The organism is Phycicoccus sp. DTK01 (assembly GCF_017312765.1).
GTDB lineage: Bacteria > Actinomycetota > Actinomycetes > Actinomycetales > Dermatophilaceae > Phycicoccus > Phycicoccus jejuensis.
The window spans coordinates 413,348-469,814 of the sequence record NZ_BOPU01000003.1 but is presented as its reverse complement, the minus strand read 5'-3'; the positions used below and the strand labels follow the sequence as shown (position 1 = coordinate 469,814).

At 74.4% G+C, this 56,467-nt stretch carries 52 protein-coding genes (2 of these 52 cut by a window edge); 23 read left to right on the top strand and 29 right to left on the bottom strand.

Annotated features, from left to right (window positions below; genetic code table 11):
• A protein-coding gene (locus J3473_RS09695) for an ATP-dependent DNA helicase (protein ID WP_207022898.1) crosses the window boundary here: on the bottom strand, nt 1–2,076 show its 5' portion. It extends 198 nt beyond the left edge of the window; the window shows 2,076 of its 2,274 coding nt (coding positions 1–2,076); it begins with the start codon at nt 2,074–2,076; its stop codon lies off the left edge, out of view.
• A 161-nt stretch (nt 2,077–2,237) separates the two neighbouring features.
• Between J3473_RS09695 and J3473_RS09690 the strand changes: the two genes are divergently transcribed.
• Nucleotides 2,238–3,941: a formate--tetrahydrofolate ligase gene (locus J3473_RS09690; protein ID WP_242525796.1), complete on the top strand. Its 1,704-nt coding sequence runs from the start codon at nt 2,238–2,240 to the stop codon at nt 3,939–3,941.
• On the opposite strand, the gene J3473_RS09685 is transcribed toward J3473_RS09690, so the two are convergent.
• The 3 genes from J3473_RS09685 to hflX are packed head-to-tail and all read right to left on the bottom strand — an operon-like array spanning nt 3,934 to nt 7,363.
• Entirely contained in the window at nt 3,934–5,031 is a 1,098-nt protein-coding gene (locus J3473_RS09685; protein ID WP_207022896.1) for a GNAT family N-acetyltransferase, read from the bottom strand. The genes J3473_RS09690 and J3473_RS09685 overlap by 8 nt on opposite strands.
• A 56-nt stretch (nt 5,032–5,087) precedes the next feature.
• On the bottom strand, nt 5,088–5,840 hold the full coding sequence (locus J3473_RS09680; protein WP_207022895.1) for a flavodoxin family protein: 753 nt from the start codon (nt 5,838–5,840) through the stop codon (nt 5,088–5,090).
• A gap of 59 nt (nt 5,841–5,899) precedes the next feature.
• Nucleotides 5,900–7,363 carry a GTPase HflX gene (gene hflX / locus J3473_RS09675; RefSeq protein WP_207022894.1) on the bottom strand — a complete coding sequence of 488 codons (1,464 nt, stop codon included), beginning with the start codon at nt 7,361–7,363 and terminating at the stop codon, nt 5,900–5,902.
• A gap of 93 nt (nt 7,364–7,456) precedes the next feature.
• On the opposite strand from hflX, the gene J3473_RS09670 reads away from it, so the two are divergent.
• A complete protein-coding gene (locus tag J3473_RS09670; protein WP_207022893.1) occupies nt 7,457–8,062 on the top strand; it encodes a class I SAM-dependent methyltransferase in 606 nt (201 codons plus the stop codon).
• Here J3473_RS09670 and ggt read toward each other — a convergent pair.
• Genes ggt through def form a run of 4 tightly spaced genes read right to left on the bottom strand, consistent with a single transcriptional unit; the run spans nt 8,053 to nt 12,457 of the window.
• Nucleotides 8,053–9,936, bottom strand: coding sequence for a gamma-glutamyltransferase (gene ggt / locus J3473_RS09665; RefSeq protein ID WP_207022892.1), 1,884 nt, complete (start codon nt 9,934–9,936; stop codon nt 8,053–8,055). The two genes, J3473_RS09670 and ggt, sit on opposite strands and share 10 nt — an antisense overlap.
• 58 nt (nt 9,937–9,994) lie before the next feature.
• Nucleotides 9,995–10,873 carry a diaminopimelate epimerase gene (gene dapF, locus J3473_RS09660; RefSeq protein ID WP_207022891.1) on the bottom strand — a complete coding sequence of 293 codons (879 nt, stop codon included), beginning with the start codon at nt 10,871–10,873 and terminating at the stop codon, nt 9,995–9,997.
• Nucleotides 10,866–11,822: a tRNA (adenosine(37)-N6)-dimethylallyltransferase MiaA gene (gene miaA, locus J3473_RS09655; protein WP_207023039.1), complete on the bottom strand. Its 957-nt coding sequence runs from the start codon at nt 11,820–11,822 to the stop codon at nt 10,866–10,868. Before miaA ends, dapF begins: the two co-directional genes overlap by 8 nt.
• A complete protein-coding gene (def, locus tag J3473_RS09650) occupies nt 11,819–12,457 on the bottom strand; it encodes a peptide deformylase (RefSeq protein WP_030529252.1) in 639 nt (212 codons plus the stop codon). Before def ends, miaA begins: the two co-directional genes overlap by 4 nt.
• A 144-nt stretch (nt 12,458–12,601) precedes the next feature.
• On the opposite strand from def, the gene J3473_RS09645 reads away from it, so the two are divergent.
• Both J3473_RS09645 and J3473_RS09640 read left to right on the top strand, forming a co-directional pair.
• The gene (locus J3473_RS09645; RefSeq protein WP_030529251.1) at nt 12,602–12,793 is read left to right on the top strand and encodes an antitoxin; all 192 of its coding nucleotides are present in this window, start codon (nt 12,602–12,604) and stop codon (nt 12,791–12,793) included.
• Nucleotides 12,794–12,972: 179 nt separating this feature from the next.
• Entirely contained in the window at nt 12,973–13,176 is a 204-nt protein-coding gene (locus J3473_RS09640) for a hypothetical protein (RefSeq protein WP_030529250.1), read from the top strand.
• A gap of 170 nt (nt 13,177–13,346) precedes the next feature.
• Here the strand turns inward: J3473_RS09640 and miaB are convergent, their stop codons facing one another.
• From miaB to J3473_RS09615, 5 genes are read right to left on the bottom strand one after another with little or no spacing between them, the layout of a single operon-like run.
• Complete coding sequence (gene miaB / locus J3473_RS09635; protein WP_207022890.1) at nt 13,347–14,858, bottom strand: tRNA (N6-isopentenyl adenosine(37)-C2)-methylthiotransferase MiaB; 1,512 nt, start codon at nt 14,856–14,858, stop codon at nt 13,347–13,349.
• Nucleotides 14,855–16,234, bottom strand: coding sequence for a DedA family protein (locus J3473_RS09630; RefSeq protein ID WP_207022889.1), 1,380 nt, complete (start codon nt 16,232–16,234; stop codon nt 14,855–14,857). Before J3473_RS09630 ends, miaB begins: the two co-directional genes overlap by 4 nt.
• 55 nt (nt 16,235–16,289) lie before the next feature.
• Entirely contained in the window at nt 16,290–17,129 is an 840-nt protein-coding gene (locus J3473_RS09625) for a transglutaminase family protein (protein WP_207022888.1), read from the bottom strand.
• A 1-nt stretch (nt 17,130) separates the two neighbouring features.
• Nucleotides 17,131–18,057, bottom strand: coding sequence for an alpha-E domain-containing protein (locus tag J3473_RS09620; RefSeq protein WP_207022887.1), 927 nt, complete (start codon nt 18,055–18,057; stop codon nt 17,131–17,133).
• A complete protein-coding gene (locus J3473_RS09615; protein WP_207023037.1) occupies nt 18,051–19,598 on the bottom strand; it encodes a circularly permuted type 2 ATP-grasp protein in 1,548 nt (515 codons plus the stop codon). Before J3473_RS09615 ends, J3473_RS09620 begins: the two co-directional genes overlap by 7 nt.
• Nucleotides 19,599–19,870: 272 nt before the next feature.
• On the opposite strand from J3473_RS09615, the gene J3473_RS09610 reads away from it, so the two are divergent.
• The 3 genes from J3473_RS09610 (at nt 19,871) to J3473_RS09600 (ending at nt 21,335) form a co-directional block, all read left to right on the top strand.
• The gene (locus J3473_RS09610) at nt 19,871–20,296 is read left to right on the top strand and encodes a hypothetical protein (RefSeq protein ID WP_207022886.1); all 426 of its coding nucleotides are present in this window, start codon (nt 19,871–19,873) and stop codon (nt 20,294–20,296) included.
• An 87-nt stretch (nt 20,297–20,383) separates the two neighbouring features.
• Nucleotides 20,384–20,845, top strand: coding sequence for an N-acetyltransferase (locus tag J3473_RS09605; RefSeq protein ID WP_207022885.1), 462 nt, complete (start codon nt 20,384–20,386; stop codon nt 20,843–20,845).
• Nucleotides 20,846–20,924: 79 nt separating this feature from the next.
• The gene (locus J3473_RS09600) at nt 20,925–21,335 is read left to right on the top strand and encodes a YccF domain-containing protein (RefSeq protein WP_207022884.1); all 411 of its coding nucleotides are present in this window, start codon (nt 20,925–20,927) and stop codon (nt 21,333–21,335) included.
• 22 nt (nt 21,336–21,357) lie between these two features.
• Here J3473_RS09600 and J3473_RS09595 read toward each other — a convergent pair whose 3' ends face one another.
• The 6 genes from J3473_RS09595 to J3473_RS09570 all read right to left on the bottom strand — a co-directional run bounded on the left by J3473_RS09595 (nt 21,358) and on the right by J3473_RS09570 (nt 27,057).
• Nucleotides 21,358–22,149: a regulatory protein RecX gene (locus tag J3473_RS09595; protein WP_207022883.1), complete on the bottom strand. Its 792-nt coding sequence runs from the start codon at nt 22,147–22,149 to the stop codon at nt 21,358–21,360.
• 11 nt (nt 22,150–22,160) lie between these two features.
• On the bottom strand, nt 22,161–23,219 hold the full coding sequence (gene recA / locus J3473_RS09590; protein WP_030529245.1) for a recombinase RecA: 1,059 nt from the start codon (nt 23,217–23,219) through the stop codon (nt 22,161–22,163).
• Between the two features lie 260 nt (nt 23,220–23,479).
• Nucleotides 23,480–24,421: a homocysteine S-methyltransferase family protein gene (locus J3473_RS09585; RefSeq protein WP_207022882.1), complete on the bottom strand. Its 942-nt coding sequence runs from the start codon at nt 24,419–24,421 to the stop codon at nt 23,480–23,482.
• A gap of 40 nt (nt 24,422–24,461) precedes the next feature.
• On the bottom strand, nt 24,462–25,277 hold the full coding sequence (locus J3473_RS09580) for an ABC transporter permease (protein ID WP_030529243.1): 816 nt from the start codon (nt 25,275–25,277) through the stop codon (nt 24,462–24,464).
• A complete protein-coding gene (locus tag J3473_RS09575; protein ID WP_207022881.1) occupies nt 25,274–26,128 on the bottom strand; it encodes an ABC transporter permease in 855 nt (284 codons plus the stop codon). Before J3473_RS09575 ends, J3473_RS09580 begins: the two co-directional genes overlap by 4 nt.
• Nucleotides 26,128–27,057 carry an ABC transporter ATP-binding protein gene (locus J3473_RS09570; RefSeq protein WP_242525795.1) on the bottom strand — a complete coding sequence of 310 codons (930 nt, stop codon included), beginning with the start codon at nt 27,055–27,057 and terminating at the stop codon, nt 26,128–26,130. Before J3473_RS09570 ends, J3473_RS09575 begins: the two co-directional genes overlap by 1 nt.
• Before the next feature lie 220 nt (nt 27,058–27,277).
• Here J3473_RS09570 and J3473_RS09565 point away from each other — a divergent pair, with 220 nt between their 5' ends.
• From J3473_RS09565 to J3473_RS09550, 4 genes are all read left to right on the top strand, one after another.
• The gene (locus J3473_RS09565) at nt 27,278–28,111 is read left to right on the top strand and encodes a peptidoglycan-binding protein (protein WP_242525794.1); all 834 of its coding nucleotides are present in this window, start codon (nt 27,278–27,280) and stop codon (nt 28,109–28,111) included.
• A gap of 76 nt (nt 28,112–28,187) precedes the next feature.
• Complete coding sequence (locus J3473_RS09560) at nt 28,188–29,054, top strand: peptidoglycan DD-metalloendopeptidase family protein (RefSeq protein WP_207022879.1); 867 nt, start codon at nt 28,188–28,190, stop codon at nt 29,052–29,054.
• Nucleotides 29,051–29,980 carry a SpoIID/LytB domain-containing protein gene (locus J3473_RS19505; protein WP_242525793.1) on the top strand — a complete coding sequence of 310 codons (930 nt, stop codon included), beginning with the start codon at nt 29,051–29,053 and terminating at the stop codon, nt 29,978–29,980. The genes J3473_RS09560 and J3473_RS19505 overlap by 4 nt, the downstream gene beginning before the upstream one ends.
• A 151-nt stretch (nt 29,981–30,131) precedes the next feature.
• Complete coding sequence (locus J3473_RS09550) at nt 30,132–31,115, top strand: NBR1-Ig-like domain-containing protein (protein ID WP_207022878.1); 984 nt, start codon at nt 30,132–30,134, stop codon at nt 31,113–31,115.
• Nucleotides 31,116–31,124: 9 nt separating this feature from the next.
• Here the strand turns inward: J3473_RS09550 and J3473_RS09545 are convergent, their stop codons facing one another.
• Nucleotides 31,125–31,349, bottom strand: coding sequence for a DUF3046 domain-containing protein (locus J3473_RS09545; protein WP_030527319.1), 225 nt, complete (start codon nt 31,347–31,349; stop codon nt 31,125–31,127).
• A 69-nt stretch (nt 31,350–31,418) separates the two neighbouring features.
• Between J3473_RS09545 and J3473_RS09540 the strand changes: the two genes are divergently transcribed.
• The 4 genes from J3473_RS09540 to J3473_RS09525 all read left to right on the top strand — a co-directional run bounded on the left by J3473_RS09540 (nt 31,419) and on the right by J3473_RS09525 (nt 34,608).
• Entirely contained in the window at nt 31,419–32,390 is a 972-nt protein-coding gene (locus J3473_RS09540; RefSeq protein ID WP_030527320.1) for a nitrilase-related carbon-nitrogen hydrolase, read from the top strand.
• Between the two features lie 14 nt (nt 32,391–32,404).
• The gene (locus J3473_RS09535) at nt 32,405–33,430 is read left to right on the top strand and encodes an agmatine/peptidylarginine deiminase (RefSeq protein ID WP_207023033.1); all 1,026 of its coding nucleotides are present in this window, start codon (nt 32,405–32,407) and stop codon (nt 33,428–33,430) included.
• A gap of 70 nt (nt 33,431–33,500) precedes the next feature.
• Entirely contained in the window at nt 33,501–34,130 is a 630-nt protein-coding gene (locus J3473_RS09530; RefSeq protein ID WP_207022877.1) for a dihydrofolate reductase family protein, read from the top strand.
• Between the two features lie 4 nt (nt 34,131–34,134).
• A complete protein-coding gene (locus tag J3473_RS09525) occupies nt 34,135–34,608 on the top strand; it encodes a GNAT family N-acetyltransferase (RefSeq protein WP_207022876.1) in 474 nt (157 codons plus the stop codon).
• 37 nt (nt 34,609–34,645) lie between these two features.
• On the opposite strand, the gene J3473_RS09520 is transcribed toward J3473_RS09525, so the two are convergent.
• Nucleotides 34,646–36,013, bottom strand: a complete 1,368-nt coding sequence (locus J3473_RS09520; protein ID WP_207022875.1) for a hypothetical protein — start codon at nt 36,011–36,013, stop codon at nt 34,646–34,648.
• Between the two features lie 151 nt (nt 36,014–36,164).
• On the opposite strand from J3473_RS09520, the gene J3473_RS09515 reads away from it, so the two are divergent.
• Together J3473_RS09515 and J3473_RS09510 are read left to right on the top strand one after the other, a co-directional pair.
• A complete protein-coding gene (locus tag J3473_RS09515) occupies nt 36,165–40,868 on the top strand; it encodes an ATP-dependent helicase (RefSeq protein ID WP_207022874.1) in 4,704 nt (1,567 codons plus the stop codon).
• Nucleotides 40,869–40,874: 6 nt separating this feature from the next.
• A complete protein-coding gene (locus tag J3473_RS09510; RefSeq protein ID WP_207022873.1) occupies nt 40,875–41,750 on the top strand; it encodes a DNA-formamidopyrimidine glycosylase family protein in 876 nt (291 codons plus the stop codon).
• A 280-nt stretch (nt 41,751–42,030) separates the two neighbouring features.
• On the opposite strand, the gene J3473_RS09505 is transcribed toward J3473_RS09510, so the two are convergent.
• From J3473_RS09505 to rimO, 3 genes are all read right to left on the bottom strand, one after another.
• On the bottom strand, nt 42,031–42,339 hold the full coding sequence (locus tag J3473_RS09505) for a helix-turn-helix domain-containing protein (protein ID WP_030527327.1): 309 nt from the start codon (nt 42,337–42,339) through the stop codon (nt 42,031–42,033).
• 202 nt (nt 42,340–42,541) lie between these two features.
• Nucleotides 42,542–43,285: a CDP-diacylglycerol--glycerol-3-phosphate 3-phosphatidyltransferase gene (gene pgsA / locus J3473_RS09500; RefSeq protein WP_242525792.1), complete on the bottom strand. Its 744-nt coding sequence runs from the start codon at nt 43,283–43,285 to the stop codon at nt 42,542–42,544.
• Nucleotides 43,282–44,697 (bottom strand): 30S ribosomal protein S12 methylthiotransferase RimO, encoded by a 1,416-nt coding sequence (gene rimO, locus J3473_RS09495; protein WP_207022872.1) that lies wholly within the window; start codon nt 44,695–44,697, stop codon nt 43,282–43,284. The genes pgsA and rimO overlap by 4 nt, the downstream gene beginning before the upstream one ends.
• A 58-nt stretch (nt 44,698–44,755) precedes the next feature.
• Here rimO and J3473_RS09490 point away from each other — a divergent pair, with 58 nt between their 5' ends.
• Nucleotides 44,756–45,949 (top strand): dipeptidase, encoded by a 1,194-nt coding sequence (locus tag J3473_RS09490; protein WP_207022871.1) that lies wholly within the window; start codon nt 44,756–44,758, stop codon nt 45,947–45,949.
• A gap of 28 nt (nt 45,950–45,977) precedes the next feature.
• Here the strand turns inward: J3473_RS09490 and J3473_RS09485 are convergent, their stop codons facing one another.
• The 4 genes from J3473_RS09485 to dapA form a co-directional block, all read right to left on the bottom strand.
• Nucleotides 45,978–46,679: a two pore domain potassium channel family protein gene (locus tag J3473_RS09485; protein WP_207022870.1), complete on the bottom strand. Its 702-nt coding sequence runs from the start codon at nt 46,677–46,679 to the stop codon at nt 45,978–45,980.
• A gap of 34 nt (nt 46,680–46,713) precedes the next feature.
• A complete protein-coding gene (locus J3473_RS09480) occupies nt 46,714–49,458 on the bottom strand; it encodes a DNA translocase FtsK (protein ID WP_207022869.1) in 2,745 nt (914 codons plus the stop codon).
• Between the two features lie 664 nt (nt 49,459–50,122).
• Nucleotides 50,123–51,808, bottom strand: coding sequence for a ribonuclease J (locus J3473_RS09475; RefSeq protein WP_207022868.1), 1,686 nt, complete (start codon nt 51,806–51,808; stop codon nt 50,123–50,125).
• Nucleotides 51,805–52,701, bottom strand: a complete 897-nt coding sequence (dapA, locus tag J3473_RS09470; RefSeq protein WP_030527335.1) for a 4-hydroxy-tetrahydrodipicolinate synthase — start codon at nt 52,699–52,701, stop codon at nt 51,805–51,807. Before dapA ends, J3473_RS09475 begins: the two co-directional genes overlap by 4 nt.
• A gap of 34 nt (nt 52,702–52,735) precedes the next feature.
• On the opposite strand from dapA, the gene J3473_RS09465 reads away from it, so the two are divergent.
• Together J3473_RS09465 and J3473_RS09460 are read left to right on the top strand one after the other, a co-directional pair.
• Entirely contained in the window at nt 52,736–53,545 is an 810-nt protein-coding gene (locus tag J3473_RS09465; protein ID WP_030527336.1) for a thymidylate synthase, read from the top strand.
• On the top strand, nt 53,542–54,009 hold the full coding sequence (locus J3473_RS09460) for a dihydrofolate reductase (RefSeq protein ID WP_207022867.1): 468 nt from the start codon (nt 53,542–53,544) through the stop codon (nt 54,007–54,009). The genes J3473_RS09465 and J3473_RS09460 overlap by 4 nt, the downstream gene beginning before the upstream one ends.
• On the opposite strand, the gene J3473_RS09455 is transcribed toward J3473_RS09460, so the two are convergent.
• Complete coding sequence (locus tag J3473_RS09455) at nt 53,994–54,932, bottom strand: SMP-30/gluconolactonase/LRE family protein (RefSeq protein ID WP_207022866.1); 939 nt, start codon at nt 54,930–54,932, stop codon at nt 53,994–53,996. The genes J3473_RS09460 and J3473_RS09455 overlap by 16 nt on opposite strands.
• A 62-nt stretch (nt 54,933–54,994) precedes the next feature.
• Here J3473_RS09455 and J3473_RS09450 point away from each other — a divergent pair, with 62 nt between their 5' ends.
• The 3 genes in view from J3473_RS09450 to J3473_RS09440 are tightly spaced (at most 2 nt apart) and all read left to right on the top strand, a layout consistent with a single transcriptional unit that may run on beyond the window.
• A complete protein-coding gene (locus J3473_RS09450) occupies nt 54,995–55,726 on the top strand; it encodes an enoyl-CoA hydratase-related protein (protein ID WP_207022865.1) in 732 nt (243 codons plus the stop codon).
• A 2-nt stretch (nt 55,727–55,728) separates the two neighbouring features.
• A complete protein-coding gene (locus tag J3473_RS09445; RefSeq protein WP_207022864.1) occupies nt 55,729–56,334 on the top strand; it encodes a GNAT family N-acetyltransferase in 606 nt (201 codons plus the stop codon).
• A protein-coding gene (locus tag J3473_RS09440; protein ID WP_207022863.1) for an AzlC family ABC transporter permease crosses the window boundary here: on the top strand, nt 56,331–56,467 show its 5' end (the start). Its footprint extends 610 nt past the window's final position; 137 of the gene's 747 nt are visible here — the first part of the coding sequence; it begins with the start codon at nt 56,331–56,333; its stop codon lies off the right edge, out of view. The genes J3473_RS09445 and J3473_RS09440 overlap by 4 nt, the downstream gene beginning before the upstream one ends.

Here is a 56,467-nt window from a genome sequence, read left to right as displayed (position 1 = left end):
CGGGGGCGGTGGGGCGTCGGCGACCGGCCGCTCGTCGGCCTCGGTGACCCCGGCGACCGGGGCGGCGGCCGCCATCGACGTGCCGGCGACGGCGCCGGTCAGCCCGCGCCGGGTCGGCTCCAGGACCGGCAGCGGCGGGGGCGCGATCTCGTCGAGGCGCCGCAGCGCCCCGAGGACCATCTCGCGGTCGGCCGTGGGCCAGAAGGGCGGGAGCGAGCGCTGGAGGAAGCCGGCATAGCGCGCGGTCATCATCCGTGAGTCGAGGAAGGCGACCACCCCGCGGTCGTCGCCACGGCGGATGAGCCGGCCCGCGCCCTGCGCGAGCCGCAGCGCGGCGTGCGTGGCGGAGACGGCCATGAACCCGTTGCCGCCCATCCGGGCGATGGCCTGCGAGCGCGCCGACGCGAGCGGGTCGTCGGGGCGCGGGAACGGCACGCGGTCGATGATGACCAGCTGGCACGACGACCCCGGCACGTCGACGCCCTGCCAGAGCGACAGCGTGCCGAAGAGGCAGGTGCGCACGTCGCGGGCGAACTCGCGCACCAGGGTCGAGATCTGGTCCTCGCCCTGGCAGAGGATGACGATGTCGGTGTCCTCCAGCCGGTTCCGCATCTCCTCGGTGGCCTCGCGCGCGGCGCGCATCGACGAGAAGAGGCCCAGGGTGCGTCCGTTCGCGGCGCGGACCAGCGCCTCGATCTCGTCGAAGGTCTGCGGCGCCGTGCCGTCGCGCCCCGGGGGCGGCAGGTGCTTCGCGACGTAGGCGATGCCCTGCTTCGGGTAGTCGAACGGACTGCCGACGTCGAGGCCGCGCCAGCGCGGGGCGCCCTCGCCGCGCAGGCCGATGGTGCCGGCGACGGCGTCGAAGGTGCCACCGAGCTCCAGTGTGGCGGAGGTGATGACGACCGTCCGGTCCTCGAAGACCTTGTCGCGCACCAGCATCGCGACGCTCATTGGCGCGACCCGCAGCACCGGACCTCGGCGGGGGTCCTTGGAGAGCCAGACGACGTCGAGCTCGCGCTCCTCGAGCATCCGGGCGGCCGTCTCGAAGAGGTCCTCGACGGCGGCGCGCGCGACCTGCTTGGCGCCGTCGACCTCCTCGCCCTGCTGCGGCTTGAGCTCGGTCTGCGCCTGGCGGGCGACGTCGCGGATGCGTCCGAGCGCCAGCGCGAGCGAGTCGGGCACCGCGGTGAGCCGCCCCTCGGGCATCGGCTCGAGGACGGACTCGAGGAGCGCGGCGGCGTCGTCGAGCGCCTCGGCGGAGTCGGCCTGACGCCCGGCGCGCTTCGAGGCGGCCCGCACCGACCCGGGGGTCAGCTCGTCGGTGATGGTCGAGGTGACGCGGTCGACGAGCTCGTGGCCCTCGTCGACGACGAGGACGTCGTGCTCGGGCAGCATCTGGCGGCCCTCGAAGGCGTCGATGGCCATGAACGAGTGGTTGGTGACGATGACGTCGACGTCGCGCGCGGCCTCGCGGGATCGCTCGACGAAGCACTCGGCGACCATCGGGCAGCGCGACCCGAGGCACTCCTCGGCGCTGACCGACACCTGCCGCCAGGCGCGCTCGGAGACCCCCGGAACGAGCTCGTCGCGGTCGCCGGACTCGGTGACCTCGGCCCAGTCGCGCAGGCGCACCACCTCGGCCCCGAGGCGAGAGGCGGCGCGGTCGACGTCGCCGACCGCGAGCAGGCTGTCGGCGTCGTCGTCCGGGAAGCCGCCCTCGAGCTTGTGCAGGCACACGTAGTTGCGCCGGCCCTTGACGAGCGCGTAGGTCGGGCGGCGGCCGAGCACGGGTGTCAGCGACTCGGCGAGGCGCGGCATGTCGCGGTCGACGATCTGCGCCTGGAGGGCGAGCGTCGCCGTGGCGACGACGGCGGTCCTCCCCGTCGCCATCGCGTGCTGGACGGCGGGCACGAGGTAGGCGAGGGACTTGCCGGTGCCGGTGCCGGCCTGGACGAGCAGGTGCTCGCCGGTCTCGACGGCCCGGGCCACCGCGTGCGCCATCTCGACCTGGCCGGGGCGCTCGGTGCCGCCGACGCCCCCGACGGCGGCGTGGAGGAGGTCGTCGAGGTCGGGCACCCGAGCAGCCTAGGCGGTCGGCCCGACGCGCCCCGGCGGCCGTCCCCCGGTAGCGTCATCCGGGCGGGAGCCTTCACCTGGTGTTGCGTATCGCGCGGCGCGTTGCGAACAGCGCGTCGCTTGTCTTGTCGCGCGGCCCGCCGGGTGCCACGATGGCGCCCGTGACCACGAGTGCGCAGACCCGTCCCGTCCCGCCCGACATCGAGATCGCCGAGGCCGCCGAGCTCACCCCGATCGCGGAGCTGGCGCGCGAGAAGCTCGGCATCGACCCCGAGCACCTCGTCCCCTACGGGCACACGAAGGCCAAGGTCTCGCTCGGCTTCGTCAACTCCCTCGTGGACCGTCCCGAGGGCCGCCTCGTCCTCGTCACGGCGATCTCCCCGACGCCCGCGGGCGAGGGCAAGACGACGACGTCGGTCGGCCTCGCGGACGCCCTCGCCTCGCTCGGCGAGAACGCGATGGTCGCCCTGCGCGAGCCCTCGATGGGACCGGTCTTCGGGATCAAGGGCGGCGCGGCCGGCGGCGGCTACGCCCAGGTCGTCCCGATGACCGACATCAACCTCAACTTCACGGGCGACTTCGCGGCCATCGCCGCCGCGAACAACCTGCTCTCAGCGGTCCTCGACAACCACCTCCACCACGGCAACGCGCTCGGCATCGACCCGCGCACCATCACCTGGAAGCGCGTCGTCGACCTCAACGACCGCGCCCTGCGCGACGTCGTCGTCGGGCTCGGCGGCGTCGCCAACGGCGTGCCGCGCGAGGACGGCTTCGACATCGTCGTCGCGTCCGAGGTGATGGCGATCCTCTGCCTCGCGACCTCCGTCGCCGACCTGCGCGAACGGCTCGGGCGCATCGTCGTCGGCTACACCCGCGACAAGCAGCCCGTGCACGCCCGCGACCTCAAGGTGCACGGCGCGATGACCGTCATCCTGCGGGATGCCTTGGCGCCCAACCTCGTCCAGACGCTCGAGCACACGCCCGCGATGATCCACGGCGGGCCGTTCGCCAACATCGCACACGGCTGCAACTCGGTGATGGCGACGCGCACCGCGCTCAGGCTCGCCGACTACGTCGTGACGGAGGCGGGGTTCGGGGCGGACCTCGGCGCCGAGAAGTTCGTCGACATCAAGTGCCGCACTTCGGGCCTGCGCCCGTCGGCGGTCGTCGTCGTCGCCACCGTCCGCGCCCTCAAGTACCACGGCGGCGTCGCCGTCGCCGACCTCGGGCCCGAGTCGGTCGAGGCCGTCACCGCCGGAATGGCCAACCTGCGCCGTCACCTGCGCAACGTCCGCGACGTCTACGGGATGCCGGCCGTCGTCGCGCTCAACCGCTTCCCGACCGACACCGACGCCGAGGTCGCCGAGGTCCTGCGCCTCGTCGAGGCCGAGGGCTTCCGGGCCTACGAGGCCACGCACTACGCCGAGGGCGCGGTGGGCGCCCAGGCCCTGGCCCGCGGCGTCCTCGAGGTCATCGAGGGCGGGACGGCCGACATGCAGCTGGTCTACCCCGACGACGTGCCGCTGGCCGAGAAGGCCCGCGCCGTCGCGACGAAGGTCTACGGCGCGGCCGACGTCGTCTTCGAGCCGAAGGCGGCCAAGCGGCTCGCGGCCATCGAGGCCGAGGGCTACGGCCACCTGCCGATCTGCATGGCGAAGACGCAGAGCTCGTTCTCGACCGACCCGACGCTGCGCGGCGCCCCCGAGGGCCACACGGTCTCGGTCCGCGAGGTGCGGCTGGCCGCCGGCGCGGGCTTCGTCGTCCTCGTCACCGGCGAGATCATGACGATGCCGGGGCTGCCGAAGGTGCCGGCGAGCGAGCACATCGACGTCGACGACGACGGGCGGATCGTCGGCCTCAGCTGAGCCGGCGCCCGTCGAGCCGGCGGGCCATCCACACGTCGTCGCGGTCGTCCCCCGGCGCCACCCGGATGCCCCCGGGCAGCCGGCCGACCTCCTCGTACCCCAGGCCGGCGTAGAACGCGTCGACGCCGGTGCCGCCGCGGACCCCGAGCTCGACGACCTCGGCGCCGTCCGCGCGAGCCACCCGGTGCAGCGCGGCCATGAGCAGTCGGCCGAGGTTGCGGCCGCGCCGCTCCGGGTGCGACATCACGCGGTAGGCCGTCCGCCGGTGCGCGAGCAGCGGGTTCGGGCCCTCCACCCACCAGCCGAGCGCGACGAGGGCCCCGGCCGGGTCCCTCAGCAGCACCGCCACGGCACGGCCGTCGGCCATCGAGTCCTCGTGCGCCGCGAGCGCCTCGGCCACCCGTCCGCGGGCCGCGCCGGGCAGGAAGCCCACCGCGCCGCCGGCGTCGTTGACGGTGCACCAGAGGTCGAGCACCTCGGCGCGGACCCCCGGGTCGAAGGGTGCCCGGTGGACGTGGACGGACGGCGCGACGAGCACGACCGGCGCGGGCACGTCGGCGGGGTCGGCGGCCCGGGCGCGCGCGACGACCTCCGGCGGCACCCCGGGCAGGTGAGCGCCCTCGTCGGCGGCGCCGACGTGCGTCAGGCCGGCCCGTTCGGCGGTGCGGGTGGACGCGAGGTGCTCCGGCCGGGCGGTGGCGACGAGCGGCAGGGCGGGGCCGTGCTCGAGCGCGTCCGCCACCACGGCCCGCGCCGCCTCGGGTCCGAGCCCGCGCCCGTGGTGCGGACGGTCGAAGCGGTAGTAGAGGTTGAGGTGGCGCCGCTCGCCGCCGTGGATGACCCCCGCGACGCCCAGCGCCTCCCCCGAGCCCCGGTCCTCGACGACGCCGTACCCGAAGCCGTGCTCGACCCAGTGCGCGAGGGCGAGGTCGAGCTTCTCCGAAGCCTCGTCGGTGGTGCGGGCCACGGCCCACGGCGCGAACGGGTACTGCTCGGGGTCGGTGTGCAGCCGCACCCAGAGGTCGCGGTCGTCCGGCGTGAGCGGTCGCAGCCGCAGGCGGTCGGTGAGCAGGGTGCGGGCGGTCGTCACCCGGGCACCCTATTGCAAACTATTCGCAACAGCAGCCGTCGGTGGGTCGGGACGGGTCAGCGGTACTCGGGGTTGGGGTGGTCCGGCGACCCGAGGTCCCAGTTGGTCGTCACGTTCCCGTGCGCCGGCAGGCCACCGGCGTCCTTGAGCCGGCGCGCGGTGTGGAGCATGTTCCAGGCCGCGAACACCGTGTTGCGCGTCGTCCAGTGGTTGAGCGCTCCCCGTCCGTCGTCGAGGTAGGACGGCCCCGGCCCGGCCTCCCCGTTCCAGTACGCGTCGGCCTGGGGCGGGATCGTGAAGCCGATGTGCGAGAGCGCGTAGAGCATCTGGGCGGCGCAGTGCTTGCCGCCGTCCTCGTTCCCCGTGATGACGACCCCGCCGACCTTGCCGTAGTACGACCACTGGCCCCGCGGGTTGAGATCGCCCGACCAGCCGTAGAGCCGCTCGATCGTCAGCCGGGTCTGCGAGGACTGGTCGCCGAGCCAGATCGGCGTGGCCAGCACGACGATGTCCGCCGGCTCCACCAGCTCGCGGTAGATGTCGGGGAAGTCGTCGCGCTCCCAGCCGTGCTCGCGCATGTCCGGCTGCACACCCGGCGGGATGACGTGGTCGACCGTGCGCACCACGTCGACCCGGGCCCCGACCCCCTCGAGGACGTGACGGCTGACGGCGAGCAGGCCGTCGGTGTGGCTCGGCTCGGGACTGCGCTTGAGCGTGCCGTTGAGGTACACCGCCCGCAGGTCCGAGAAGTCGGTCTCGTTCGCGGCGATCTCGGCGTCGACGAACCGTTGCACGCTCTCCGGCAGCATGGGCCGAGCGTAGCCACGCCGTGCCCCGCTGTCAGTGGCCCGACCGGGCCCCGTCGCGGTCAGACCGTGTAGGCGGAGAGGTCCTCGGCGAGCTCGGGGTCGACGCGGGCGGTGAGGCGCGTGCCGTCGGCGACGTGCTCGCTCGCGAGCACCTCCCCCGTCTCGTGGACCCGGCTGACGAGGTCGCCACGCTCGTACGGGACGAGCACGTCGACGTCGACGTCCGGCCGCGGGAGCTCCTCGGCGACGAGCGCGCGCAGCTCGTCCATCCCCTCACCGGTGCGGGCCGAGACGATGATCGAGTGCTTCTCGTGACGGCGCAGCCGATCGAGCACCTCGGGGTCGGCGAGGTCGGCCTTGTTGACGACGATGACCTCCTTGACGTCAGTCGCGTCGACGTCGGCGAGGACGGCGCGGACCGCGGAGATCTGCCCCTCGGGGTCGGGGTGCGAGCCGTCGACGACGTGCAGCAGCAGGTCGGCGTCGGCCACCTCCTCGAGCGTGGAGCGGAAGGCCTCGACGAGCTGGTGCGGCAGCTGGCGGACGAACCCGACCGTGTCGGCGAGCGTGTAGAGGCGCCCGTCGGGCGTCTCGGCGCGGCGCACCGTGGGGTCGAGGGTGGCGAAGAGCTGGTTCTCGACGAGCACCCCGGCACCGGTCAGCCGGTTGAGCAGGCTCGACTTGCCGGCGTTGGTGTACCCGGCGATCGCGACGCCCGGCACGCGGTTGGCCCGGCGGCCCCCGCGCTTGGTGTCGCGGGTCGTCTTCATGTCCTTGATCTCGCGGCGCAGCTTGGCGATCCGACTGTTGATGCGCCGGCGGTCGAGCTCGATCTTCGTCTCACCCGGGCCGCGCGAGCCCATCCCCTGGCCGCCGGCGGCCTGGCCACCGGCCTGCCGCGACATCGACTCGCCCCAGCCGCGCAGGCGGGGCAGGAGGTACTGGAGCTGCGCGAGCTCGACCTGCGCCTTGCCCTCCCGGCTCTTCGCGTGCTGCGCGAAGATGTCGAGGATCAGCGCCGTGCGGTCGATGACCTTGACCTTGACGACGTCCTCGAGGGCGCGGCGCTGGCTCGGCGCGAGCTCGGTGTCGCAGATGACGGTGTCGGCGCCCTCGGCGATGACGACGTCGCGCAGCTCGGCGGCCTTGCCCTTGCCGAGGTAGGTCGCGGGGTCGGGGTTGGTGCGACGCTGGATGACGCCGGCGAGCACCTCGGAGCCGGCCGTCTCGGCGAGCGCCGACAGCTCGCGCAGGGAGTTCTCGGCGTCGACGAGCGTGCCGTCGCACCACACGGCGGCGAGCACGACGCGCTCGAGCCGCAGCTGGCGGTACTCGACCTCGGTGACGTCCTCGAGCTCGGTCGAGAGCCCGGAGACGCGGCGCAGCGCGGCCCGCTCCTCGCGGTCGTACTGGTCGCCGTCGTAGTCGAAGGCCTCGTCGTCGGGCACGAACCCGGCGTCGTCGAGGCGGGTGGAGTCGGCGAGCGCCGCGGCCCGCCCGGTGATGGTGTGTCGTCCAGTCATGTTCTCCCTAGGGTCTCACCGTCCAACGCCCGGAGGCGACAGCATTCTTCCGGTTCACGCCCGCGAGGGCGTCGCCGCTAGCCTCTCGACCCGATGAGCGAGCACGAGCACTACTTCACCGCGCAGCCCGCGAGCGACGCCGAGCGACGCCCCCTGCGGGTCCGCCTCGCCGGGCGGTCGGTCGAGGTCGAGGTCGCCCGCGGCATCTTCTCGCCCGGTGGTCTGGACAAGGGCACGGCGGTCCTCCTGGACGAGGTCGCCCCTCCCCCGCCCGCCGGGACCTTCCTCGACCTCGGCTGCGGCTGGGGCCCGGTCGCCCTGACCCTGGCGCTGCGCTCGCCGGCCGCCACGGTCTGGGCGGTCGACGTCAACGAGCGCGCCCTCGACCTCGCCCGCCGCAACGCGGCCGCCCTCGGCCTCGACGGCGTGCACGCCGGCACCGCCGACGCCGTCCCCGCCGACCTGCGCTTCGACGTCATCTGGTCCAACCCGCCGATCCGCGTCGGCAAGGCGGTGCTCCACGACCTCCTGGGCACCTGGCTCCCCCGCCTCGCGCCCGACGGCGTCGCCTCCCTCGTGGTCCAGAAGAACCTCGGCTCGGACAGCCTCCAGCGCTGGGTGCAGGACGAGCTCGGGATGCCCTGCACCCGGCGCACCTCGGTCAAGGGGTTCCGTGTGCTCGAGGTCCGTCAGGGCTGACGCCCCTGCGGCCGCACGACCATGGCCGAGCCTCCACCACGGCGCACCTTCTCGGCGACGGCCGTGTAGCGCCCGTCGCGCAGCACGCTGATGGCGGTCGCCGCCCCGATCTCCGACGTCTGCGACAGCCGGTGCCCGAGCGCGGTCAGGCCGGCCCCGGCCGGGCCGCCGGCGATCGCCGGCTCCGCCTGCTCGCTCGTCCCGTTGCGGCTCGACAGCCGCGGCGCCTGGAGGGCCTGGTTCACCGTCAGGCCACGCTCGTAGTGCCCAAGGAGCACCTGGGCCACCGTCGTGATGATCGTCGCGCCGCCGGGGCTGCCGGCCACGAGCTCGAGCCGCCCGTCGTGCAGGACGATGGTCGGCGCCATCGACGAGCGCGGCCGCTGCGAGGGGCCGGGCAGGTTGGGGTCCGGGACGCCGGGGGTGACCGGCACGAAGTCGAAGTCGGTCAGCTCGTTGTTGAGCAGGAAGCCCCAGCCCGGCACCGTGATGCCGGAGCCGCCGGTCTGCTCGATCGTCGAGGTGTAGGACACGGCGTTGCCCCAGCGGTCGACGACCGAGAGGTGGGTCGTCGACATCCCGTCGTGCGGCAGCACCCCGGAGGCGGTGCCGTCGTCGCACCCGGCGTAGTCCCCGTCGGGGCTGCCGAAGGGCACCGGGCGGGCCATCGCCGCGGTGCCCGAGAAGAGGCAGGCCCGCTCGTCGGCGAAGGCCTGCGAGACGAGCTGACGGGCCGGGACGCCGCGCACGTCGCCGACGTACCGGTTGCGGTCGGCGAAGGCCGTGGCGGAGGCCTCGGAGAAGCGGTGGAGGTACTGCACCTCGTCGACGCTCGAGGTCGGGGTACCGGTCCGGGCGTCGTACGCCTCGATGAGGTTGAGGATCTCGGCGACGGCGATGCCGCCGCTGCTCGGCACCGGCATCCCGTAGACGTCCCGCCCGTCGTAGCGGGAGTGGACGGGGTCCTTGTCGAGCGCCCGGTAGCGGCGCAGGTCGGCGCGGGTCAGCTCGCCCGCGGCGACGCTCGTCCCGGGCACGGTGGCCGGGCGGCGCGACGCGGCGAGCACGGCGTCGCCCAGGCGCCCGCGGTAGAGGCTGTCGACGCCGCGCGTGCGCAGCTCGCGGTAGGCGCGGGCGAGGTCGGGGTTGCGGAAGACCGACCCGACGGCCGGCGCCTCGCCGCCCGGCAGGAACACGCGCGCCGTCGCGGGGAAGACCGAGAACCGCTCGGCGTTGTCGGCGGTCTGGTCGTGGAAGGTCTGGTCGACGACGAAGCCGCGCCGGGCGATCTCCTCCGCCGGCTTCAGGAGCGTGCCGAGCTTCCGTGTGCCCCACCGGTCCACGGCGCGCTGCCAGGTCGCTGGAGTGCCGGGCACCCCGACCGACTGGCCGGAGCCGACGACCGTGGCGAAGTCGAGGGCGGTGCCGTCGGGCGCCCGGAACTGGTCCGCGTCGTACGTGGCGGGCGCGGCCTCGCGGCCGTCGATCGTCTGGACCCGGTGCCGGCGCGCGTCGTAGTGGACGAAGAAGCCACCGCCGCCGATGCCGGTCGAGTACGGCTCGGTCACCCCGAGCGCGGCCGCCGTGGCGACGGCGGCGTCGGTCGCGTTGCCGCCGGCCCGCAGGACGTCGATGCCGACCTGGCTCGCCACCGGGTCGACGCTGGCGACCGCTCCGCCCGAGCCCGTCATCACCGCGACCTTGGGCAGCTCGTGCCCGACCGGGGGCGGTCCCCCGTGCCCCGGGTGCCCGGGTCCGCCGTGCGCCTGCGCCGACGGGGTGCCGGCGGCGAGCGCCGTCACGAGGCCGAGGGCGAGGCCGGCAGCCGCGAGACGGCGTGGGCGGACGGGTGCGACGGCGGATGTGGTCCCCATCACAGCACCGTAGACCGGGGTCCGCGGCCTGTCGCGGCGAGCGCGGCGCGGCCTGGGCTCAGGCCGGGAGGAGGCCCAGCGGCACGGAGCCGTCGGCGACGAGCACCGCCGGCCCGGCGAGCTCGACCCCGCCGCCGTCCGACAGACGCACCGCGAGCCGGCCGCCCGGGACGTCGACGACCCAGGAGGCGCCGGTGTCGAGGGACCCGGCCCAGAAGCTCGTCGCGATGGCTGCCGCGCAGGCCCCGGTGCCGCACGAGCGCGTCTCGCCGACCCCGCGCTCGTGGACGCGCAGGACGACGTGGCCCGGCCCGACGGGGCGGACGAGCTCGACATTGGTGCCGTGCGGCGGCTCGGGGCGCACGACCGGCGCGTGGGTCAGGTCGAGCGCGTCGAGGTCGACGCCCTCGGGCAGGGCGACGACGGTGTGGGGGTTGCCGAGGTCGACCGAGAGCGCCGAGTACGGGTCGCCCTCGCCGACGTGCACGAGCGCGTCGAACCCGTCGCGCTCGGCCGCGACCGGGTCGGCGAGCCGCCACGGGCCGAGGCCGACGGCCCAGTGGTCGCCGTCGCGGCGGACGACCTTGGCCCCGGCCCGGGTCGCGATGACGAACTCGTCGGCGGTCTCGAGCCCCTCACGGCGCAGGTACTCGGCGAAGACGCGGGTGCCGTTGCCGCACATCTCGGCGGCGGAGCCGTCGGCGTTGCGGTAGTCCATGAACCACCGTGCGTCGGAGGCCTGCTCGCGCACCGACGGCTCGTCCGCGGCCTCCGTCGGCACGACCCGGATGACGCCGTCGCCGCCGAGGCCGGCGCGCCGGTCGGCGAGCCACGCCGCCCGGCCCGCGCTCAGCCCGAGGGCACCGTCGAGGTCGGGGACGAGGACGAAGTCGTTCTCGGTCCCGTGCCCCTTCGTGAACGCCAACCGGTCAGCCATGCGGCCCATCGTCGCATCCCGCCCCGCGCCGGGCGTCCTGCGCCTGCTCGACGAGCGCGAGCGCCTCGTCGAGCAGCCGGGGGCCGGTGGCGTCGAGCCAGTGGATGCGCGGGTCCGCGCCGAACCACGACTCCTGGCGGCGCACGAGGCGCCGGGTGCGCAGCGCGGTGTCGTCGACCGCCTCCTCGAGCGTCGCGGTGCCGTCGAGGACCGAGAGCGCCTGGGCGTAGCCGACGGCCCGGCTCGCGGTGCGGCCCTCGCGCAGCCCGTGCTCCACGAGGCCGCGCACCTCCTCGACGAGGCCGGCGTCGAACATCGCCCGGGTGCGGCGGGCGATGCGGGCGTCGAGCTCGTCGCGGGGCACCCGCAGGCCGACGACCACGGTGGGCCGGAGCAGCTCGCGGGTGGGCATCGTCGCGCTGAACGGCCGGCCGGTCAGCCGGACGACCTCGAGCGCGCGCACGACCCGCCGGGTGTTGTTCGGCTCGATGGCGGCCGCGGCCGCGGGGTCGAGCGCGGCCAGCTCGTCGTACAGCGCCGCCGTGCCCTCGGCGTCGGCGCGGGCCTGCAGCGCCGCGCGGACCTCCGGGTCGGTCGGCGGGATCTCGAGCCGGTCGAGCGCCGCCCGGACGTAGAGCCCCGAGCCGCCGACGAGGAGGGGCACGCGCCCCCGGCCGAGCACCGCCTCCAGGTCGGCGCGCGCCTCCCGCTGGTAGGCCGCGAGGCTCGCCTCCTCCACGACGTCGAGGACGTCGAGCTGGTGGTGCGGCACGCCCTCGCGCTCCGCGAGGGTCAGCTTGGCCGTGCCGACGTCCATCCCGCGGTAGAGCTGGGAGGCGTCGGCCGAGACGACCTCACCGCCGAGCCGGTGCGCGAGCGCGACCCCGAGGCCGGACTTGCCGGTGGCCGTGGCCCCGACGACGGCGACGACGGGCGGCGCCGGGTTCAGCGCGCCCCGTCCCCGTGGTCGTGGCCGCCGCCCTCGGCGTCGAGGCCGTCGTCGTCGACGTCGTCGTGGCCGAACGGGTCACGGTCCTCACCGGGCATCCACGACAGGCCGGGCACGCCCCAGCCGTTGGCCTTGACCGCCTTCTTCGCGCGGCGCGCCCACTTGCCCTGCAGCCGGTCGACGTAGAGGAAGCCGTTGAGGTGGTCGTACTCGTGCTGGAGCATCCGGGCGAACCACCCGGTGGCCTCGTAGCGCAGCTCGGAGCCGTCGAGGTCCTGGCCGGTGAGCACGGCGCTCTCGCCGCGGCGCAGCGGGTAGGCCTCGCCGGGCACCGACAGGCAGCCCTCGGACTCGTCGTGCGGGTCGGGGTCGCCGGGCACCGCCTTGGCGGGGACGAGGTAGGGGTTGATGACCACGCCACGGGCCGGGATGCCGTCCTCGTTGCCGAGCTGCCAGGTGAAGATCCGCAGGCCGACGCCGATCTGGGGGGCCGCGAGGCCGACGCCGCGCGCGGCGTCCATCGTCTCGTACATGTCGGCGACGAGCTCGCGGATGCCGTCGTCGATGACCTCGACGGGCTCGGCGCGTCGGTGGAGCACGGGGTCGCCGCAGATGACGACGGGTCGGATGGCCATGCGCGCGATTCTTCCAGAGTGCGCCGACCGAGCCGCACCGCACCCGGCACGGAAAAGGCTGGCGCGGCGGGCACCCCCGGGTGTCCACTGGAGGGGCGCCCCGTCGCGGGCGCGCCCTGTCCCCGAGACGGAAGGAGGTCGCCGATGGGATTCCTCGACAGTGCCAAGGAGAAGCTCACCGAGCTGGCCGAGCAGCACCCGGACCAGGTCGAGTCGCTGAGCGACCAGGCCATCGAGCGCGGCGGCGACGCCGTCGACTCGCTGACCGGCGGCAGGTACGCCGACCAGGTCGACAGCGCACAGACCCGGGCCGACGAGGCGATCGGCGGACGCTGAGCAGAACCGCGGCCGCGGGACCCCCGACCGAACGACCGGTCGGGGGTCTCGTCCGTTCGGTCACGGTCTCCTCGGGGTTCGGTCAAGACCCGTGTCGTGGGCCCGGATCCGGCGCGAACGACCCGCTGCGGGCCCTATGGTCGACAGGCCGCTCCCCCATCACGACGAGAGGATCCTCCGTGTCGCACTGGCACTCCGGTCTGCCGAAGCTCGACATCGAGCCCTTCGACCCGACGCCGCTGTACGACGCCGTGAGGTCCACGCAGGCCGAGCAGGCCGTCGTGACGCGCCGACGCCGGTCCGCCCTGCGGGTCGTCGGGGGCCTCGCCGCCGTGCTCGCGGTGTGTGCCGGAGCCGGCTGGCTCGTCGTGTCCCTCGTCTGAGCCGGGACGCTCGACCGCCCCACCGCGGTCGAGGTGACAGGCGACACTCTGGTGGTCGGGTCTGACCTCGGCTCCCGCTCCCTCACCGCGGTCGAGGTGAAAGGCGACGCTCCGGTGGTCTTGTTTCACCTCGACCCATGTGGCGTCCGGGGTGAAGCAGGCCCCGAGGCTCAGGCGGAGCAGGCCGGGGCGGCCACGGGGGCCGGGCGACCCACGCCGGGCATCCCGAGCGACACCGCCGGCTTGCCCGGCACCGGCGCGTCCTGGAGCGCCGACCACGCGTCGCCGCCCGCCGTGCGGCGCAGCCGGTAGGTCCCGCCCTGCACGCCGCTGTCGGCCACGAGGTGGTGCGGGGCACCGTAGGTGACGCCCACGGTCACGACGTCGCCCGGGCGCGGCCGCTCGGCCCCGTCCGGCACGGCGAAGTGCACGAGGCGGTTGTCGCGCGCGCGACCGCTCATCCGGGCGGTCTCACCGTCCTTGCGTCCCTCGCCGGGGGCGACGAGGACCTCGACCTCGCGGCCCTCGAGCGTCCGGTTCTCCGCCCAGGACACGCGCTCCTGGAGCTCGATGAGCCGGTCGAACCGCTCCTGGACGACGGCCTTCGGGACCTGGTCCTCCATCGTCGCGGCCGGCGTGCCGGGACGGATGGAGTACTGGAAGGTGAACGCGCTCGAGAAGCGCGAGGCCTCGACGACGCGCAGCGTCTCGGCGAAGTCCTCCTCGGTCTCGCCGGGGAAGCCGACGATGAGGTCGGTCGTGATCGCGGCGTCGGGGATGGCCGCGCGCACGCGGTCGATGATCCCGAGGAACTTCTCGCTGCGGTAGCTGCGGCGCATCGCCTTGAGCACCCGGTCGGACCCGGACTGCAGCGGCATGTGCAGGCTCGGCATGACGTTCGGCGTCTGGGCCATCGCGTCGATGACGTCGTCGGTGAAGGCCGCCGGGTGCGGGCTCGTGAACCGCACGCGCTCGAGGCCGTCGATCTCGCCGCAGGCGCGCAGCAGCTTGCCGAACGCGAGGCGGTCGCCGAACTCGACGCCGTAGGTGTTGACGTTCTGGCCGAGCAGCGTCACCTCGACGACGCCCTGCGCGACGAGGGCCTCGATCTCGGCGAGGACGTCTCCGGGGCGACGGTCCTGCTCCTTGCCGCGCAGGCTCGGGACGATGCAGAACGTGCAGGTGTTGTTGCAGCCCACCGAGATCGACACCCAGCCGGCGAACGCGGAGTCACGCCGGGTCGGGAGCGTCGAGGGGAAGGTCTCGAGCGACTCGAGGATCTCGACCTCGGCGCGCTTGTTGTGCCGCGCGCGGTCGAGCAGGGCCGGCAGGCTGCCGATGTTGTGCGTGCCGAACACGACGTCGACCCACGGGGCGCGCTTGACGATCGTGTCGCGGTCCTTCTGCGCCATGCAACCGCCGACGGCGATCTGGAGGTCCGGGTTGGCGGTCTTGGCCGGCCGCAGCTGCCCGAGGTTGCCGTAGAGCTTGTTGTCGGCGTTCTCGCGCACCGCGCAGGTGTTGAACACGACGACGTCGGCGACGTCGGGGCGCTCGGCGTCCGGGACGCTCGCGAGGTCGACGTAGCCGGCGGTCTCGAGCAGGCCCGCGAGGCGCTCGGAGTCGTGGACGTTCATCTGGCACCCGTGGGTGCGCACGTCGTAGGTCTTGGCAGCAGTCATGGCCCGTCAAGGGTACGCGGCGCCACGGCGGGCTCGGTCACGCCGGCGTCGGCCGGCGCGCTCGGCGGCCGGACCGCTGAGGCGAGCAGCGCCGCCCACGCCAGCCCGACGCCGAGCGCCAGCACGACCTCGCTCGCCGTCGAGTAGCCGACGACGAGCCGCGCGCCGACGAGGACGAGGACCACGGCGGCCGCGGCCGTCCACGCCGCCACCCGCCCCGCCCACGGCAGGACCGGGGACGCGAGGACGACCGCGAGGACGAGGGCGGTGAGGACCACCGGCAGCTGGTTGAGGAAGAGGTAACGGGCCTCCCCCAGCTCGGCCGGCCCGCGCACGGCGTCCGCCGCCCACTTCGTCGCGACGGCGAGGGCGACCAGCCCGCCGACCCCGACGGCGGCGCGCACCCGCGCGTCGGCACCCGGCACCGAGCGGGAGAGGACGACGAGCGCGACGAGCACGGCCGCCCCGACGACGAACGGTGTGCGCAGCACGTGGACGACGGTGTCGGCGGCGTCCGTCGCGGTGCCCGAGGCGTGCGCGGCGAACCACGCGCCGACCGGCTCGTCGAGCGAGCGCAGGCCGGTGCGCCCCACCGCGAAGGCGACGACGGCCGTCGTCACCACGCCGACGAGCACGGCGGCCACGACCCACACGAGACCCGACACCACCTGCGCGGCGCGCCCGCCGGCCAGGGCGGAGGTCCGGCGCTCGACGCGCCGGCGGACGAGGGTGGAGGCCGCCTCGGCGGCGCGCGCCGAGGGGGCCGACCGCCACTCCGGGTGCATCGCGACCGTGCGCCCGAGCCACGCGAGGCCGAGGACGAGGCCGGCGAGGACCGCCACCGAGACCATGGCCCGCCCGAGGAGGGCGCTCACCGCGTCCCAGCTCGAGCCGGCGAGGTGCCCCAGCAGCGTGAGCGAGACCGCCCAGGCCGTGGCCGCGGGGACGCTGGCCCGTGCGAAGCGCTGCCACGGCGTGCCCGACATCCCGATGATGCGAGGCACCAGCGTGCGGGCGACGACGACGAACTGTGCGACGACCACGGCCTGCGTGCCGCGCCGGGCGAGCAGGTCGTCGGCGAGGGCCCACCGGCTCTCGCCGACGCGCTGCCCGAGCCTCGAGGTGCGCACGGCGGCGCCGCCGTCACGACCGGAGCGCCAGCCCAGGGAGGTGCCGGTGACCGCGGCCACCATCGCGAGCCCGTAGACGACCGGAGCCGGGACCGCGCCCACCCCGGCGAGCACCCCGAGGCCGATGACCGCCGTCGTGCCCGGCAGGAGCATCCCGACGACGGTGCCGGACTCGGCGAGCACCGACGCGGCGAGCAGCACCGCGAGGGGCCACGCGGGCAGCGAGCCGAGGGCGTCGGTCAGCACGGGACCAGCGTGGCACGCACCGGCCCGCCCGCGGGAGGCCTCCGGGCCGCCCGGCCTAGGCGAGCCGGGTGAAGGCGACCCGCACCTCGAGCGCGGCCGTCGCGCGACCGGAGTAGATGCCCTTGAACGGCGGCACGTCGTCGTAGTCGCGACCGCGCGCGACGACGACGTGGTCGTCACCGACCGTCGTGCCGTTCGTCGGGTCGGCCGGCACCCACGCGTCGTCCCAGAGCTCCACCCACGCATGGCTCTCGCCGGTCGCGCTCTCGCCGACCTCGAGGTCGCGCCGCGGCACGAGGTAGCCGGAGACGTACCGCGCAGGGATGCCGAGGGCCCGCAGGGCGCCGACGGTGACGTGGGCGAAGTCCTGGCAGACGCCGGCCCGCTCGTGCCAGGCCTCCTCGCCGGTGCTGTGCACGGCCGTCGCGCCGGGGCGGTACTCCATCGCCTCGCGGACGCGCCCGCAGATCTCGTCCGCGGCCGCGCGGGGCGAGTCGAGGCCCCGGACCGCGTCGACGAGCTCGGCGATGCCGTCGCCCACTCGGGTGCGGTCGGAGACCATCAGCCACTCGTAGAGCCGGTCCTGGACGGCGGCGTCGCGCACGGTCGCCCAGGTGCACGTCGCCGCGGGGAGCGGTGCCGCCGAGCGCTCCACCGTCGAGATCGCCTCGATGTCGAGGCGGTCGTGCTGGGCGAGGCTCTCCATCGCCATCACGTGCGCGCCCCAGTGGTCGCGGTAGACGTGGCTCCACGTCATCGGCCGGATGCGGATGCGGTTCTCGAGCGTCGTCTGCCCGGCCTCGTTCGGCGGGGTCATCCGCAGCTCGTTGTGGGCGGCGCGGACCGGGCCGTCGTAGACGAGCGAGGTCGTGTGCACGATGCGGTAGCGGCGCACGTCAGACCACGTCCCTCGACCAGGTGGGCAGCGGGCCGGACTGGAAGTACCGGGCCGCGATGGCGCTCGACGCGGCGGTGACGGCGGACTGCACGCGCAGCATCTGCGCGGGCAGGTCGGCGATGACCTCGGCCGTCGAGCGGTACTCGAGGGAGGTGCGTACCCGGCCGAGCTGCCGACGCGCCTCGTCCGAGACGCCGATGCGCTCGGCCTGCGGGGGCGAGAGCGCCTCGAGCCGGCGCTCGGCCTCGAGCAGCGAGAAGAACACCGACCGGGGGAACTCGCGGTCGAGGACGAGGAAGGCGGCCGCCCGGTCGTCGCTGAGCAGACCCCGCTGGCTGCGCATGAACGCCTGCTGCGCACCGCAGCTCGACAGGACGACCGACCACGGGGCTCCCCCGCCCGGGAGGCCGCCGGTGGCGACGAGGCGTGCGGTCATGTCGGCGCGCTCGATGCTGCGCCCGAGGACGAGGAAGTCCCAGGCCTCGTCGTGCGACATCGTCGAGTCGGCGATGCCGGCGACGAACGCGGCGCGCTCGCGCACCCACGACAGGTGCCGCTCGGTGACGGCCGCGCGGCCGAAGCCGTTCCACCGGTGCCACGTCGTGTTGATGCCCTCCCACAGCTCGGTCGAGAGGGTCTCGCGGGCCCGGCGGGCGTTCTCGCGGGCGGCGAACCACGCCCCGCTGATCGAGCTCGGGTTCGACCGGTCGAAGACGAGCGAGGCGCCGACGTCGTCGAAGGACACCGACCCCTCGTGCGGCAGGCCCATGATCACCGAGAGGACGGTGTGCGCGGCCTCGGCCTCGACGGCCACCGGGTCCTCGAGCAGCTGGAGGCGGAGCACGTCGACGATGCGCGCGGTGCCGTCGGCGCGCTCGGTGTAGCGGCCGATCCAGAACAGCGACTCCGCGATCCGGCTCAGCATCGGGCGGCACCCCCGTCGGTCGGGCGGCCCTGCTGCTGCTGTTGCTGCTGGGCGCGCATGCTGTCCTCGAGCGAGGCGGTCGGGGCGCTCATGACGACGACCTCACGGTTGTCCGGGTGCGCCGTCGACGTCGGCGGCGCGGCGCGGCGGTCGGAGAGGACCCAGGTGTCCTTGGAGCCGCCGCCCTGGCTGGAGTTGACGACGAGCTCGCCCTCCGGGAGCGCGACGCGGGTCAGGCCGCCCGGCAGGACCCGCACCCGCTCACCGTCGTTGACGGCGAACGGGCGCAGGTCGACGTGGCGGGGTGCGAGCCGGCCGCCGATGAGGGTCGGAACCGTCGAGAGCTGGACGACCGGCTGCGCGATCCAGCCGCGGGGGTCGGTGCGGATCGCCTCGCGGAGCCGGTCGAGCGTCGCGCCGTCGGCGCGCGGGCCCACGACGAGGCCCTTGCCGCCGGAGCCGTCGACCGGCTTGACGACCATCTCGTCGAGGTGCGCGAGCACGTGCTCGAGGCCGGCGTCGTCGGCGCAGCGGTAGGTGTCGACGTTGGGGAGGATCGGGTCCTCGTCGAGGTAGAAGCGGATGAGGTCGGGCAGGTAGCTGTAGATGAGCTTGTCGTCGGCGACGCCGTTGCCGATCGCGTTCGCGACGGTGACGCGCCCCGCGCGCATCGCCGAGACGAGCCCGGCCGCGCCGAGGACGGAGTCGCCGCGGAAGTGCACGGGGTCGATGAACTCGTCGTCGACGCGGCGGTAGATGACGTCGACCGGCCGGTCACCGGTCGTCGTGCGCATCCGCACCTGGCCGCCGACGCACACGAGGTCGCGGCCCTCGACGAGCTCGACGCCCATCATCCGGGCGAGGAGCGCGTGCTCGAAGTAGGCGCTGTTGAAGACGCCGGGCGTGAGGACGACGACCGTCGGGTCGCCGGCGCCGTCGGGGGCGGCGGCGCGCAGGGCGTCGAGGAGCATCCGCGGGTAGTCGTGCACCGGCCGGATGCGCATCGTCGCGAACGCCTCGGGGAAGACGTTGGCCATCGCGCGCCGGTTGGCGATGACGTAGCTGACGCCCGACGGCACGCGGACGTTGTCCTCGAGGACCCGGAAGGTGCCCTGCTCGTCGCGGATGAGGTCGACGCCGGACACGTGGACCCGCACGCCGTTCGTCGGGCGGATGCCCATGACGGCGCGGTGGTAGTGGCTCGAGCTGGCGATGAGGCGCCACGGGAGGATGCCCTCGTGCACCGCGCGCGGGATCTCGCCCTCGCGCGAGTAGATGTCGTCGAGGAACGACTCGAGCGCCGTGACCCGTTGCTGCACACCGGACTGGATGACCTGCCACTCGTGGGCGCTGATGACCCGCGGCACGGCGTCGAGTGGGAAGGGCCGCTCCTCCCCGGCGTAGTCGAAGGTGACGCCCTGGTCGAGGTAGGAGCGCGCGAGGATGTCCGCCCGCTCGCGCAGCGTCGTCCCCGTCGTCGAGCGCAGGGTGTGGAAGACGGCCTTGTACGGGGTCCTCGGCTCCTGCGGGCCCGCGAGCATCTCGTCCCACGGCCCGCCGCCGAGCCGGTAGCCGTCGAACAGGCTCTCCGCGGCCTCGGTGCTGGTCGGCTCGGTCACGGGCCGAACCTAGGGCGAATCGGTGACCGTGTCATCACGAGCGTGTCTCGGCCGTGTTTCCGGGACCGCCGTGTCCGGCGGACGGCGCCGACCCCCGCCAAGGTCGTTGCCGGATGACCCGGCAGCTGCGGGGTCCTCGCGCAGGACCCCCGACGGCCTCCCGCCCGCCGGCCCGCGCGAGTAGCCTCGCGCGCATGGGGCATCCAGCGGGGGACGCCGGCGGACGCATCCCTCGTGTGCGCCGAGGCGCCGGCCGAGCAGCTGCCGCCGCCTCGCTGGGGGTCGCGTGCGTGCTCGGTGGGTGCTCCGGGTCCGGTGAGGCGGTGGGCACGGCGTCCTTCCCCGTCGCGACGGCCGTCTCGTGCCCCACGGGCGAGGTGAACACGGGGACGCCGGACGGCGCGGCCGGCTCCGACGGCGTCGCCGACGTCCGCGAGCACGCCGCCCGGTGGGCCGACGCCACGGACTTCGCCGACCGGTTCCCCGCGGCGCGCCTGACGGTCGGGCAGTCGCCGGACGAGGCCGTCGCACGCTTCGTCGAGCGCAACGTCCTCCGGGCGAAGCTGACGTACTCGAGGTCGTCCGACGCCTGGGTGCTCGACGCGCTCGAGTACTGCTGACCGCCCCTGCCCCGCTCGACCCGCACCGCACCATCGGGTGCGTGAAAACCCGTGGCCCGCAGCGCCACCCGGCCCTAGCCTGCCGGGGTGACGACCTCCCCCACACCCTCCGTGCGCCTCTCCCCCGTCGACGCCACGACCTGGCGTGCCGTGGCGGCGCTCGCCGTCGCGCCGGACCAGGAGCGGTTCGTGGCGACGCCGCTGCACTACCTCGCTCTCTGCGCCTACGGCGGGGTGTGGACCGCGTACGCGGCCACGGTCGACGACGACGTCGTCGGCCTCCTCATGCGCGGGGTGGACGACGAGGACGGGAGCCTCTGGCTGGGTGGCATCCTCGTGGACGCCGCGCACCAGGGCCGTGGCCTCGGTCGCGCGATGGTGGTCACCGCCCTCGAGACCTGGACGGACGAGGCCGGAGCCGCCGGCTTCGCGCTCTCCTACGAGCCGGCCAACACCCGCGCGGCGGCGCTGTACCGCTCGCTCGGCTTCGTCGAGACCGGAGAGGTCGACGACGACGAGGTCGTCGCCCGTAGGCCGGCCGGCGCCTGACGCGGACGACCGTCGGCGCGGCCGACGGAACGCTCCGGCCACTGCGCCCGTTGCACCCGGTACCGACGAGAGGACACGCGTGCGCACGCTGCTCAACATCATCTGGTTCGTGTTCGGGGGCTTCTGGCTGGCCCTCGGCTACGCCGTGGCCGGGGTCGTGCTCTGCGTCCTCGTCGTGACGTTCCCCCTGGGCGTCGCGTCCTTCCGGATGGCCAGCTACGCCCTGTGGCCGTTCGGCCGCGCGGTGGTCGAGAAGCCCGGCGCCGGGACGGGGTCCGTGCTGCTCAACGTCGTGTGGATCGTGCTCGCCGGCTGGTGGCTGGCGCTCGGCCACCTGATGACCGCCGTCGCGCAGGCGGTGACGATCATCGGCATCCCGCTGGCGATCGCCAACCTCAAGATGCTGCCGATCTCGCTCGTGCCCTACGGCAAGGACATCGTGCCGACGGACGCCCTGCCGCCCGGCCGGCGCCCACTGCACTCGCTCTGAGCCCCGGACGGATCAGCGCGGGTCAGTCCCGCCGGTGCTCGGGCGCCTCGCGGACCGCCTCGCGCACGAGGCGCATGGTCATCTCGGCGTCGTAGCCCTTGCGCGCGAGCATCCCGGCGAGGCGTCGGGTCTGGACGTGCGGCTCGAGGCCGTGCATCGTGCGCATCTTCTTCGCGACGAGGGCGCGTGCCCGGTCCTCCTCGTCGTGCGGGTCGACCTGGGCGAGGGCCGCCGCGGCGGTGTCGTCGTCGACCCCCTTGCGCCGCAGCTCCTGCCGCAGCGCGCGCCGGGCCAGGCCGCGCCCCGCCTGCTGGGAGCGCACGAGCATCCCGGCGTAGGCGTCGTCGTCGACGAGGCCGACCTCCTCCATCCGGTCGAGGACGGCCGCCGCGACGTCGTCGGGGCAGTCCTTGCGCCGGAGCACGTCCTCGAGCTGGTGGCGGCTGCGCGGCGCCGCCGTCAGCTGGCGCAGCACGATCTGCCGGGCCCAGTCGTGCGGGTCCGGCTCGCTGCCCCGCGTCCGCGGGTCGGCCTCGGGGTCGGCGGGCCGGGAGCCGGCCCGGCCCCCGCGCCCCTCGGCCCGGCGACCCCGGGACCGGGCACCGCGCCCGCGCGGCCCACCGCGCACCTCCCCGCTGCCCTCCTCGCGCGCGTCGTCGCCCCCCGGCGGGGTCCACGCTCCCCCCGAGGACCCCGGCGACCCGGTGGTCACCGGGTCGCCGCCGCCCTCGAGGAGCGCGCGGAGGTCGTCGAGGGACGGGGACGGCCCCACCGCCCACTCGGGCGGCGGGGCCGATCCGTCGCTGAACGCCATCGGCGTCGACCTCAGAAGTCGACCGGCACGTCCGGCACGGCCTCGAGCTCGGGCTTGACCCCGACCCCGAGCTTCTCCTTGATCTTGCGCTCGAGCTCGTCGGAGAGCTCCGGGTTGTCCTTGAGGAACGCGCGGGCGTTCTCCTTCCCCTGCCCGAGCTGGTCGCCGTCGTACGTGTACCAAGCGCCGGCCTTGCGGACGAAGCCGTGCTCGACGCCCATGTCGATGAGGCCACCCTCGCGGGAGATGCCCTGCCCGTAGAGGATGTCGAACTCGGCCTGCTTGAACGGCGGGCTGACCTTGTTCTTGACGACCTTGCAGCGGGTGCGGTTGCCGACCGGGTCGGTGCCGTCCTTGAGGGTCTCGATGCGGCGGACGTCGAGGCGGACCGACGCGTAGAACTTGAGCGCCTTGCCACCGGTCGTCGTCTCGGGCGAGCCGAACATGACGCCGATCTTCTCGCGCAGCTGGTTGATGAAGATCGCCGTCGTGCCGGTGGTGTTGAGCGCACCGGTGATCTTGCGCAGCGCCTGCGACATGAGGCGGGCCTGGAGGCCGACGTGGCTGTCGCCCATCTCGCCCTCGATCTCGGCCCGGGGCACGAGCGCCGCGACGGAGTCGATGACGATGATGTCGAGCGCACCCGAGCGGATGAGCATGTCGGCGATCTCGAGCGCCTGCTCACCGGTGTCGGGCTGGGAGACCAGCAGCGCGTCGGTGTCGACGCCGAGCTTCTTGGCGTACTCGGGGTCGAGCGCGTGCTCGGCGTCGATGAACGCCGCGATGCCGCCGGCCTTCTGCGCGTTGGCGACCGCGTGCAGCGCGACCGTCGTCTTACCGGAGGACTCCGGGCCGTAGATCTCGACCACGCGGCCCCGGGGCAGGCCCCCGATGCCGAGCGCGACGTCGAGCGAGATCGAGCCGGTGGGGATGACGGCGATCGGCGGACGGACGTCGTCGCCGAGGCGCATGACCGCACCCTTGCCGTGCTGCTTCTCGATCTGGGCCATCACCGAGGCGATGGCCTTGTCCTTCTCGTTGCCGTTGGCCGCGGCCACCGGGTTGGGCATCACGCTTCCGCGGGATCCAGCCATGTCACACCAGTCCTTCGTGTCGTCATCGAGCGCGCCTCCCGGCGACCTGGCCCCCGCCGTCGGTCTCGTCGCGAGGTCTGGGTCAGACGCTAGGTGGAGGCACCGACACCGGTCACGGGTCGCCGTAGGACCTGTGGACGAGTGCTGCCGGGGTCACCACCTGTGGACGAGCATAGGCGAACACGTGTTCGACGCCCGCAGGACACGCCCACGACACGCCGGACCGGGCTCCGGCCTCAGCCGGTCGGTGCGGGGACGCCCCACATCGCCGCGACGTGCCGGACGTCGGTGCCGCAGCACCCGCCGAGCACCCGCATCGCCGGGAGCCGACGGCTCACGTGCATCTGGTCCGCCGCGAGCCGGTCCGGGTCACCGTCGTCGAGCTCCTCCGCCTCGTCGAGCTCGGCGTGGCTCATCGTCGAGGCGTTGACCCGGGTGCCGAGCAGCCGCCGCACCCACTCCCCCTCGTCGAGCGCCGGCAGGACGTGCGTCGGGTGGGCGCAGTTGACCATGTAGTGGTCCGGCGCGGCGGCCTCGTCGACCGCCCGCACGGCGTCGGCGAGCGTGCTCCCGTCGGGCAGGCGCCCGTCGGTCTCGACGGTGAAACCGACCGAGACGGGCAGGCCCGCCTCGCGGGCCGCGAGGACCACCCCGATGCCCTCGGCGGGGGTGGTCAGGGTGAGCGCCGAGACGAGGTCGGCGCCCGCGTCTGCGAAGGCCCGGACCTGGGGTGCGTGGTAGGCGCGGGCCTCCTCCGGGTCCGGCGCCTCCCCCGCCACGTAGCCGTCGCCCCGGGGGCCCAGCTGGCCCACGACGAGGACGGCCGGCACGTCGTAGCCCGCCGCGAGCCCCCGCAGCAGGTCGATGGCCGCGACGTTGGCGCGCACCATCGCGTCGACGTCGTAGCCGACCCGCGCCGCCCAGTCGGGGTTGGCCCGCCAGGTCGGGGACTCGAGCAGCAGCCCGGCCCCGGCGGCGGCCGCCACGGCGGCGTACCCGTCGTAGTACCGCCCGAGCAGCTCACGTCCGGTCGGGTCCTCGACGAGGGGGAAGGCGGCGAACTCCGGGAGGTCCACGCCGTGGTGGAAGATCAGGTCGGTCTCGAGGCCGCCGTCGGTGACGAAGCCTCGGAGCGCGGGGTCGTGCAGGGCCGCGAGGGACCCGGTGGTGGTCTCCATCCCCCGCAGTGTCCTCCGCCGCGCGCCCTGGGGGAATGGCTCAGGTGAGCAGCAGGGTCGCGATGCGTCGGGCCGTGCCCCAGACCCCGAGGGCCCCGAGGACGACGAGGTAGCCGACGTGCCACAGCAGGCCCCACGACACCTCCCCCAGCATCAGCCCGCGCTCGAGCGCGACCCCGTGGTAGAGCGGGGTCAGCCCGACGAGCCACTGCACGGCGTCCGGGTAGGTCGAGAGCGGGAAGAACGTCGCCGAGAAGAGGAACATCGGCTGCACCGCGAGCGTGACGTAGTCGAAGTGCTGCCACGAGCTCATGAAGGTCGTCGCGAACATCCCGACCGCCCCGAAGGCCAGCCCGACGAGCACCGCGGCCGGGACGGCGAGCAGCGCCCACCACGAGTGCACGAGCCCGGCCACCCACGCGACGACGAGGAACATCGCCGAGTAGAGGGCCCCGCGCGAGAGCGACCAGAGGATCTCGCCGACCGCGATGTCGCGCGGGGAGAGCGGCGTCGCGAGCATCGCGTCGTAGAGCTTCTGGTAGCGCAGCTTGAAGAACACGTTGTACGTGCTGTCGGCGATCGCCCCGTTCATCGCCGACGCCGCGAGCAGCGCGGGCGCGATGAACTCGGCGTAGGGCACGACCGTGCCGGAGTCGGTGGTGACCGTGCGCACCAGCGCCCCGAGGCCGACCCCGATGGAGAACAGGTAGAACACCGGCTCGACGAACCCGCTGAGCAGCAGCAGCCACGCGCGCCGGAACGCCGTGACGTTGCGCATGAGGACGTACCGCGCCAGGCCGATGCCGGCCGGGGCGGGGACGGCCCGCGCCGCGCGCGCGAGCGTGCCGGCGCTCACGACAGCAGCCTGCGGGTGAAGGAGCGGTGGGCCAGCACGGCGCCGACTCCCACGTAGAGGGCGAGCACGCCGAGGTGCCCGACCCCGGCCCAGCCGGGCCAGACCCCCTCGGACGCGTCGCGCGAGAGCTCGACCCCGTGCCAGAGCGGCGTGACCCACGCGAGCGGCTGCATCCACCCCGGCAGCTGGTCGACGGGGAAGAAGGTGCCGGAGAACAACATCAACGGGGTCATGACGAAGCGGAAGAGGATGCTGAAGCCGTTGTCGTTCTCGAGCCACGCCGCGAGCGCGAACGTGGGGACGGAGAACGCCATCCCGGTGAGGACCGCGACCGGGACGGCGAGCAGCACCCACCAGGACCCGAACGCCCCGAAGGGCGCGGCGACGAGCAGGAAGATGGCCGTCGCGACGCCGAGCTGGAGCGCGACGACGAGCAGGTGCCCCCAGAGGACCTCCCCGACCCGCAGCGGCGTCGAGAGCATCGCGGAGTACATCCGGTTCCACTTGATGTAGCCCATGACGGCGTAGGTCGAGTCGCCGAACGCGAGCATCATCGCCTGCATCGCGACGATGCCGGGGACGACGTAGCGCAGGTACGGCAGGCCCTCGACCCCGCCGGCGCGGGCGTCGACGAGGGCGCCGAGGCCGAGACCCATCGAGAGCAGGAAGAACAGCGGCGAGACGAAGCGCCCGATGACCGAGCCCTTCCACGTGCGCCGGTAGACGTACAGGTGGTGGGCCATCACCGCGCCGAGCCGCTCGCCGCGGCTCGTGGGGCGGCGCGGGCCCGGGCCGAGGCGCCCGCTCGGGGCGTCGGCGACGGCGGGTCCGGGGACGGTGGGCGCGGACATCAGTCGACCAGCGAGCGACCGGTGAGGTGGAGGAAGACGTCCTCGAGCGTCGAGCGGCGCACGAGCGAGGACAGCGGTCGGACGCCGCGCTCGTGGAGCCGGGCCAGGGTCTCGTCGCCGTCGGCGGTGTAGGCGAGCAGGCGGTCGGGCAGCTCCTCGACCCGTTCGGCCACGGCGCGGGCGGCGTCGACGTGCCGCTCCTGCTCGTCGACCGGGAAGCGCAGCTCGACGACCTCGCGCGTGGAGTAGGTGTCGATGAGCTCGCGCGGGCTGCCCTCGGCGACGATCCGGCCGCGGTCCATGACGACGAGCCGGTCGCACAGCTGCTCGGCCTCGTCCATGTAGTGCGTCGTGATGATGAGCGTGACGCCCTCGCGCTTGAGCCGGTAGAGGCGGTCCCAGAGGACGTGCCGGGCCTGCGGGTCCAGGCCGGTCGTCGGCTCGTCGAGCAGGAGGACCTCGGGGTCGTTGACGAGCGCCCGCGCGATGGTGAGCCGACGCTTCATCCCACCGGACAGCGGCTCGACGCGGTCGTGACGGCGCTCGGTCAGCTGGGCGAAGTCGAGGAGCTCGTCGGTGCGCGCGCGGACCTCCTTGCGGGAGAGGCCGAAGAAGCGCCCGTAGACCCAGAGGTTCTCCTCGACCGAGAGGTCCTCGTCGAGCATGTCCTGCTGGGGGCAGACCCCGAGCCGGGCGCGGATGGCGGCGCCGTCGGCGGCGGGGTCCATCCCGAGGATGCGCAGCTCGCCACCGGAGACCGGCGAGACGCAGCCGACCATCTTCATCGTCGAGGACTTGCCCGCGCCGTTCGGGCCGAGGAACCCGAAGGCCTCCCCGCGCAGCACCTGCACGTCGATGCCGTCGACGGCCGTGAAGTCGCCGAAGCTCTTGGTGAGGCCCCGGGCCCGCAGCAGCACGTCGTCGGTCACGAGGGGTGACGCTAGCCGAGCCCTCCGACGACCGCGCACCGGATTTCGGTCCTCGTCGGCCGGGACGGGGACGGCCGGGCTCCTGACAGGGATGGTGTCAGCGCAGGTCAGGGGCCTGACACGGCGTGTCAGACCGTCCGGGGACACCGCCGGCGCGCGGACGCCGCGCCGGACGACCAGCGTGGCGGCACCGCACCACCCCGCCCCGCAGGAGGACCCCGTGCCCCACCGTCCCACCCGCCGCGCCGCCCTGGCCGGCGCGGTCGTCGCCCCGCTCGGTCTCGCCCTCGGCGCCCCGAGCGCCGCGGCCGCCGGAAGCGTCGACATGGAGGCCGTCGTCCTCGCCGCCCAGGTCGACCCGCGCCGTCCGGACAGCGCCCTGACGACCGGCGCCGGCCCGAGCGTGCGGCTCGTCGAGCGCGCCCTCGCCGACCGCGGCCTCCTCGACCCCGCCTACGTCGACGGCCACTTCGGCACCCTGACGGTCTCGGCGTACGCGGCCTGGCAGCGCTCGCTCGGGTACACCGGGCTCGCGGCCAACGGCCTGCCCGGGCGCACGTCGCTCACCCGCCTCGGCGACGGCCGGTGGACCGTCGTCCGGCCGCTCACCCCCGGCTCGAAGGTCGCCTTCCGCGGCGTCACGGTGAACACGAGGACCCGCTCGATGCTGCGAGCGGCCGAGGCGCGCGCCGGGCGCACCCTCGTCGTCGAGCAGGGCTCCTACAACCCCGGCGGCGACCCGACGTCGGCCGGCACCCACGACGGCGGCGGCACCCTCGACCTCGACGCCGAGGCCCTCGGCTCGGCCGCCCGCACGAGCGTCGTCCGCGCGCTGCGCGAGGTCGGCTTCGCCGCCTGGCTGCGCTCGCCCGCCCAGGGCGACTGGCCCTGGCACGTGCACGCCGTCGCGATGAGCGACACCGACCTCTCGAGCGCCGCCCAGCACCAGGTCGGCGACTACCACCTCGGCCGCAACGGCCTCGCGAACCGCGTCCCCGACGACGGGCCCCGCGTCACCATCCGCACCTGGGAGGAGTACCAGCGACCGTCGTGACCCCCGGGGGACCCGCTCCCCCGATCCGGGCTGCCGCGACCGCGGCGCCCGTCCACCCCCACGTCAGGAGGACGTGATGAGCACCACCCTCAAGAAGGTCGCGGCGAGCGCCGCGGCCGCCCTCACCGCGACGACGGCGTTCGTCGCCGCGAGCGCCCCCGCCCAGGCCGCGGCCCGGGACGGCGTCTGCGACACCGGCGAGTTCTGCCTCTTCTACAACAGCGACAACGCCGGCGCCGTCAGCGACTTCACCACCTCGATCGCCGACTACGGCACCACCCAGCCCTCCTGCTACGACTTCAAGGGCACCAAGGCCGGCCACGGGCTCTGCGTCAAGAACGAGGCCGCCTCCGTCTGGAACCGCACCGGCAAGAGCGTCACCGTCTACTACAACAGCAGCTACGCCGGCGCCTCCCAGACCTTCGCCGACGGCGCCAAGGCCAACCTCAACGCCACCCTCAAGAACAACAACGCCTCCCACCGCATCGGCAGCGGCGGCTCGTCGTCCGGGTTCCTCCTGCCCTTCCCCTGCGGCGAGAGCTGGGAGGGCCAGACCCGCAGCAACCACAGCCCGTCGCTCGCGGTCGACTTCAACCACTACCCCGACGACCTCGGCTGGAAGGTGTACGCGTCCGCGCCGGGCACCGTGACGACCGTGGCCAACCTCGGCAACACCTCGTACGGCCGGTACATCGTCATCTCGCACGCCGGCGGCTACAAGACCTACTACGCCCACCTCAGCTCGCAGGACGTCTCGGTCGGGCAGAGCGTCACCGCGAAGACGATGATCGGCCGCGTCGGCAGCACCGGCGGGTCCACCGGCCCGCACCTGCACTACGAACAGCGCCTCAACGGGACCGTCGTCAAGGCCACCTTCAAGGACGGCAGCCCGGCGTACCCGAACAACACGACGACCCTCCAGCGCAAGCAGTCCTGCCCGTGAGCGCCCTGACCCGCGCCCGCTGGGCCGCGGTCGCCGGGGCGGTGGTCGTCGCGACGGGTGTCGTGGCGACCCCCGCCCAGGCGGCCTCCCGCGACGGCGTCTGCGACACCGGAGAGTTCTGCCTCTTCTACAACAGCGACAACGCCGGCGCCGTCAGCGACTTCACCACCTCGATCGCCGACTACGGCACCACCCAGCCCTCCTGCTACGACTTCAAGGGCACCAAGGCCGGCCACGGGCTCTGCGTCAAGAACGAGGCCGCCTCCGTCTGGAACCGCACCGGCAAGAGCGTCACCGTCTACTACAACAGCAGCTACGCCGGCGCCTCCCAGACCTTCGCCGACGGCGCCAAGGCCAACCTCAACGCCACCCTCAAGAACAACAACGCCTCCCACCGCATCGGCGACGGCGGGGCCGGGGGGAGCTGCACGACGGACGGCACCAACACGAGGCTGCCCTCGACGATCCTCGTGTACCGCACCTCGCTCGGACGGGTCGACCGGGTGGACTTCAAGACCTACGTCAAGAACGTCCTGCCCAACGAGTGGGTCAGCTCCTGGCCCTCGGCCTCGCTCGACGCCGGCGCCACCGCCGTCAAGAGCTACGCCTGGTACTGGGCGCTGCACTCGACCCGGAAGACCCCGTCCGGTGCGTGCTACGACGTCCGGGACGACACCGGCGACCAGGTCTACCGCCCGGGGTCCTCCGTCGCCTCGACGAGCGCCGCGGTCGACCGCACGTGGTCGGTGCGGATGACCCGCGACGGGTCCGTGCTGCGAGCCCACTACTGCGCCACCTCCACGGCGTGCTCCGCGTGGGTGACCGGTGACTGGCTGTCGCAGAACGGCTCCCGCGACATGGCGAACGCCGGCAAGGGCTACCGCGCCATCCTCACGTCCTACTACCGCGGGATCACCCTGTCCTGACCGGGCCCGCCCGGACCGGAGGCCTCCCCACCGCACGAGCGGTGGGGAGGCCTCCCCATCGACCTCCTCGCTCCCCGGGTGGCAGTCTCGCCACGCGTCGGTAGCCTCGGCCTCGGCGCACCGACGCCACCGGGACGAGGGGAGAGCCATCGTGACCGACGCCGACCGGGCCGCGCGCAGCGCGGCCGTCAGCGCCTTCGCCGAGCACCTGCGCGCGGTGCGCGAGGCGGCCGGCACCCCGTCCTACCGGGCGATGGCCGCGCGCTCGCGGGCCATCTCGCACACGACGCTGCACGAGGCCGCGCGGGGCCACCGGCTCCCGACGTGGGAGACGGTGCGCGAGTACGTCCGTGCCTGCGACGCCGATCTCGGGGCGACACGCACCGCGTGGGACGCGGCCCACCGCGTCGTCGCGCCCACCTGCCCGGGGCAGGACCGGCCGGCTCCGGGCGCGGCGCAGCCCTCGGCGGACGCCGGGCCGCTCGTCGTCCCGGCGGTGGCGCCCGCGAGCGTCCCGACGACGGACCCCGACGTCCCGGAGACCGACCCACCCGAGCCGGCCGCCCCCGGCGCGGCCCGGCGGGCGCTCACCCTGGCAGGCACCGCGGCCGCCGTGGCGCTCGTCGCCGCCGCCGTGTCGTCGATGACGAGCCCGGACGGGATGACCGGAGCCGGTGTCGAGCGGGCCGCCGCCCTCGGGTCCGGCGGACTCGCGGCGCCATTGCCGACCCCGGCGCGCTGCCCGGTCCAGCAGCCCAACCCACCCGCCGCGGAGCCGGCGCACCCCGGTGACCTCGCGGTCTTCGTCGGGGACGCGACGCTCCCGGACTGCTCGGTCGTCGCGCCTCGCAGCACGACGACCAAGGTCTGGCGGCTGAAGAACGCCGGCACCCGGCCGTGGGTCGGCTACCGGCTGCAGCGCGTCGGTGGTCCAGCCGGGCCGGACGACTGCCAGACCATCACGCACGTCCCGGTGCCCGACACCGCGCCCGGTGCCGTCGTCGAGGTGGCGACCGCGGTCACCGCACCGGCCGCCGGCACCTTCTGCATCGGGCGGTTCAAGCTGACCGACGCCGAGGGCGCCGTCGCCTTCCCGGGCAGCCGCCCCGTCACCTACCAGCTGGTCGTGCGCTGACGTCCCGGCTCAGGAGCGCGGCGGGGGGACCTCGCGGCCGTGCCGCCGCTCGACGGGCACGTCCATCTGCGCGGTGAGGGCCGCCCAGACGGCGCGCGGCGCCTCGCCCGCGTCGAGGGCCTGCTGCGCGGTGCGGCCCCCCAGCGCGGTGAGGTGCTGGTTGTTCGCGAGCGAGCGCGCGTAGCCCTCGCCGAACTCCTCGGCCATGAGCTCCCAGAACCTCGAGTGACGCATCCGCCGATCGTAGGCGGCGCGTCCCGCGGCCGGTGCGGGCGGCCCGTCCCGCGACGGCATACTGGCGCCATGCGCCTCATCACCGCCGACGGGGTCCTCCCCTCGCTCGCCCGTGTCCACGAGCCCTCGCAGCCGCCCGTCCGGGTGGGGCTGGTCCAGCACGCCTGGGACGAGGACGCCGACCGGCTGCGCGCCACGCTCCTCGACGGCGTCCGCACCGCCGCCGACGCCGGGGCGCAGGTCGTCTTCCTCCCCGAGCTCACCCTCTCTCGCTACCCGGCCGACACGCTGCCCACGGGCCGCCCCGACGCGACGGCCGAGTCGCTCGAGGACGGCCCGACCGTGGCCTTCGCCCGGGAGGCCGCGGCCGCCGCGGGCGTGCACGTGCACGCGAGCCTCTACGAGAAGGCGCCGGCGCCGGACGGCTCCGACGACGGCCTCGGCTTCAACACCGCCGTCCTCGTCGCGCCCGACGGCAGGCTCGTCGGCCGTACCCGCAAGACCCACATCCCCGTGACGGCCGGCTACTACGAGGACAAGTACTTCCGCGCCGGCCCGCCGCAGGACGCCTACCCCGTCTACGAGCTCGACGCCGTCGGCGGGATGCGCGTCGGCCTGCCGACGTGCTGGGACGAGTGGTTCCCCGAGGTCGCCCGCTCCTACGGCCTCGCCGGCGCCCAGGTCCTCGTCTACCCGACCGCGATCGGCTCCGAGCCCGACCACCCGGACTTCGACACCCAGCCGCTGTGGCAGCACACCATCGTCGGGCACGCCATCGCCAACGGCGTCTTCGTCGTCGTCCCCAACCGCTACGGCACCGAGGGCCTCATCACCTTCTACGGCTCGTCGTTCATCGCCGACCCCTACGGCCGGGTCCTCGTGCAGGCGCCGCGCGACGAGGCGGCCGTCCTCGTCGCCGACCTCGACCTCGCCCAGGGCCGGGACTGGATCGACCTCTTCCCCTTCCTCGCGACCCGCCGCCCCGACTCCTACGCGCCGCTCGCCGCCCCGATCCGGCCCGAGCACCGGCGGGAGGGCTGACCGTGGCCTGGCGGATGCCGCCGGAGTGGGCCCCGCACGAGCGCACGTGGATGGCCTGGCCGTCCTCGGGCTACACGCTCGGAGAGACGGACGCCGACGCCGACGAGGCCCGCGCGACGTGGGCCGACGTCGCGCTCGCCGTGTCGCGCTTCGAGCCGGTCACCGTCGTCGTCGACCCCGCGGCCGTCGCCGTGGCGCGGCACTGGCTCGACGAGGGCCGCCACGGCCGCTACCGCGTCGACCTGCTCGAGGCACCGCTGGACGACGCGTGGATGCGTGACATCGGTCCCACGTTCGTCCGCGACGACGACGGCACGCTCGGCGCGGTCGACTGGGTCTTCAACGGCTGGGGTGCGCAGGAGTGGGCGACCTGGGAGCACGACGCGCGCATCGGGACGTTCGTCGCCGGGCGGGCCGGGGCCGAGCGGGTCGGCTCCGACCTCGTCAACGAGGGAGGCGGCCTGCACGTCGACGGCGAGGGCACCGTCCTGCTCACCGAGACCGTGCAGCTCGACCCCGGCCGCAACCCCGGGCTGTCGCGGGCCGACGTGGAGGCCGAGATGGCGCGCACGATCGGGGCGACGCGCTGCGTCTGGCTGCCGCGCGGCCTGACCCGCGACTACGACGAGTTCGGCACCCGCGGCCACGTCGACATCGTCGCGGCCTTCGCCGCGCCCGGGACGGTCCTGCTGCACTGGCAGGACGACCCGGCGCACCCCGACCACGAGGTGTCGGTCGAGCTCGAGGGCCTCCTGTCGTCGTCGACGGACGCCGCGGGACGCACCCTCGAGGTCGTCCGGGTGCCCGCGCCGCGGACGCTCGAGGACGAGGAGGGCTGGGTCGACTGGTCCTACATCAACCACCTCGTCGTCAACGGCGGCGTCGTGGCCTGCGCCTTCGACGACCCGCGCGACGACGAGGCGCTCGGCGTGCTCGGGCAGGCCTACCCGGGCCGCACGGTCGTCGGCGTCGACGCGCGCCCGCTGTTCGCGCGCGGCGGCGGCATCCACTGCATCACGCAGCAGCAGCCGGCGGGCTGAGCACGCCGCGGGGGTGCCGACTGTCGGTCCGGCGTGCCAGAGTGCCGGGCACCGACCGAGGAGGCCACCGATGTCCCGCACCCGCGTCCACAGCTTCGCCGTCTCCCTCGACGGCTTCGGCTCCGGGGAGCCGCAGTCGCTCGAGGCGCCGTTCGGCCACGCCGGGCAGCGCCTCCACACGTGGATGTTCGCGACCCGCTTCTGGGGGCCGGACGGCTCGTCCGGCGTCGACGACGCCCTCGCGCAGCAGCACTCGGTCGGCATCGGCGCCGAGATCATGGGCTCGCACAAGTTCGGGCCGCCCGGCTGGCAGGACGACCCGGACTGGCGCGGCTGGTGGGGTGAGGACCCGCCGTTCCACACCCCGACCTTCGTCCTGACCCACCGGCCGCGCCCCCCGCTCGAGATGGCCGGCGGCACGACCTTCCACTTCCTCGACGCCCCGGTCGCCGAGGCGCTCGAGGTCGCCCGGGAGGCCGCCGGCGGGCTCGACGTGCGGGTGGGCGGTGGGGCGACGGTGGTCCGGGACTTCCTGGCGGCCGGGCTCGTCGACCACGCGCACGTCGTCCAGGTCCCGATCCTCCTCGGGCGCGGGGTGCGGCTCTGGGACGGGCTCGAGTCGCTCGAGGACACGTACGCCATCGAGGTGGTCGCCTCGCCGAGCGGCGTGGTGCACCTGCTGCTGGACCGTCGGGACTGACGTCGTGGGCACGACGCTCCGGCCGGTGCGGGACGAGGACCACGACGCCCTCTTCGCGTGGCAGCGCGACCCGCCGGCCGTGCGGATGGCCGCGTTCACCCGTGAGGACCCGGACGACCGGGCCGCCTTCGACGCGCACCAGCACCGCGTCCGGGCCGACCCCGCCGTCCGGCACCGGGCCATCGAGCGCGACGGCGTGCTCGTGGGCACCGTGGCCGCGTTCACCGTCGAGGGCGAGCGCGAGGTCACCTCCTGGGTCGACCCCGCGCGCTGGGGCGAGGGCATCGCGTCGGAGGCGCTGCGGCTGCTCCTCGCGGAGGAGCTGCAGCGGCCGGTCCACGGGCGGGTGGCCGCCGACAACGTCGCGTCACGCAGCGTGCTGGAGCGCAACGGCTTCCGCGTCGTCGGCCAGGACGCGGGCTGGGCCGCCGGCCGCCGGGCGGAGGTCGCCGAGCTGGTCCTGCGCCTCGACGGCTGACCCGGGGGCCGGGCCGTCGAGGCGCAGGACCTCGGGCTCAGCGGTGGCGGGCCGCCAGCTGCACGCCCTGCGGGGCGAGCCGCGGCGCCGCGACCTTCGCGGCACTCTTCGCCAGCGCCGGTGCCGGGGCGGCCTCCATCGTGCCCGCCACGTCGATGACGAGGTTGGTCGACCCGACGCGGTTGTGCACCGAGAAGTCGTAGTCGGTGCCGATGTCGGTGAACGTCATGTTCGACACCAGCTGGCCCGCGGCGGGGTTGAGGTTGCTCACCGTCGGCCGCGTGTAGTCGGCGTTCCAGAGCGTGAGGACCGTGGTCGTCGTGGGCTTGTTCGCGGTCGTGTTCGTGACGAGCGCCATCGTGTCCGTGGTCGTGATCGACGACGGCGTGGTGACCGTGCGGGTGCCGTTGGACGGGATGGCCGAGGAGATGCCCTGACCGGTCTTGGTGTTGACGATGCGCGTCGGGCCCGGGAGCGCGCGGTAGCGCCACGTCCCGTCGAGGGTGTTGTCGTCGTAGATCCCGACGAGGTCGACGACGACGTGGGCGCTGCCACCTGAGGTGTTGAGGACACCGATGACGGGGGTGGTGGCGTCGGTGCACTCGGTGCCGCAGGCCCGCGTCGGCACCACGGCCATGTTGGGCACGGTCTTGCCCTTCGTGAAGTTGAGCGTGGAGGTGCCCGGGATGGCGTTCTCGTCACCGTTCCAGGCGGTGAGGTAGCCCGCGGAGGTCGGCTTGACGACCGTCACGTTGACCGCGAAGGCCCGGACGTGCGGGTTGACGGCCGTCGTGAAGTCGGCGCCGGTGCTCAGGTAGTAGCCGGCCGGCAGCGGGTCGTTCGTCGTGCGGGTGTCGAGGATGCGCGAGGGGTCCACGCCCGCGTAGCCGCCGTACGACTTCGTGGCGGTGCTCGTGCTCGCGTGGTAGTACCCGACGACGTCGGCGACGACGTGCGCGTTGCCCGCGTAGTTGAAGACCCGGACCTTGCCCCCGCTGCCGAGCTTGACCGTGACGAGGTTGGCCCCCGTCCACCCCTTGTTGAAGTTGACCGACGAGGCGGTCGGCCGGCTGGAGCCGGTCGGGTAGATCGTCACGTAGCCCTCGCTGCTCGGCGAGACGACGGTGACGTTGAGGATCACCGACGACGTCCCGCTCGTGGGCACGCCACCACGCGTGCTCACCTGGAGGTCGACGTAGCGGCCGGCCCCGAGCGGGGTCGTCGTCGTGACGCCGATCTTCTTGCGGGTGTCGAGCAGGCGGGCCGGCTTGAGCGGCGTGTAGGCCCCCGTCGGGCCCGCGACGGCGCTGGCCGCCGGGACGGGGGCCACCGCCTCGGCGGGTCCGGTGCTGACCCCGAGGGCCATCAGGATGGCGGCAGGCAGGATGGCGGCAAGGCGTCGCATGGGTCCCCTCGAGCAGATGTGTCCGATGCGCGGGATCGTACGCCGCGGGGTGCGACCCGGCATCCGTTCCGGAGAATCCGTCCACGGCGCAGGGTCGTGGACGCCTCGGGGCCGCCCTCGTGTCGGTGCCGGGTGAGAGGGTGTGGAGCACATGCCTGCCGACGTCCTCGACCGCTTCTCCCCCGCCACCGCCGCCTGGTTCCGCGGGAGCTTCAGCGCGCCCACGGCGGCGCAGGCGGGCGCCTGGCAGGCGGTGAGCAGCGGGCACCACGCGCTCGTCGTCGCGCCCACCGGCTCCGGCAAGACGCTCTCGGCGTTCCTCTGGGCGCTCGACCGCCTCGCCTCGGAGCCGGTGCCCGAGGAGCGGCTCAAGCGGTGTCGGGTCCTCTACGTCTCCCCGATGAAGGCGCTCGCCGTCGACGTCGAGCGCAACCTGCGCAGCCCGCTCGTCGGCATCCGGCACGCGGCGACCCGGCTCGGGCTGCCGGAACCGGACATCACGGTGGCGGTGCGCTCCGGCGACACCCCGGCCGACGAGCGGCGCGCCTTCGCCCGCACCCCGTCCGACGTGCTCATCACGACGCCCGAGTCGCTCTTCCTGCTCCTGACCTCCGCCGCGCGCGAGGCGCTGGCCGGGGTGGAGACGGTCGTCCTCGACGAGGTCCACGCCCTCGCCGGCACCAAGCGCGGCGCGCACCTCGCCCTCTCGCTGGAGCGCCTCGACGGGCTGCTCGAGCGGCCGGCGCAGCGCATCGGCCTGTCCGCCACGGTGCGTCCGGTCGAGGAGGTGGCGCGCTACCTCGCCGGCGGACGCCCCGTCGACATCGTCCAGCCGCCGTCGACCAAGGAGTGGGACCTCAAGGTCGTCGTGCCGGTCCCCGACATGAGCGAGCTCGGGCAGCCGACCGGCGACCTCGCGGGCGCGGCCTCCGGGCAGGAGCAGCGCGCGAGCATCTGGCCGCACGTCGAGGAGCGGATCGTCGACCTCGTCGCCGACCACACCTCGACCCTCGTCTTCTCCAACAGCCGGCGCCTGGCCGAGCGGCTGACGACGCGGCTCAACGAGATCTGGGAGGAGCGCGTCGAGGCGGCCGACGGCGCCGACGAGGTGGGGGCGGAGGGCGCGACGCCGCGGCCGGCGGTCCTCAAGGCCGCGCCGGCGCAGGTGATGGCCCAGTCCGGTCAGTCCGCCGGCGCCGCACCGGTGCTCGCGCGCGCGCACCACGGCTCGGTCAGCAAGGAGCAGCGCGGCCAGATCGAGGAGGAGCTGAAGTCCGGCCGCCTGCCCGCGGTCGTCGCCACGAGCAGCCTCGAGCTCGGCATCGACATGGGCGCCGTCGACCTCGTCGTGCAGGTCGAGTCGCCGCCGTCGGTCGCCTCCGGGCTGCAGCGCGTCGGGCGCGCCGGCCACCAGGTCGGCGCCGTCTCCCGCGGCGTGCTCTTCCCGAAGTTCCGCGGCGACCTCGTGCAGACCGCCGTCGTCGTCGAACGGATGCTCTCGGGCAGCATCGAGGCGCTCCACGTGCCGCAGACGCCCCTCGACGTGCTCGCCCAGCAGGTCGTCGCGATGTGCGCGCTCGACGAGTGGACGGTCGACGACGTGCTCGCGCTGGCCCGTCGCTCCGCGCCCTACGCGACACTGACCCGCCCGGTGCTCGAGTCCGTCCTCGACATGCTCGCGGGTCGCTACCCCAGCGAGGACTTCGCCGAGCTGCGCGCCCGCATCACCTGGGACCGGTTGTCCGACACGCTGACCGGCCGCCGTGGCGCGCAGCGGCTCGCCGTCACCTCCGGCGGCACCATCCCCGACCGCGGGCTCTACGCCGTCTTCCTCGCGACGGGTGAGGGGCCGGGCCGGCGGGTCGGCGAGCTCGACGAGGAGATGGTCTACGAGTCACGGGTCGGTGACCTCTTCACGCTCGGCACGAGCACCTGGCGGATCGAGGACATCACCCACGACCGCGTGCTCGTCACACCGGCGCCGGGCCTGCCCGGCCGGCTGCCGTTCTGGAAGGGCGACTCCCTCGGGCGCCCCGCCGAGCTCGGCCGCGCGGTCGGCGAGTTCGTCCGCGAGGTCGAGGCCCTCTCCCCCACCGCCGCCCGCGAGCGCGTCATGGCGGCCGGGCTCGACGAGTGGGCGGCCGACAACCTCCTCACCTACCTGCGCGAGCAGCGCGAGGCCACGGGCCACGTGCCCGACGACCGCACCGTCGTCGTCGAGCGCTTCCGCGACGAGCTCGGCGACTGGCGCATCGCCGTGCACTCACCCTTCGGCGCGCAGGTGCACGCCCCGTGGGCGCTCGCCCTGTCGGCGCGGATGCGCGACCGCTTCGGCGTCGACGTGCAGGCGATGCACGGCGACGACGGCATCGTCCTGCGGCTGCCCGACCTCGAGTTCGACGACGTCGAGGGCATCGACCGGCGCAGCGTCGGCCGTGAGCTGCTCGACCTCGTGACCCTCGACCCCGACGACGTGCGCGGCATCGTCACCGACGAGATCGGCGGCTCCGCCCTGTTCGCGAGCCGGTTCCGCGAGTGCGCCGCCCGCGCCCTCCTGCTCCCCCGCCGCCGGCCCGACCGGCGCCAGCCGCTGTGGCAGCAGCGCCAGCGTGCCTCGCAGCTCCTCGAGGTCGCGAGCCGGTTCCCGACCTTCCCGATCGTCCTCGAGGCCGTGCGCGAGTGCGTCCAGGACGTCTTCGACGTGCCCGGGCTCGTCGAGCTCATGCGCGACGTCGCCGGCCGCAAGGTCACCGTCGTCGAGGTCGAGTCGAGCACGCCGTCGCCCTTCGCGAAATCGCTGCTGTTCGGCTACGTCGCGCAGTTCCTCTACGAGGGCGACACCCCGCTCGCCGAGCGCCGGGCCGCGGCGCTGGCCCTCGACCCCTCGCTCCTCGCCGAGCTCCTGGGCGGCTCCGAGGGGCTCGCGCTGCGCGACCTCCTCGACGCCGAGCAGGTCGCCCGCACCGAGGCCGAGCTGCAGCGCCTGACGCCCGAGCGCGCCGCCCGCGACGGTGACGACGTCCTCGACCTGCTGCGCGTCCTCGGCCCGCTGTCCGTCGACGGCGTGCTCCAGCGCTGTCGCGAGGGCGTGACCGGCGCCGACGTCGAGGGCTGGCTCGCCGACCTCGCCGCCGCCCGCCAGGCGATCCCGGTGCGCGTGGCCGGCGAGGACCGCTGGGCCGCCATCGACGACGCCTCCCGGCTGCGCGACGCCCTCGGGGCCTCGCTCCCGCCGGGTGTGCCGCAGACCTTCCTCGAGCCGGTCGCCGACCCCCTCGGCGACCTCGTCGCGCGCTACGCCCGCACCCACGCGCCCTTCCACGCCTCCGAGGTCGCCCGGGCCTACGGCATCGGGGTCGCCGTGGCCGCGCAGACCCTCGCCCGGCTCGTCTCCTCGGGGCGCGTCGTCGAGGGCGAGCTCTTGCCGACCGGCGGCGGCTCCACCGAGTTCTGCGACGCCGAGGTCCTGCGGATGCTCCGCCGGCGCTCGCTCGCGGCGCTGCGCGCCGAGGTCGAGCCGGTCACGCCCGACGCCTTCGGGCGCTTCCTCGGCGAGTGGCAGGGCATCGGTGGGCGACTGCGTGGGCGCGACGGCGTCCTGCGGGCCGTCGAGCAGCTGAGCGGTGCGGTCCTGCCCGCGAGCGCCGTCGAGTCGCTCGTCCTGCCCGCCCGCGTCGCCGACTACACCCCGGCCCTGCTCGACGAGCTGATGGCCGGGGGCGAGGTGCTGTGGTGCGGCCACGGCTCCCTCCCCGGCGACGACGGCTGGGTGTCGCTGCACCTCGCCGACTCCGCGCACCTCACGCTGCCCGGCCCGGACCCGGAGCGGGTGCCGACCGAGCAGGGCATCGCCGTCCTCGACCTCCTCGCCGGTGGCGGCGCCCACTTCTTCCGGGGCCTCTCCGACCAGGTCGGCAGCACCGACGACGAGGCGCTCGCCACGACCCTCTGGGACCTCGTCTGGTCCGGCCGCGTCACCGGCGACACCTTCGCCCCCGTGCGCGCCGTGCTCGCGGGCGGCCGGACGGCGCACAAGCGCAGCACGCCCGCGCCGCGTCGCACCCGGTACGGCAGCCGCCGTGGTCCGCTCGGGGCGCTGGGGTCCGCCCCGTCGCGGCCGGCCTTCCCGGCGCGCTCCGGCCCCGCCCGGGTGACCGGTCGGTGGGCGCTGCTGCCGCCGGCCGACGCCGACCCGACGCTGCGCGCGCTCGCGACCGCCGAGCTGCTGCTCGACCGGCACGGCATCGTCACCCGCGGCGCGGTGGCCGCCGAGGAGGTCCCCGGCGGCTTCGCCGGCGTCTACCGGGTGCTCGGCAAGGCCGAGGAGAGCGGCCGCGTGCGGCGCGGCTACTTCGTCGAGGGGCTCGGCGCGTCGCAGTTCGGCACCTCGGGCGCGGTCGACCGGCTCCGCGCCGGCACCGGTCCGGCGGGCGGCGAGAAGCGGGGCGATCCCACGACGGTCGTCCTCGCGGCGAGCGACCCGGCCAACCCCTACGGCGCGGCCCTGCCGTGGCCGGACCGGGTCGCCGAGCCGTCCGACGGCGAGGGCGAGGACAAGCGGCGCCGGCACCAGCCGGGGCGCAAGGCCGGGGCGGTCGTCGTCCTCGTCGACGGCGTCCTCGCGCTCTACGTCGAGCGCGGCGGCAAGACGCTGCTCACCTTCGCCGACGACCCGGCCGTCCTCGCCCTCGCCGCCTCGGCCCTGGCCGACGCCGTCCGGCGGGGCCACCTCGGCCGGATCACCGTCGAGAAGGCCGACGGCGGGCAGCTCCTCGGCTCCGACCACCCCGTCGTCTCGGCGCTCGAGGCCGCCGGGTTCCACCTCACCCCCCGCGGTCTGCGGATGCGGCGGTGATCGTCGATGCCCGAGGGTGACACCGTCCACCGGACGGCCGACCGGCTGCACCGCGCCCTCGCCGGCCGCGTCGTGACGCACGCCGAGCTGCGCTGGCCCTCGGTCCCGGACGTCGACCTGCGCGGGGCGACCACGCTCGAGGTCGTGGCCCGCGGCAAGCACGTCCTCCAGCGCTTCGACACCGGCTCGACCCTCCACACGCACCTGCGGATGGAGGGCCAGTGGCGCGTCGAGCACCCCGGCCCGCGCACCGAGCGCACGCTGCGTCGGCAGGACCTGCGCGCCGCCGTGCTCACCGACGAGTGGTCCGGCTTCGGGCTGCGCCTCGGGATGCTCGACCTCGTGCCGACGGCGCGCGAGTCCGACCTCGTCGGTCACCTCGGCCCGGACGTCCTCGGCCCCGACTGGGACCCCGACCTCGCCCGCGACCACGTGCTCGCCCATCCGCGCACGCTCGTCGAGGCGCTCCTCGACCAGCGCACCCTCGCCGGGGTCGGGACCTTCTGGGCCAGCGAGCTGCTCTTCATCGAGCGGCTGTTCCCGTGGCAGCCGGCCGCCGAGGCCGACCCCGACCGGCTCGACCGGATGCTCGCCCGGCTGCACCGGCTCATGGCGGCGGCCGAGCGGACCGGGTGGCAGGGCAGCACCGGCATCCAACGGGCCGGCGAGGAGGCCTACGTCCACGCCCGCTCGGGCCGACCCTGCCGCCGCTGCGGCAGCACCGTGCGCGTCGCGATGGCCGGCGTGCCTCCTCGGGAGCGGACGATCTTCTCGTGCCCGACGTGCCAGGGCGGTCTGGCCCCCACCGACGACGGCCGTCCCCAGCGCCCCCTCGGCAGCACCCCGGGCCCCCGCGGCGCCTACCGCCGCCGCACCCCCTGACCCACAAGCCTCCACCACCCCACGAGCCCCGCCGCCCCACGAGCCCCCGCCGCCTCCACTTTTCGGGGTCACCCCGAAAAGTCCACGAGACCCCGGCTCGGAGCCGGGGTCTCGTGGACGTTCCCCTGTGTCGCGCCCTGCCGGGGCGCGGTCGCGGTGCCGGTGACCCCTCGCCGCGCCGGGGTGATCCCGCAGTGCCGGTGCCAGCTCGCCGTGCCGGGGTGCCATGACACCTCGGCGCAGCGAGGTCGGGGCGGCAGGGTGAGTTTGGGACCGGGGCTCAGGCCGCGGAGGCGGAGACCTCGTCGGCGGCGATGGCCGGCGCGACGGGCAGGGTGACCGGGGCGGTCATCGTCTCGACGTGGGCGACGCGGTCGCGCACGAGGGAGAGCAGCTCGGAGAGGGTCATCCCGAGGCCGTCGCAGACCGAGGCGAGCAGCTCGGAGGAGGCCTCCTTGGTGCCGCGCTCGATCTCGCTGAGGTAGCCGAGCGAGACCGCCGAGGACTTGGCGACGTCGCGCAGCGTGCGCTTCTGCGCGGTGCGCACCTCGCGGAGCACCTCGCCCAGCTCGTGGCGGAGCAGGATCACGGTGCCTCCTCTCGGGACGTCGGCTCGTCGGTGGTCGCCCTACGGTACCGCGCCGGGGCCTCGTCGGCAGGGAGGTTCCGGACGGTCCCGACCTCGTGGACGAGCCGAGCCGTGAGGCTCGTGGCCCGGGCCCGCGGCCGGTCCTCGGAGAACGCGCGCTCCCCCACGGCTGTTCCCGCCGGGCGCGCCGCCCCCGCCGGGGTCACCGCGAGGCTCCCCCGGACCGTCGCGCCGCGCGCTCGGCGCGCTTGCGCACTGCCCGCTCGCTCGTGCGCCGCAGCCGCAGGGCCTGGACGAGGTAGTCGACCCCGGTGACGACGGTGACGACGACGGCGGCCCCGAGCAGGGTCCACGACAAGGCGTCCCAGAAACCGCTGAAGGGCAGCGTCGAGCGCGGCCAGAGGAAGAACCCGATGCCGAAGGTCTGCAGCAGCGTCTTGACCTTGCCGCCGCGCCCCGCGGCCATGACGCCGTGCCGGATGACCCAGAAGCGGATCGCGGTGATGCCCCACTCGCGCACGAGGACGAGCACGGTGACCCACCACATGACCTCGCCGACGCTCGAGAGGCCGACGAGGGCCATCGTCACGAGCGCCTTGTCGGCGATCGGGTCGACGACCTTGCCGAAGTTCGTCACGAGGCCGCGGCTGCGCGCGAGGTCGCCGTCGATGCGGTCGGTGATCATCGCGACCGCGAAGACCCCGAAGGCCGCCCAGCGGTAGGCCGGGTCCTCGCCGCCGTGCGTGAGCAGCAGCCAGCCGAAGACCGGGACGAGGGCGAGGCGCAGCACCGTGAGGTAGTTGGCGATGTTCCACGCGCTCGGGCCGGTCTCGGGCACGACCGGGCTCGCGGGGTCGATGCCGACGCGGTACGGGTCGCTCATCCGCCCGTCGGCGAGCGGCCCGGGCCGCACGGGGCGTGGCGGGCGGGGGGTGGGTTCGCTCATCGCGGCTCCACCAGCAGGTCGACTCCCTCCGCCCCCACGACGACGCCCTCGACGAAGGACCCGACGGCGGGCAGCGCACCGTCGGTCATCCGCACGTGGCACACCCCGTCGACGTCCGGCCCCTGGTGGTCGGCCCGGCCGACGACGACCAGGTCGTCGTCCTCGTCGTGCTCCTCGACGAGGACGGTGACGGGCTCCCCGACGCGCTCGAGGGCGCGCTGCGCGGTCAGCTCCTCGACGAGGGCGGAGACGCGCTCGACCCGCTCGGCGACGACGTCCTGCGGCAGGTGGCCGTCGAGGGTCTCGCCCTCGGTGCCGTCCTCGTCCGAGTAGCCGAACACGCCGACGACGTCGAGCCGGGCCGCGGTGAGGAACCGCTCGAGCTCCTCGACGTCGGCCTCGGTCTCGCCCGGGAACCCGACGATGACGTTGCTGCGGGCGCCGGCGAGCGGCTGACGGGCGCGCACGCCCTCGAGCAGCCCGAGGAAGGGCTCGGTGCCGCCGAAGCGGCGCATCCGGCGCAGCAGCGGGGTCGAGGCGTGCTGGAAGGACAGGTCGTACCAGGGCGAGACGCCGGGCGTCGCGGCCATCGTCTCGAGCAGGCCGGGGCGCACCTCGGCCGGCTGGAGGTAGGAGACGCGGACGCGCTCGACGCCGTCGATGACCGTGAGCTCGGGGAGGATCGACTCCAACAGCGTGAGGTCGCCGAGGTCCTTGCCGTACGACGTCGAGTTCTCGCTGACGAGGAACAGCTCGCGCACGCCCTGCCCGGCGAGCCAGCGCGCCTCGGCGAGGACGTCGGTGGGCCGGCGCGACACGAACGAGCCGCGGAACATCGGGATGGCGCAGAAGGCGCAGCGACGGTCGCAGCCGCTCGCGATCTTCAGCGGCGCCCACGGGGCCGACCCGAGGCGCGAGCGGACGACCTCGGCGTCGTGCCCGGGCAGCGCCACGCTGTCGGACGCCGCAGGGCGCTCGACCGGCGAGAGCGGCAGCAGGCGACGGCGGTCGGTCGGGACGTGGGACTGGGGGCGGCTACCGGCGAGGATGCCCTGGAGGTGGGTCGACATGTCGGCGTAGGAGTCGAACCCGAGCACCGCGTCGGCGTCCGGCAGCTCGTCGGCGAGGGTGCGCCCGTAGCGCTCGGCGAGGCACCCGACGGCGACGACGGCCCGGGTGCGCCCGGTCTCCTTGAGGTCGGCCGCCTCGAGGAGGGTGTCGATGGAGTCCTTCTTCGCCTGCTCGACGAAGCCGCACGTGTTGACGAGGGCGACATCGGCGTCGGCGGCGTCGTCGACGAGGGTCCACCCGTCGGCCGCGAGCCGGCCGGCGAGCTCCTCCGAGTCGACCTCGTTGCGGGTACAGCCGAGGGTCACGAGCGCGACGCTGCCGCGGGTCGCACTGGTCGTCATGCCGCCACTCTAGTTGCGCCGGGTCGGCCCCTCGGGCACCCCCGGTAGGGTCGCGCGCATGCTCGAGCACACGCAGGCCCGCATCGCCGCGCTGCTCGCGGACCACCCGGTCCTCGACGGCCACAACGACCTGCCCTGGGAGGCCCGCGAGCGGGTCGGCTACGACTGGGAGCGCCTCGACCTCGCGGCCGGCGGGCTCCCCACCCACACCGACCTCCCGCGGCTGCGCGAGGGCGGGGTCGGCGCCCAGTTCTGGTCGGTCTTCGTCCCCGCCGAGCTCCAGGGCGACGCCGCCGTCGCGGCCACGCTCGAGCAGGTCGACGCCGTGCACGAGATGGTCCGGCGCCACCCCGGTGACCTCGCCCTCGCGACGACCCGCGCCGATGTGGAGCAGGCCCTCGCGACCGGCCGCATCGCCTCCCTCATGGGCGCCGAGGGCGGGCACAGCATCGACTCCTCGCTCGGCACCCTCCGGATGCTCTTCGCCCTCGGCGTCCGGTACATGACGCTCACCCACAACGACAACGTGCCGTGGGCGGACTCCGCCACCGACGAGCCGGTGCTCGGCGGTCTCTCGGCGTTCGGCCGCGAGGTCGTCCGCGAGATGAACCGGCTCGGGATGCTCGTCGACCTCAGCCACGTCTCCGCCGACACCATGCGTGACGCGCTGGAGGTCACCGAGGCGCCGGTCGTCTTCTCGCACTCGTCGGCGCTCGCCGTCTGCGACCACCCCCGCAACGTCCCGGACGACGTCCTCGAGCGCCTGCCCGGCAACGGCGGCGTCTGCATGGTGACGTTCGTGCCCAAGTTCGTCTCCCCCGCCGTGCGCGAGTGGGACCTCGAGGCCGCCGATGCCGCAGCGGCCGAGGGCATCTCGTCGTCCGACTTCGTCGCCTACACCGCGTTCACCGCCGCCCGCCGCCGGACCCACCCGGCCCCCGCGGCCACGGTCGACGACGTCGTCGCGCACTGCGAGCACGTGCGCGAGGTCGCCGGCGTCGAGCACATCGGCCTCGGGGGCGACTACGACGGCGTCGACGTGCAGCCGGAGGGCCTCGAGGACGTCAGCGGCTATCCCCGGCTGCTCGCCGCCCTCGCCGAGCGCGGGTGGAGCGACGCCGACCTCGGCGCCCTCACGAGCGGCAACGCCCTGCGCGTCCTCGGCGAGGCGCAGGAGCGCGCCGACGAGATCGCCGCGACCCGCGGTCCCGGCCTGGCGCGGATCGAGGACCTCGACGGGCTCCCCGTCTGAGCGACGGGGACGCCCCGGACGCGGCAGGTCAGGGGCGGTTGCGCATCACCGTCAGCGCGACGAGCCGCGAGATGACCATCGCGACGTAGAGCACGCCGCCGAGCTGCTCGATGGTGCTCACGGCGCGGGCCTCGGGCTTGACCGCGACGACGTCGGAGAGGCCGACGCTCGTCAGCTGGGCCGCCGAGAGGTAGATCAGCTCGAGGAAGGTGCGGCGATCGGACTCCGCGTGCCCGATGAACGAGCCGGGCCAGATCTCCTGGATCGCGAGGAAGACGTAGGCGAACGCGAAGACGAGCACCGTGAAGGCGGCGCCGACGGCGAAGAGCTCGTCCTTGGTCACCCAGGAGTCCTCGAACATGTACGAGATGAGCGCGTACGCCGTGTAGAAGTAGAAGAGCGCGAGCACCGAGTGCGCGAACACCAGCACGGAGCCGGTGTCGTCGACGAGGCTCCAGATCTCGAGCACGGCCGCGGGCAGGGCGAGGGTCGCCGAGAGCCACGTGAGCGCCGGCGTGCTGCGCACGGTGAAGACGGCGGTGACGAGCGCGGCGAGGCTGAGCAGCGAGATGACGGCGCGCCCGCCCTCGGTGTCCTCGAGGAAGGGCAGCAGGAGGATGACGAGGACCTGCACCGCGAGGAGCACGGCCGAGGGCTGCTTGCGCAGCGTCGCCTTCCACCGCTCCCACGTCGACGGCGGCTCCCGCAGCTCCTCCCAGGTCGAGGTCATGGGAGCACGGTAGCCGGGCGGCGACCGCGGCCGGTCACCGGCGGCCCGTCAGCTCCCAGGCGTCCTCGTCGTCGTCGTCACCGTCGTGGTACTCGACGGCCGCCGGGTAGCGGTCGAGGTCGTCGGCCACCGCGTCGCCGCCGTACCGGACGACCGGCACCTCCGCCGTGTCGTCCTCGGGGACGGCGTGGCCGGCGGCCGCGGCGGACGCCAGCGTGTGCGCGTCCCCGTCCATCGCCTCGCCGTCGAACGGCACGTCGGCGTCCGGCACGTCCTCGCCGCGCAGCAGCGCGAGCGTGGTCGGCAGGTCGTCGGCCTTGACGAGCACGTCACGCGCCTTCGAGCCCTCCGAGGGCCCGACGACGCCGCGCGACTCGAGGAGGTCCATGAGGCGCCCGGCCTTGGCGAACCCGACGCGAAGCTTGCGCTGGAGCATCGAGGTCGAGCCGAACTGCGTCGTGACGACGAGCTCGGTCGCCTGGAGCAGGAGGTCGAGGTCGTCGCCGATGTCGTCGTCGACCTGCTTCTTCGGCGCGGCGACGACGACGTCGTCGCGGTAGCGGGGCTTGAGCTGCTCGGTGACGTGCGTGACGACGGCGTGGATCTCGGACTCGGTGACCCACGCGCCCTGGACGCGCATCGGCTTGCTCGCACCCATCGGGAGGAAGAGCGCGTCACCCTGGCCGATGAGCTTCTCGGCGCCCGGCTGGTCGAGGACGACGCGGCTGTCGGCGAGCGAGGAGGTCGCGAAGGCCATCCGCGAGGGGACGTTGGCCTTGATGAGGCCGGTGACGACGTCGACCGAAGGGCGCTGGGTCGCGAGGACGAGGTGGATGCCCGCCGCGCGCGCCAGCTGCGTGATGCGGACGATCGACTCCTCGACGTCGCGCGGCGCGACCATCATGAGGTCGGCGAGCTCGTCGACGATGACGAGCAGGTACGGGTAGGGCGTGATGACCCGCTCCGACCCCGGCAGCGGCTTGACCTTGCCCGCACGGACCGCCTTGTTGAAGTCGTCGACGTGCTTGAACCCGAACGCCGCGAGGTCGTCGTAGCGAGTGTCCATCTCGCGCACGACCCACTGGAGGGCCTCGGCGGCCTTCTTCGGGTTGGTGATGATCGGCGTGATGAGGTGTGGGATGCCCTCGTAGGCGGTCAGCTCCACGCGCTTGGGGTCGACGAGGACCATCCGGACCTCGTCGGGGGTCGAGCGCATGAGGATCGAGGTGATCATCGAGTTGACGAAGCTCGACTTGCCCGCGCCCGTGGCGCCCGCGACGAGCAGGTGCGGCATCTTCGCGAGGTTGGCGATGACGTAGCCGCCCTCGACGTCCTTGCCGACGCCCATGACCATCGGGTGCTCGGACCCGCGCGCGACCTGGCTGCGCAGGACGTCGCCGAGGCTGACCTTCTCGCGGTCGGTGTTGGGGATCTCGATGCCGATCGCCGACTTGCCGGGGATCGGGGACAGGATGCGCACGTCGGCGCTGGCGACGGCGTAGGCGATGTTCTTCGAGAGGGCCGTGACCCGCTCGACCTTGATGCCCGGGCCGAGCTCGACCTCGTAGCGGGTGACGGTCGGGCCACGGGTGAAGCCGGTGACCTGCGCGTCGATGTCGAACTGGTCGAGGACGGTCGTCAGCGACTCGACGACGCGGTCGTTGGCCGCGCTGCGCGCCTTGTGCGGGCTGCCCGGCTCGAGGACGCCCGAGTCCGGCAGCGTGTAGGTGATGTCGCCGGCGAGCGAGAGCTGCTCGACGCGCGGGGGCAGCTGCGCGGTGGGCGGCGCCTCGAGCGGGGCCTTGGCCTGGACCTGCCGGGCGAGCGCCTCCGCCGCGGCCGGCGGGGCCGACGGCGAGGACGCGGCGGCGGGCTCCGGGGCGGACGCGGGGCGCTTCTGCCCGGGACGCAGCCGCTTGCCGGTGCGCGGGTCGACGACCGCGGCCTGCTCGAACGCCTCGTCGCCGTGCATGGAGGCCTCGGCGTCGGCGAGCTCACGGGCGGTGCGGCGGCGGCGGGTCGCCTTCGGGGCCGGCTCGGGCTCGGGCTCGGCGTCGGGGTGGTGGCCGGTCAGGCGGTCCATCGCCCCGCGCAGGCGCTCGGGCACCTGGTGCAGCGGGGTCGCGGTGAGGACGAGGAGGGAGAACAGGCCGAGGAGGAGGAGCAGCGGGACGGTGCCGTAGACCGACACGGCCGCCTCGAGCGGGCTCGAGGCGAGGAAGCCGATGATGCCGCCGGCCGCGCGCATCCCGTCGGCGCCCTCGGGCGGGGTCGGGATGCCGGCGGAGACGTGGACGAGGCCGCAGGCGGCGAAGGCGAGCGCGGTGGTGCCGACGGCGGCGCGGGAGGTCGACTCCTCCTCGCGCGGCGCCCGCAGCACCCGGATGCCGAAGGCGAGGAGCACGAGCGGGACGGCGTAGCCGACCTTGCCGAAGGTCCCGGCGACGACGGCGTGGACGATCGTGCCGACGGCGCCCGGCATCCCCCACCACTCGCGGGCGGCGACGACGACCGACAGCGCGACGAGCAGGAAGCCCACGCCGTCGCGGCGGTGCTCCGGCTCGAGGTCCCGCCCGGCGTCACCGACCGTGCGCGCGACGGCGCCGGTGGCGTGGGCCAGGCCCATCCACGTGGTCTGGGCGGCGCGCAGCGGCAGCGGCAGCCCGCCCGAGCGCGCGGGTCGCTTGGCCGCCGTCCGGGGGCTCGCCGCCTTCTTCCGCGTCGCGGGGCGCGTGCTGCCACCCCGGGAGCGGGAGGTGGGGGACGTACGTGTCGCCATGGTCGCAGGCTACGCGAGCGTCACAGCCGACTCACGTGTCACACGCGGCACGGGAGCCACGGATTTCCGCCCGACCGCCGGCGTTCCCGGCCGACACGCACGTGCGGTGCCCCGCTCGACCCCTGTCGCCGAGCGGGACACCGCACAGTCGTGCCGGCCGGGTGGACCGGTGCGGCCCCCTGCGGAGCCTGCCCGTTCCCGTCGGTGGGCTCCCCCTGCGGAGCCGGCCCGACGTCCTGCCGTGCGTCGTGGTCACCGGGGCCCTGCACCCCGGCGGTCGTGCCCACCTCCTCCACCGGTGTGGAGTTGACTGGTCACTGACCCGTACTTTACGAACTCTTTACCCGGTTCGCCAGAGGTTCGAGGAACTTTGTCGATCCGCTCACCTGTCGGACGGCGCCCGGGCCGGGCGCCGTCGCGGTCGGCCCCTGCAGGCCCACCGGATGTCGTCCGATGGGAACCACTTTACGGAGGCTTTACCTTTCCGGGGCGGGTTCGGCGATTTCTCTCCCAACTTCATCTGAACGGATGAGTGGCCGCGGCGCCCCAGCGGCTACTGATTCCGTAGGTGGGGGCTCGCCGAGCAGCCGATCCGCGCCGGAGCCGCGCGAGGACGCTCAGTGCGGAATCGGTTGAAGGGTCAACGACCCTCGCGTGGTCGGGCTCAGGCCTCGATGACCGTCGGGATGATCATCGGGCGCCGGCGGATCTTGCGCCCCACCCACGGTCCGATCGTGCGGCGCACGACCTGCTGGAGCTGGTGGGAGTCGGTGACGCCCTGGGCGGTGGCCTCGTCGAGCGCCTGCTCGATGCGCGGGCGGATCTCGTCGAACACGACGTCGTCCTCGACGAAGCCGCGCGCGGTGATCTCCGGGCCCGCGACGACCTTGCCGGTCATCGAGTCGACGACGACGACGACGGAGATGAAGCCCTCGTCGCGCAGGATGCGGCGGTCCTTGAGCAGGGTCTCGTCGGCCTCCCCGACCGAGGAGCCGTCGACGTAGACGTAGCCGCACTCGACCGCCCCGGCGACGCGCGCCCGGCCGTCGACGAGGTCGACGACGACGCCGTCCTCGACGACGACGACGTTGCGGCGCGGGACGCCGGTGGCGACGGCGAGGTCGGCGTTGGCCACGAGGTGGCGCCACTCGCCGTGGACCGGCATGACGTTGCGCGGCTTGACGATGTTGTAGCAGTAGAGGAGCTCGCCGGCGCTGGCGTGACCCGAGACGTGCACCTTGGCGTTGCCCTTGTGCACGACGTTCGCGCCGAGGCGCATCAGGCCGTTGATGACCCGGTAGACGGCGTTCTCGTTGCCGGGGATGAGCGAGGACGCGAGCAGGACGGTGTCGCCCTCCCCCACCTCGATCCGGTGGTCGCGGTTGGCCATCCGGGACAGGGCCGCCATCGGCTCGCCCTGGCTGCCGGTGCACACGAGGACGACCTTGTCGTCGGGCAGGTCGTTCAGCTGCTTGAGGTCGACGAGGACGCCGTCGGGGACCTTGAGGTAGCCGAGGTCGGCGGCGATGCCCATGTTGCGCACCATCGAGCGGCCGATCATCGCGACCTTGCGCCCGGCCTTGTCGGCGGCGTCGAGCACCTGCTGCACGCGGTGCACGTGCGAGGAGAAGCACGCGACGATGATGCGGCGCTGCGCGTGGCGGAAGACCTTGTCGATGGCCGGCGCGATCTCGCGCTCGGGCGTCGTGAACCCCGGCACCTCGGCGTTCGTGCTGTCGGTGAGGAAGAGGTCGACCCCCTCCTCCCCGAGGCGGGCGAAGGCGCGCAGGTCGGTGAGCCGGCCGTCGAGCGGCAGCTGGTCCATCTTGAAGTCGCCGGTGTGGAGGATCGTGCCGCCGGGGGTGCGCACGAAGACGGCGAGGGCGTCCGGGATGGAGTGGTTGACCGCGACGAACTCGCAGTCGAAGACGCCGAGCCGCTCGCGCCCGCCCTCGGCGACCCCGAGGGTGTAGGGCGTGATCCGGTGCTCCTTGAGCTTGGCCTCGATGAGGGCGAGGGTCAGCTGCGAGCCGACGACCGGGATGTCGGGCTTGCGTCGCAGGAGGTAGGGGACGGCGCCGATGTGGTCCTCGTGGCCGTGCGTGAGGACGATCGCCTGGACGTCGTCGAGGCGGTCCTCGATCGCGCTGAAGTCCGGGAGGATGAGGTCGATGCCGGGGTGGTGGTCGTCCGGGAAGAGGACGCCGCAGTCGATGACGAGCAGCTGGCCCTCGTGCTCGAGGACCGTCATGTTGCGGCCGACCTCGCCGAGCCCGCCGAGCGGGATGACACGCACGCCCCCGGGGGCGAGGGGTGCGGGGAGGTCGAGGTCGGGGTGCGGGTGGCTCATGAGTCCTTCGGGGTGGGGAGGGTGGCGAGCGCCGCCCGGAGCGCCTCGAGGTGCTCGGGCGGGGACTCGACGAGGGGCAGGCGGACGCTCGCGTGCTCGATGACCCCGAGCTCGACGAGGGCGGCCTTGGCCATGATGGCGCCCTGCGAGGGCGACATGATCGCGTCGACGACGGGGACCAGGCCCCGGTGCAGGCGCCGCGCGTCGTCGAGGTCGCCGCGGTCGACGGCCTCGAGGATCGCCCGGTACTGGGCACCGGCGACGTGGCCGACGACGGAGACGACGCCGACGGCGCCGATCGCGAGGAGCGGCAGGTTGAGGGCGTCCTCCCCGCTGAACCACAGCAGGTCGGTGGCCGCCATGACGCGGGTCGAGGCGGCGAGGTCGCCCTTGGCGTCCTTGACGGCGACGATCCGCGGGTGCTCGGCGAGCGCCACGAGGGTCTCGGTGGCGAACGGGACGGCGGTGCGGCCGGGGATGTCGTAGAGCATGACCGGCAGCTCGGTGGCGTCGGCGACGGCGCGGCAGTGCGCGACGAGGCCGGCCTGGGTGGGCTTGTTGTAGTACGGCGAGACGAGCAGGAGGGCGTCGGCGCCGGCGTCGGCCATCCGCCGGGCCATCGCGACGGCGTGCGCGGTGTCGTTGGAGCCGCAGCCCGCGACGACCTTGGCCCGCCCGGCCGCGGCCGCGACGACGCGGCGCACGACGTCGACGCTCTCGTCGTCGGTCAGGGTGGAGGCCTCGCCGGTCGTGCCGTTGACGACGAGCCCGTCGTGGCCGGTGGCCAGGAGGTGCTCGACGACCGCCTCGACCCCCGGGCCGTCGACCGCACCGTCGGGGGTCATCGGCGTGACCATCGCGGTGAGGACGCGGCCGAACGGGGAGGAGGTCATGCACGCCAGACTAGTGCGCCCCTAGGCTGGGACCGTGCGCCAGTACCTCGACCTCCTCGACCACGTGATGACGACCGGCGTCGAGAAGTCGGACCGTACGGGCACCGGCACCCGGAGCGTCTTCGGGTACCAGATGCGCTTCGACCTCGCCGAGGGCTTCCCGGTGCTCACGACGAAGCGGCTGCACCTGCGCTCGATCATCGGCGAGCTCCTGTGGTTCCTGCGCGGCGACACCAACGTCCGCTGGCTGCAGGAGCGCGGCATCTCCATCTGGGACGAGTGGGCCGACGAGCACGGCGACCTCGGGCCGGTGTACGGGCACCAGTGGCGCTCCTGGCCGACGCCGGACGGGCGCACCGTCGACCAGGTCGCCAAGGTCGTGCAGGCGCTGCGGACCAACCCCGACTCGCGGCGGCACGTCGTCTCGGCGTGGAACGTCGCCGACGTCGACGACATGGCCCTACCGCCGTGCCACACGATGTTCCAGTTCTACGTCCGCCCGGCCGCCGACGGCGGGCCGGCGTTCCTCGACTGCCAGCTCTACCAGCGCAGCGCCGACGTCTTCCTCGGCGTCCCGTTCAACATCGCGAGCTACGCCCTCCTGACGATGATGGTCGCGCAGCAGACCGACCTGCGGCCCGGCCACTTCGTCCACACCCTCGGCGACGCGCACCTCTACCTCAACCACCTCGAGCAGGCCACGCTCCAGCTGACCCGGGAGCCGCTTCCCCTGCCGACGATGACCATCGCGCCCCGGCCCTCGATCGACGCCTACGAGCTCGAGGACTTCGAGCTCGTCGGCTACGAGGCGCACCCGTCGATCAAGGCGCCGATCGCCGTATGACCCGCGTCTCGCTCATCGCCGCCGTCGCCCGCAACGGCGTCATCGGCGCGGGGCAGTCGATGCCGTGGCACCTGCCGGAGGACTTCGCGTTCTTCAAGCGCACGACGATGGGCCATCCCCTCGTCATGGGCCGGCGCACCTTCGACTCCATCGGGCGGGTGCTGCCCGGCCGGCGCCACATCGTCATCACCCGGCAGGCCGACTGGGCGCACGCCGAGGTCGAGACGGTGCACTCCCTCGTCGAGGCGCTCGCGCTCGCCGGCCCGGCCGACGAGGTCTTCGTCGCCGGCGGCGGGCAGGTGTACGCCGAGGCGATGCCCCACGCGCACCGGCTCCTCGTGACCGAGGTCGACCTCGAGCCGGAGGGCGACACGCACTTCCCACCCGTCGACCCGGCCACCTGGGTCGAGACCGAGCGCGTGCCGGGCGAGCGCTGCGCCTGGGTCACCTACGAGCGGCGCTGACCGCCCGGGACCTCCCCCACGGCGATCGCCGGCTCGACGAGGCTGCCGAGCCACACCCGGCCGTCGTGCTCGCGCACACCCGTCGCGACGTGCCAGCGGGTCGCGTCGAAGGACAGGTCGTGGACGACCCGCGCGGTGTCGTCGAGGGCGAGGACCCGCGCGGTGCGGCGCGGCGCCGGCTTGACGCGGTCCGGGAGGCGGCGGACGAGGCCGCGCACCGCGCGTGGGCTGCGCTGCAGCACCCCGAGGACGGGGTCGGTCGGCGAGGCGACGGTCACCCACACCAGCCCGTCGGAGCCGAGGGCGATGTTGTCCGGGTGGCCGGGCAGGTCCTCGACCCACGTCGTCACCTCGCCGGGCTCCCCTCCGTGCAGCGGGACCCGGCGGATGCGGCAGGTGCCGGTCTCGGCGACGAGCACCGCCCGCTCGTCGGGCAGGAGGGCGACGCCGTTGGCGAAGGCGAGCCCGTCGACGACCGTCGTGACGGCGCCGTCCGGGGTGCGGCGCAGCAGCCGCCCGGTGCACGTGTGCTCGACGAGGTCGTTCTTCCAGTCCTCGACCTGCCAGCGCCGGCTCGAGTCGGTGAACCAGATGGTGCCGTCGCGCTGGACGGCGGCGTTGTTCGTGAAGAGCAGGTGCTCGCCGTCGACCTCGGTGAGCAGCGTCTCGAGGTCGCCGCTCGCGGGGTCGAGGGCGAGCAGGCCGCGGTGGGCGTCGCAGACGAGCACCCGGCCGTCCGGCAGCCACTCGAGGCCGAGGGGTCGCCCACCCGTCACCGCGACGGGCGTCACCGAGCCGGCGGCGGGGTCGTGGACGTGGACGACGCCGTCGGCTGTCCCCGTCCAGACGCGCCCGTCGTCCCCGACGAGCACGTCCTCCGCACCGGGGCCCGGGACCGGCACGACGGTCAGCGGCAGCGTCATGCCCGGGAGCGTAGGGGCTGCCGGGCCGGGCGTCACCCGGGGCGCTCGGTAGGGTCGAGGCCGTGACCGTCCACGCCTCGCTCGCCGACCGGGTCGCCGTCCTGACGGTCGACCGCCAGCACCGGCGCAACGCCCTCGACCTCGCCACCCTCGAGCGGCTGCACGACGAGGTCGTCGCCGCGCTCGCCGCCGGTGCGCGCGCGATCGTCCTTAGCGGCGCCGGCGGCCACTTCTGCGCCGGCGCCGACCTCACGGACCTCGAGGACGTGTCCTTCACGCAGCGCCTCGCCGAGGTCCTCCAGCACCTCGCGGCCGTCCCCGTCCCCACCGTCGCCGCGGTCGACGGCTCGTGCATGGGCCTCGGGATGCAGCTCGCGCTCGCCTGCGACGTGCGCGTCGTCGGCGACTCGGCCCGCTTCGCCGTCCCGGTCGCCAAGCTCGGCCTCATGGTCGACCACTGGACCCTCGACCGGCTCGCGCGGTGCTGGGGCGAGGGCGCGGCGCGGCACCTGGTCCTCACGGCCGCCGTCCTCGACGCCGACGACGCGTGGCGCCTCGGGTTCGCGCAGGAGCGCGGGGGCCTCGACGACGCCCTGGCCCTCGCGACGCGTGCCGCGTCGCTCGCCCCGCTGAGCCAGGCCGGCTCCAAGGTCGGCCTCGGGGTCCGGCACGACGACGAGGCCGGGCTCGGGCGCTACGAGGCCGCGTTCGCCCACGCGTGGTCGAGCGAGGACCTCGTCGAGGGGCGGACCGCCTTCGCCGAGCGCCGCCCGGCCGTCTTCCGGGGGGTCTGACGATGACGACGCACGACCACTCCCACGACCACCCGCACGACCACGGGTCCGACGCCGGCCCCACGGCCGACGCGAGCGTCCGGGTCGCCCGCGCCAACGACGCGCCGGCCGTGGGCCGGGTGCAGGCCGACGTCTTCCGCACGACCTACGCCGGCCGGCTGCCCGACGACGTCATCGCGCTCTTCGAGCCGGACGCCTTCGCGCGTGCCTGGCGGGCCGGCCTGACCGCCCCGCCCGAGGGCGTGCACCGGCTGCTCGTCGCGTGCGCCGGCCCGCAGGTCGTCGGCGCCGTCGCGCTGGGGCCGTCGCAGGACCCCGACGCCGAGGGGGCCTGGGGCGAGGTCACGCTCCTCGCCGTGCACCCCGACGCCCGCCGCCAGGGCCACGGCTCGCGACTGGTCAACGCCGCCGTCGACCAGCTGCGCCAGGCCGGGGCCGACACCGTCACCGCGTGGCTGCTCGCCGACGACGAGGAGACCCGCGCCTTCCTCGCGGGCTCGGGCCTGGGCCCCGACGGCGCCTTCCGCGACCGCGTCGTCTCGCCCGACGGCGACACGCTGCGCGAGGTGCGGGTGCTGGCCCGGCTCGACGAGCCGGACGGGGGATGACGGGCTCCGCGGCGCCGCTCCCCCCGGAGCGGCGGCGCGAGGTGCGGCGCCAGGCCCTGTCGGTCGGCGGCGCCACGGGCCTCTACGGCGTCTCGTTCGGGGCGCTGTCGGTGGCCTCGGGCCTCGACGTCTG

Bases quoted from the DNA above. Each gene is read 5' to 3' on its own strand.
- J3473_RS09680 (WP_207022895.1), bottom strand. From the start codon at position 5,840: ATGCTGCCGGAGAGCGTGCAACGGTTCGTCGACGCCGAGATCGCCGCG.
- hflX (WP_207022894.1), bottom strand. From the start codon at position 7,363: ATGACTGGACGACACACCATCACCGGGCGGGCCGCGGCGCTCGCCGAC.
- J3473_RS09670 (WP_207022893.1), top strand. From the start codon at position 7,457: ATGAGCGAGCACGAGCACTACTTCACCGCGCAGCCCGCGAGCGACGCC.
- ggt (WP_207022892.1), bottom strand. From the start codon at position 9,936: ATGGGGACCACATCCGCCGTCGCACCCGTCCGCCCACGCCGTCTCGCG.
- dapF (WP_207022891.1), bottom strand. From the start codon at position 10,873: ATGGCTGACCGGTTGGCGTTCACGAAGGGGCACGGGACCGAGAACGAC.
- def (WP_030529252.1), bottom strand. From the start codon at position 12,457: ATGGCCATCCGACCCGTCGTCATCTGCGGCGACCCCGTGCTCCACCGA.
- J3473_RS09645 (WP_030529251.1), top strand. From the start codon at position 12,602: ATGGGATTCCTCGACAGTGCCAAGGAGAAGCTCACCGAGCTGGCCGAG.
- miaB (WP_207022890.1), bottom strand. From the start codon at position 14,858: ATGACTGCTGCCAAGACCTACGACGTGCGCACCCACGGGTGCCAGATG.
- J3473_RS09620 (WP_207022887.1), bottom strand. From the start codon at position 18,057: ATGCTGAGCCGGATCGCGGAGTCGCTGTTCTGGATCGGCCGCTACACC.
- J3473_RS09615 (WP_207023037.1), bottom strand. From the start codon at position 19,598: ATGCTCGCGGGCCCGCAGGAGCCGAGGACCCCGTACAAGGCCGTCTTC.
- J3473_RS09610 (WP_207022886.1), top strand. From the start codon at position 19,871: ATGGGGCATCCAGCGGGGGACGCCGGCGGACGCATCCCTCGTGTGCGC.
- J3473_RS09595 (WP_207022883.1), bottom strand. From the start codon at position 22,149: ATGGCGTTCAGCGACGGATCGGCCCCGCCGCCCGAGTGGGCGGTGGGG.
- recA (WP_030529245.1), bottom strand. From the start codon at position 23,219: ATGCCCAACCCGGTGGCCGCGGCCAACGGCAACGAGAAGGACAAGGCC.
- J3473_RS09585 (WP_207022882.1), bottom strand. From the start codon at position 24,421: ATGGAGACCACCACCGGGTCCCTCGCGGCCCTGCACGACCCCGCGCTC.
- J3473_RS09575 (WP_207022881.1), bottom strand. From the start codon at position 26,128: ATGTCCGCGCCCACCGTCCCCGGACCCGCCGTCGCCGACGCCCCGAGC.
- J3473_RS09560 (WP_207022879.1), top strand. From the start codon at position 28,188: ATGAGCACCACCCTCAAGAAGGTCGCGGCGAGCGCCGCGGCCGCCCTC.
- J3473_RS09545 (WP_030527319.1), bottom strand. From the start codon at position 31,349: ATGCGTCACTCGAGGTTCTGGGAGCTCATGGCCGAGGAGTTCGGCGAG.
- J3473_RS09540 (WP_030527320.1), top strand. From the start codon at position 31,419: ATGCGCCTCATCACCGCCGACGGGGTCCTCCCCTCGCTCGCCCGTGTC.
- J3473_RS09535 (WP_207023033.1), top strand. From the start codon at position 32,405: ATGCCGCCGGAGTGGGCCCCGCACGAGCGCACGTGGATGGCCTGGCCG.
- J3473_RS09530 (WP_207022877.1), top strand. From the start codon at position 33,501: ATGTCCCGCACCCGCGTCCACAGCTTCGCCGTCTCCCTCGACGGCTTC.
- J3473_RS09520 (WP_207022875.1), bottom strand. From the start codon at position 36,013: ATGCGACGCCTTGCCGCCATCCTGCCTGCCGCCATCCTGATGGCCCTC.
- J3473_RS09515 (WP_207022874.1), top strand. From the start codon at position 36,165: ATGCCTGCCGACGTCCTCGACCGCTTCTCCCCCGCCACCGCCGCCTGG.
- J3473_RS09510 (WP_207022873.1), top strand. From the start codon at position 40,875: ATGCCCGAGGGTGACACCGTCCACCGGACGGCCGACCGGCTGCACCGC.
- pgsA (WP_242525792.1), bottom strand. From the start codon at position 43,285: ATGAGCGAACCCACCCCCCGCCCGCCACGCCCCGTGCGGCCCGGGCCG.
- rimO (WP_207022872.1), bottom strand. From the start codon at position 44,697: ATGACGACCAGTGCGACCCGCGGCAGCGTCGCGCTCGTGACCCTCGGC.
- J3473_RS09490 (WP_207022871.1), top strand. From the start codon at position 44,756: ATGCTCGAGCACACGCAGGCCCGCATCGCCGCGCTGCTCGCGGACCAC.
- J3473_RS09485 (WP_207022870.1), bottom strand. From the start codon at position 46,679: ATGACCTCGACCTGGGAGGAGCTGCGGGAGCCGCCGTCGACGTGGGAG.
- J3473_RS09480 (WP_207022869.1), bottom strand. From the start codon at position 49,458: ATGGCGACACGTACGTCCCCCACCTCCCGCTCCCGGGGTGGCAGCACG.
- J3473_RS09475 (WP_207022868.1), bottom strand. From the start codon at position 51,808: ATGAGCCACCCGCACCCCGACCTCGACCTCCCCGCACCCCTCGCCCCC.
- dapA (WP_030527335.1), bottom strand. From the start codon at position 52,701: ATGACCTCCTCCCCGTTCGGCCGCGTCCTCACCGCGATGGTCACGCCG.
- J3473_RS09460 (WP_207022867.1), top strand. From the start codon at position 53,542: ATGACCCGCGTCTCGCTCATCGCCGCCGTCGCCCGCAACGGCGTCATC.
- J3473_RS09455 (WP_207022866.1), bottom strand. From the start codon at position 54,932: ATGACGCTGCCGCTGACCGTCGTGCCGGTCCCGGGCCCCGGTGCGGAG.
- J3473_RS09445 (WP_207022864.1), top strand. From the start codon at position 55,729: ATGACGACGCACGACCACTCCCACGACCACCCGCACGACCACGGGTCC.